This window comes from Peribacillus sp. NPDC097225 (genome assembly GCF_044761955.1).
In the GTDB taxonomy this organism is placed as follows: domain Bacteria; phylum Bacillota; class Bacilli; order Bacillales; family DSM-1321; genus Peribacillus.
Window position 1 is genome coordinate 115344 of the sequence record NZ_JBIWDJ010000003.1, and the last position, 57671, is coordinate 173014.

Here is a 57671-nt window from a genome sequence, read left to right on the forward strand (position 1 = left end):
ATTGGTAAAGTAATCGACTTACATCTTGAAGATAAAAATCCGTTATTGTTCTTCAGTGGTAAATATCATCAGTTGAATGCGGTAGAAACAGTCAATTCATAAAAGGAGAATGGTCTATGAATACACAAAAAATGGCGGAAGCATTGCTTGAAGCGGAACGTACGAAACAGCCCATTGCACCATTAACTGAAACTTATGAAAAGATTACCCCTGCTGATGCCTATGCCGTGCAATTGGCGCAAATTCGTCAAAAGACGGACAACGGGGCGTCTGTAAAAGGGCTGAAAATTGGGTTGACGAGTAAAGCGATGCAAGAAATGTTGAATGTCTATACACCGGATTACGGCTTCATTTTAGATACGATGGTTTACGACGAGGCTGATGGTTTAAGGACTGAGTCCTTCATTCAACCAAAGGTGGAATTTGAAATCGCATTTGTTTTCAATAAAGAGTTAAAAGGACCTGACGTGACGGTGCAGGATGTAATCGATGCCACGGCATATGTTGTGCCAGCAGTGGAAGTGATCGATAGCCGGATTGCGAATTGGGAAATAAAGTTCGAGGATACAGTGGCGGACAATGGCTCTTCGGCAGGTGCCATTTTAGGAGAAAAGCGGACCCTGCTTGAAGAGATTGAAGACATCACGAATATACCAATGACCGTGCATAAAAATGGTGAATTCTTAGATGAAGCAACGAGCGCGGCCGTGTTAGGCAACCCGCTCCAAGCGGTGGTATGGTTAGCAAATGAAGTGAGTACATATGGGATCTCCATCGAGCCTGGCATGTTTGTTTTATCAGGAGCCCTATCAAAAGCCGTGACCTTTGAAACAGGCGATAAATTCGAAGTGGACTTCGGTCAGCTCGGAAAAGTAAGCGTTAACATTTCTAAGGAAGTGGTGAAAAAATGACGAAGCTTAAAGTGGGAATCATCGGGTCAGGAAATATAGGCACCGACTTAATGTACAAAATCGAGCGCAGCCCCGTATTGGAAATGAGTGTGATGGTAGGCATCGACCCGAATTCCGATGGTTTAAAACGTGCAAAGAAGCGCGGATATGAAATAATTTCAAATGGGATTGACGGACTCATGGAACGTGTTGATTTAGTGGATATCGTTTATGACGCGACAAGTGCGTATGCACATAAGCATAATAGCGATCGATTAACGGCTGCCAATAAAAAAGTAATTGATTTAACACCAGCTGCAATCGGACCATTTACAGTTCCACCAGTAAATTTAAAAGAGCATATCGATAAACCGAATGTGAATATGGTTACGTGTGGCGGTCAGGCGACAATTCCCATCATTCATGCCATAAATCGGATTGTTTCCGTAGAGTATGCTGAAATTGTCGCAACCATTTCAAGCCTTTCTGCCGGTCCTGGTACACGCGCAAATATCGATGAATTCACAAGTACAACTTCTAAAGCGATCGAAGTGGTAGGAGGTGCGAAAAAAGGGAAAGCCATTATCATTTTGAATCCTGCGGACCCACCAGTTATTATGCGTGATACCATCCATGCTTTGGTCGAAGAAGAAGGTCATGAAGAAGCGATCACCAAGTCGATTCACGACATGGTAGCGGAAGTGCAAGCTTACGTACCAGGTTATACATTAAAAGTGTCGCCGATTTTTGAAGGTAGGAAAGTATCCGTATTTGTCGAAGTGAATGGGGCAGCAGACTATCTACCGGCTTACGCTGGTAACTTGGATATTATGACGGCAGCTGCCGTGCAAGTCGGCAATGAAATGGCACGTCATTTACAAAGAGGGAAGGAGGAGGTCATCTCATGACATTAAATATTTTAGATGTATCGTTACGTGATGGAAGTCACTCTGTCCGCCATATGTTTACAGAGGAACAAGTACGTGCTGCAGCAAAAGGTTTAAATGCGGCGGGTGTTCGCTATTTTGAAGTATCACATGGAGATGGCTTGGGTGGTTCTTCCTTACAATATGGTTTGTCAGCAACCGATGAACTGAAACTGATTGAAGTGGCTGTATCAGAATGTACGACTTCAGAAGTCGCTGTATTATTGATTCCTGGAATCGGTACAAAACATGACTTGGAAAATGCAGCGAACTTAGGGGCGAAAATGGTTCGTGTAGCAACGCACGTAACAGAAGCCGATGTAGCAGCCCAACATATTGAATTAGCACGCAAACTCGACTTGAAAACAGCTGGATTCTTAATGATGAGCCATATGGCGCCTGTTGAAAAAATCGTGGAGCAGGCAAAATTATTTGAAAGTTACGGAGCAGAGATCGTATATGTAACAGATTCGGCTGGAGCCATGTTACCAAAAGATGTAACCGAGCGAATTACAGCGCTTAAACAAACTTTACAATGTGATATCGGTTTTCATGCCCATAACAATTTATCGATGGCCATGGCTAATACAGTTGCAGCGGTGGAGGCTGGAGCCACTTATATTGATGGAAGCATGCGTGCATTAGGTGCAGGGGCCGGTAATACACAAACAGAAGTAATGGTCGCTGTTTTAGAAAAACTAGGTTTTGAAACGGGCATCGATTTATATACATTAATGGACACGGCGAATGATGTAATTGCGCCCATCATGCAACAATCACAAGAAATAACTGGCGGTAGCTTAACCTTAGGGTATGCTGGCGTGTACTCAAGCTTCTTATTGCATGCACAAAAGGCCGCAAAACAATTTGGTGTCGACGAACGGGACCTTTTAATGAAAATCGGCCAAATGAAAGCGGTTGGTGGGCAAGAAGATTTAATTTATGAAGTGGCACAAAATCTAGCAAGATAAAGAAAAAGGAGAGAATCGCAATGAAGGTAATCTATGTGAATGCGAATAATTTACAAGAGATTAAGCAAACCGCTCCCCATGTAGCGATGGCCCTTGGTTATTTTGATGGTGTGCATTTAGGGCATCAAAAAGTTATTCGAACCGCTAAAGAAAAAGCAAAAGCACAAAACTTATCTCTAGCGGTTCTCTCTTTTTTTCCGCATCCTAAAAGTGTGCTATTTTCGGATAAAGAAGTTTCCTATCTTGAGCCGCTAGAACAAAAGGTTGAGAAACTAGAAAGGCTTGAAGTGGATATTTTTTATATCGTGGAATTCACAAAGGAATTAGCTAAAGTAGAAGCGAACGATTTTTTAGATGATTATATTATTGGGTTGAATGCTAAGGAAATCATTTGCGGTTTCGATTACACATATGGGGCAAAAGCGAGTGGAACTGTTCATACCCTGGCAACTTATGCAGCAATCCAGCAAGTAGGCCTCTCAGTTGTCGAAGAGCTAAAGTGGAATGATCAAAAAATCAGTTCGACCTTGATTCGGAGGTATTTATCAGAACGAAAGCTTAGTGAATTACCGAGGCTATTGGGACGCTTTTATAAAACGAAATATTGTCAGAAAAATGGTCTACTACCTAATTATTCGTTACCGAATGTAGGTAGCTATAAAGTATTGATAGAAGATCAACATTCTATTATTGAGTGTGTTGCGACAGTGAAGTGCAAAAAATATATTCAGATTCATCATGAACTGTCGACTCTGCCGAATTTATTAACGATACAATGGGTTGATCAAGTTGATCGACTAGAAACAATACCTAGCTAGCTGAATACTCTTTGAATCATGTGGCAGAACCATTACTGAAATTGTTCTGCTTTTAGTTTTTTTGAATGCAGATCCCCTAAAAACACTTATTTCAAATCTTTCCTCATGGACGACTTTCTTCTATTATATATTAACTGCAAACGCTTCCGATTTTCCCATATGAACTTTCCCTTTCAAGAATTCAGCAGACTCTAACCATCTCGGAATAGGGGCTGGAAACTATTGAGATTGCTATAAACAAACGAATCAATTTTAGTCCGAACAATCGGGTTAAGGAATCAATATAAAGAGATAGTGTTGTTCATCATGTCATATAATCCATGTTTATGGTGATTCTAATGGGGTAAAAATATAAGAGAGACAGGATACTTACACATGTAGTAAGGGTGAGCAGAGTACATACATATATTTTAGGCTAGCATTCTGTTTCGACTTATTAAATAATCTATTAGGAGTGACTACAACTATGAAAAGCAAAAAATTAGCAATTGGTTTGGTTTCTTTGGCATCAGCTTTCGCATTATCCGCATGTAATGATGATAATGAGGAGAAAAGCACGGATCAAACACCGAAAACGGAACAAAGTACGGATACAGATACGACTAAAGAGGAAACGAATCATATGGACCATGCTAAAGATACTTCCAATGAGGCAGAGGTTCCTGATGGTTTGAAAGCTGCAGAGAATCCAAAGTATGAAGTGGGAAGTAAAGCAACGATTAAATCAGATCATATGGAAGGCATGGATGGAGCCGAAGCAACAATTGTCGGAGCCTATGATACGACAGCTTATTCCGTTACGTATACACCTACAACAGAGGATAAAAAAGTTGAAAATCATAAATGGGTGATTCATGAAGAAATCGAGGATGCTGGGGAAGTTCCGTTAGAACCAGGTACTGAAGTGACTCTTGATACCGATCATATGGAGGGTATGGAAGGCGCAAAAGGTGTCATTGAGGAAGCCGATACCACTACCGTTTATATGGTTGATTACAAACCTACCGATGGTGGGATTGAAGTGAAAAACCATCAATGGGTAACAGAAAGTGAACTATCATCTAAATAATGATGATGAGCTGTCAAAAGACCTTATCCCTTTACCGGTAAGGTCTTTTTGGCGTTGAGTTCATTTAGTCATTCATGATATTTAAAAAAACATGTCCTGCTAATGGAGGACATGTTTTTTTATTTTATCTCATTCATGATCAATATTCGCTGCTTTCTGTAGTCATTTCGAAAATTTCGCCTTGTGAAGGGGGAGGATGATTGACTGATTCTGTAGAATACCAGTGAAATTCAGCGGTTTATTTCCCTGTTTTTATAATAGTTAAGGGGATTTTGTCGATATAAGTAGAGGCGTCTTTTAGGAGAGTAGAATCTTCTTAAAAGCTCTCTAAAAGACCGAGGACTAGTAAAAGGATGATCCTTGTATTTTCAAAAGATATCAGCATATGTAGGGGGACAAACGTAAATGGTGCAAATAAAATCCGCTTATAGTAGTAAAAAAACTGCATTAGAAGCCTTTCGCGAATTGAAGAGCGGTATACATAGTGAACCAAAATTACTTCTTTTTTTTGCAAGTACCACTCAAAACTTCGAGGAATTAACGGGGCTTTTTCATGAGTCGTTCCCACACTCCGAGATATTGGGATTAACCACTGTTGGTGAAATAGGTCCCAATGGGATTACGGAACATGGGGTTTCGGCCATGAGTTTTAATGGAAGTAATTTCTCGGCAAAAGGTGTGATGATCAAAGATATCATCAAATATCCGATTTTTTATCGCGATCATTTAATTCAAGGGTTAAGTGAGGTTGGGATTGATCGAAATAGTAGGAATATCGAGACGGAAGGCATCGGCCTTGTCTTTCCCAATGGGTTAGTGGGGGCGGAGGAAAAGATGCTTTCCGTTGTGAACTCGGTATTTAAACAAGAAGGGTTTCCACTGTTTGGCGGTACGGCAGGGGATGATGAAAAGTTTCTAGAGACAATGGTTTCTTATAACGGGGAAACTTCGAATACGGCCGGTCTGGTTGCTTTCATTAAAACGGATGATGAGTTTGTCATTCTTAAGGAGAATATCTTTAAGACGACTGGCAAGGAAATGAAGATTACTAAGTCGGATACGGAAAGTCGCACGGTTTATGAAATGAATGGAAAAAGGGCAACGAGTGAATATGCCCGATTATTGGGAGTTCCTGAGAATCAGCTCTCCAAACATTTTATGTCCAATCCTTTAGGTCGTGCGGTCAACGAGGAAATCTATATAGCATCTCCTTTCCAAACACAGCCGGACGGATCCATACAGTTCTACTGCCAAATATTCCAGGACTCGGTTGTAGAGATATTGGAGCCGAAAAATCCAGTGGAAACGCTGAAAAGTACAGTGGCTGATTTCAAAGAAGAGTTTTCTCAATTGGATGGCGTACTGGGCATCAATTGCATATTACGAAAACTACAATTTAAAAGTCAAGGAATCGTCGCCACGTTAAATAAGGAATTAGAGAAACTTCCTCATTTGGGTGGGTTTTGCAGTTACGGGGAGCAATTAAATAACATGCAATTAAATCAGACCCTTATATTACTGGGGTTCGGGAAACGCAAACGAGGAGATAGAAAATGAGTATTCTAGATTTGCTTCGTAAGGACAACGTCGAGAAAGTGACGAAGAAAGAAATCATCGAGCTTGCGACCACGATGGATAAACAAGACTTCGATCAAGTTGTAAAGGGATTAGAAGACTTGGTCGGACTGTTACGGGATACCAGTAGCGACAATTCCAAGCAGGATAGCCAGTTGAATCATTTCGTCCATGATTTGAAATCTAGTATCGAAGTTCAGAATCTGGCCTTGGGAGAGACGGTTTCTAATATTCGTCATGTAGTAGGCAGTACGGAAAACATCGAGACGATTACGGATGAAGTATCTATACAAACAAAAGAAAGTATGGAAATGGTCTTGGCTGGTAGTGATAATATCGATAACTTGGTCAACCAAATGACGAATGTTAATGCGATGTTCCAACAATTCGAAGAAACCATCATGAGTTTACAAGAAGAAATCAAAGAGATTTCAAGCTTTGTCGTGGTGATTGAATCGATCGCCGATCAAACGAATCTTCTCGCCTTGAATGCTTCGATTGAGGCAGCTAGAGCCGGGGAGCACGGACGAGGTTTTGCTTTAGTGGCACAGGAAGTAAGGAAATTGGCAGATAAAAGCAAAGCCTCCCTGACGGAAATCAATCTGAAGGTAAATAGTATCGTGAAGAATGTGGACACTTTTTCAAGTAGTGTTTCAGAGAAAACGAAAGAAATTGAAGCGGTTATCCTGACCACTGAAAATACGAAAAAGTACTTTATTGATATTTCCAGCAATGAGAAGAAATTATCCGAGAAAATGAACGAAATCAAAAAGGCCACGGGTATTACCCTTCATGAAATGATCGGTTTCTCAGAGGGACTGGATGACGTGCTGAATGGTTTTATCGACAATAACGATAAAATCAAGGCACTCCATGCTCTATCACAGGAAAAGTTCATTTTTTCTACAGAAGCTTTTTCCTATATTACACAAATGAAAGACTTGGTTCATTCTTTGAAGCAGGGGAAGCTGTAGACCCTGCAACTAATTGTGAAAGATAGAGGAAAACTGCCATTCCAAGGGCAGTTTTTTTATTTTAGTTTATACAAATTATTTTGCCTCAAGGAAACATTTTGTCGGAATTGCATAGATTATAAAAAAGGAGAGGATTCATATGAATTTTACGAACCGTACCCAAAAGAAAATCATTGGATATTCCACCTTGTTCAAGAAGTTGGGAATTATCAATGATAAGGAATATAAAAATATAATGAATACTGTTCAATCGAAGGATTAAGCTGTGGATACCTATAACCGCGGTTTTCAATAAAAGGTAAGACCCCATCTTTATTACTAAGTAAGGTGGGGGAGGCTGCGGTTACAAAAGAGATGGGATATGGTAGAGTGATTATATTACATTTAATAGGTAAACATCCGTTAAGTGGTGGGAGGATGAGTTGAAAATGAAGCAGAACGTGTTTGTACATATGCCCTCTTTTATTCTATTAGTCTTCAGTTATTTACTTATTGCCCTACTATTCTTTGTTGTTTACAAAAAACAACAGAATCCGCCAAAGGTATGGAAAGGGCTCCTAGTTATGCTCATTGGGATTTTTTCTTTCAGTATTCATTTTAATTTATCAAGTGAAGTGACAAAGATACCAATATTGCCATTAGGGGTCGTCTTTTTATATTGGTTTTTGAGAAGAAAGGGAAATACAGAGCGTTGGTCGCGGTACCGTCGTTATGCTTGGTTAGGGTTTTGGGTGAACTTCATTTTTTTGGCTTTTTCATTCTTAAACTCGCCGCTTGAACATCTAATGTTCCCAAAAGATCAACCCTCGACCTATATGCAGGACGTTGAAAAAGCTTCCCTGATTATCACTCACCCGGCTGGCAAGGATGTCACATTGAATAATGAGGTGTTGCAAGTACAGGTGGACAAGATGAAACAAAATCAAATCAAATATGAATCTTGGTATTATAAAATTAATGAAAAGAACGGGTATAAAGAACGGTTCCCTTATCTTTTGACAGGAACGGTTCCTGAAAAGGGCAGCGGACTTGAAACAGTCATTTATGTAGAAGATGATGGAAAGGGTTTCCTCATTACACCGAATAATGGAGGCCAGGTTTACTTCCGGTCGGAAGAATCTGTGTTGACCGGAGGTGCTGAAAAAAGTGAATAAAAAAACGAAAACCATCATTTTAGTGATGGTGATTGTCCTTATAGTGGGAGTCCTTTTGATCATTCGAGCTCCAAGAGAACCTGAAGCATTTCTTACAGATAAACAAGTGATTAAACGAATCAATTCTTTTTTTCCTGAATCAGAGCCTAAAATCATTCAAGACGTTCTTTATTTAGATGAAACCCATGTTTTTGTCCCTTTCATCAATGAAAGCAAAGAATACGGGATGAGTTTCTGGGTATGGAAGGACAATAAATGGAGAGCAGCTTCCGTAGATAATGGGGGTGAGCCAAAAGCCTGGAATGGAGAAGGAGATTCATTTTTTATGTGGAATCTGGATCCAAAGGATGAAGTGTCTGAAATTAAGGCGTTTATGAAAAAAGATAGGAATTTCAGTGTATCAGGGGATGAAGCGACCTACGAACCTGGTTTAGAAATGATGCACAGTATCACGGTGGAGGATAAATCATATGGAGTGGAAAAATATCCGGATAGCTGGCGGACTCTTATGGATCAGTATGCAGAAGTACAGAAAGAATCCAGTTTTGATGGGTTCTTTGAGTATGGACAAACATTTAAAATAGGTAATAGATTCTATGACAAGGACGGCAAGGAAGTTCTTCCGACGGTGCCTACCGATGGAATCGGGTATTCAACAGGGAATGATTATGTGGATGTGCCTTATCTAATGGATTTGGTAGATGATGAATTGGAAGGCTCATATTAACAGGGGGCTGCCAAGAAATTGGTGGCCTTTGTGCGTTGTGTGAAAACTAGTATTCTTATATAGTTAAGGGAAGAAAGTTTTATAGAAGGAGTGGCTTAGAGGTGCTGGCATCATGAGTTCGACGTTTTTAGCTCTACTTATTTTTATGATTACATTAGTGTTGGTCATCTGGCAGCCAAAGGGTCTGGGAATTGGCTGGAGTGCCTGCGGAGGGGCGATCATCGCTCTTTTGTTCGGTGTTGTTTCATTCCAGGATGTAAGTGATGTGACGCAGATTGTTTGGAATGCGACATTGACGTTCGTGGCCCTGATTATCATTTCGTTAATTTTAGATGAAATTGGATTTTTTGAATGGGCTGCGCTTCATATGGCCCGATATGCAGATGGTAAAGGCTTCCGTCTCTTCATTTTGGTGATGATTCTAGGAGCCATCGTTTCGGCGCTTTTTGCAAACGATGGGGCGGCATTGATCTTGACGCCGATTGTGCTAGCGATGGTGCGAGCATTGAAGTTCGACGATAAGATGGTGCTCCCATTCATCATGGCGAGCGGATTCATTGCCGATACGACTTCCTTGCCATTCGTCATCAGTAATCTGGTGAATATTGTGTCAGCGGACTTTTTCGGGATCGGTTTTGGTGAATATGCCAGCCGGATGATCGTTCCGACTTTATTCAGTTTAGGAGCTAGCATTCTCGTATTGTATTTGTTTTTCAAAAAGGATCTACCTGTAACCTATGATTCCTCTCATTTGAAGCGTCCTGCCGAAGCGGTAAAGGATCCACGTATGTTCAAGATTTCCTGGTTCGTCCTGGCTATTCTTCTAGTCGGCTATTTTTCAAGTGAGTTTGTAGGTTTACCCGTTTCGTTTGTGGCTGGTGCAATTGCCATTGTCCTTTTGATTTTGGCAAGAAGAAGTCCAGCCGTGAAAATCCGTACCGTTTTAAACGGTGCCCCATGGAATATCGTATTCTTCTCGATTGGGATGTATGTGGTCGTATATGGACTGCGAAATGTAGGACTGACTAGTCTGTTAGCTGACGTCATTAAGGCAACGGCCAATCAAGGTTTGTTTTCGGCGACGATTATCATGGGATTCATTGCGGCTATTCTATCTTCATTCATGAATAATCTGCCAACGGTCATGATTAATGCCTTGGCCATTGCGGAAGTTCAAACAACGGCGCCTATTAAGGATGCTCTGATTTATGCCAACGTCATCGGTTCCGATTTAGGACCAAAGATCACGCCAATCGGCTCTTTGGCCACACTTTTATGGCTCCATGTATTAAAGCTAAAAGGTGTCCGGATCACATGGGGATATTATTTTAAAGTAGGAATTATCCTGACTGTTCCAACACTATTCATCACTCTGTTTGGACTATATATTTGGCTATTGATTCTTCATTAACGAAACTGCCGGTTTTCTGGCAGTTTTTCTTTTGCATGAAAATAATTGGTGAAGGGCCCTATCCTTTGAGATAATAGAATAAATGATTCGAAAAGGAGTTACATAGATGGCAGAGGACTTTAGCATTCCAAGCACCAAGGTGGATGAAATCGATAAGAAAATCATTTCAATCTTGCATGAAGATGCGCGGATTTCGTATACGGATTTAGCAAAGCAAGTGGAACTGTCGAGAGTGGCGGTTCAGACGAGAATCAATCATTTAGTGGAAAAAGGGGTGATTGAACGTTTTACCGCTGTCATCAATCCGGCTAAGATAGGCATTCATGTTTCTGCATTTTTCAATGTCGAGGTGGAGCCTAAATATTTGGAATCGGTGGCACAACAACTGGAGGATGAGCCTGCAGTAACGAGTTTGTATCATATGACGGGGCCTAGTAAGCTGCATATGCATGGAATCTTCACGGATAATCAGGAGATGGAACGCTTCCTCAATGAAAAGTTATATCCGGTCGTCGGGGTTGTCAGCGTCGATTGCCAACTCCTTATTAAACGCTATAAGAGCCGGATGGGAATGAAGCTCTAGGAAAAGCTCCATGTAGAGATAAAAAAAGATTGTCGAGAAGATATAGTTATCTCGGCAATCTTTTTTTGTCGGCAAAATGCCTACAATTCTATTACTATTCCATTTCTTCCACAATTCCTTTGACCAATCCAACGAATTGCGTTCTAACTTTACTTGCAACTTCAATCACTTCATCATGACTTAATGGTTGATCTAAAATCCCGCAAGCCATATTCGTTAAGCAGGAAATCCCTAGCACTTTCATCTTGCCATGGACGGCTACAATGGCTTCCGGAACGGTTGACATCCCTACAGCGTCTGCCCCCAGCGTACGAATCATTCGAATTTCCGCTGGTGTTTCATATGCGGGACCACTCCACCAAGCATAGACGCCCTGTTGCAAGGAAATGTTCTTTTCCTTAGCTACTTTGGACGCAATGTTTCGCAAGTCAGGATGATAAGTTTGGGAAAGGTCAGGGAAGCGAGTACCCAATTCATCATTATTAGGTCCTATGAGAGGATTTGTACCAACTAAATTGATATGGTCGGTAATGAGCATTAAATCACCTGGATTAAAGTCTGTATTAACTGCGCCACAAGCATTGGTAATGATCAATTGCTCCACCCCTAATGCCTTCATGACACGTACGGGAAATGTCACTTCATCTAGTGTATATCCTTCATAATAATGAAAGCGTCCTTTCATAGCCACTACAGTCTTACCTTTCAATTGCCCGATTACTAGTTCGTTTGCGTGTCCGATTGCTTCGGATTTTGCAAAGTGAGGAATTTCACTATATGGGATTTTGAACGGGTTCTCAATTTCATCAGCAAGAGATCCTAACCCCGATCCTAAAATCATACCGATTGTTGGCTGATTGTCCGTTTTACTCATAATAAAATCTCTGGTCTCTAAAATTTCTTGTAATCTTTGCATACAAAATTCCTCCTCGATAAATGAAAATCCAAGTACTCTATTTGAATATGGATGGTAACCAAAAGTTTAAGGGCTTTACTGGCTAATGTAAATAAAATATTTAGATAAATGGTAATATTAAAATAACTTTTTTAAATGAACGGGGGAGTTGTTGATCATAATTGCTAAAGAATAACTAGAAATTATTAGTGAAATTAAAACTGAACAAGCAGATCAAATCTAAAACTCAATGGCTATCAACTAATTTATAAGGAGACAATTTAATGTTTGGATTTTTCCGTATGTATCGATTTACATTATCAATTTTACTATTATCAATTATTGTATTAAGTGGTTGTGGAACCACTAATAAAATGGATTTCTATGAAAATACTGATAGCACAAGTTTGTCAGAGGAAGTAAATACAATTTCTTTAAATTCAACAGAAGATAAGATTAAAGAAATTTTAGGAGAACCAGACTTTGTTGAAGAGGTAGAAAAGTCAAAATCCACCTATTTAATATATGGGAAAGATAGAGATAATAGTGATATAGAGTTTCAAATAGTTAATGGGCAAGTTGCTAGTTATTTTTTTTCAAACAATACATATAAAACATCAAAGAAAATAACAAAGGGCAGTTCAAAGGAAGATGTTATACAAGAATATGGAGAAAATTACTACGAAAGAGATGATTCTGGTGCTAAAATAATTGGTTACTTTGATAAAACCCAAAAGGTTAATATGGAATTTTCTTTTAATGAAACGATAGAGGGGATAATCATATCAAAAATTAATTAATTTAGTAGTTTAGTTATTGTATCAAATGGTTTTCTTGCCACCTTAATAAAAAAAACCACCTTTAAGGTGGATTTTTTTATGTAATCGGGAGGATGAACCCTCCATAGGCAAAGGCAAAAATGATGACGAAGGCAGGGTGAATCTTGAATTTCCCCAATGCTAGGAAGGCAATTCCAGCAATGATTAAGGAATGAATATACCCGATGGAGCCGACAGCGTCAGCAGCCATCTGCCATGTAAGCAATAGCATCATGATGGCGATCACGGGCTGAACGAGTAAGGACATGCCTTTTACGATGGGCGACTGCTTGTATTTTCGCAAGATTTTCAATAAATAAATCAAGGCCACGGCAGAAGGAATGATCGTCCCCGCCAAAGCGACGAAGAACCCGGGCCATCCGTAAACATCGTAACCGACATAGGCGGCGATTTTTGTGGCAATCGGTCCTGGAAGGGAGTTTCCAAGCGCAAGCATTTGTGAGAATTCCGTATTAGAAAGCCAACCATAGCGGGTGACAATTTGGTCGTACATAAGCGGAATCGAAGCTGGACCTCCTCCATAGCCAAGGATATTCGCTATGAAAAATGCCAAGAACACAGCTACACCAATCGGGATGAAAATGGCACCCATTATGCTGATTCCTCCTTCTTATCCTGTTTCTTATTTTTCAATCTGTTCTTCAATTTAAAATGAAAGGCACCATATAAAAGGAAAATCATGATGACGATACCAGGATGCAGGGAAACGACCTGAAGAAGTAAGAAGGAGATGGAAAAAAATAAGATGCCAAGCACTTTCCCTAACCCTTTAACGGCCTTTTCACCAAACTCATATGCCATTTGTCCAAGCATGACAGCAACGACTGGCATCACGGCAGCAATCATATTGCTAATCATCGCCGAATTACTGAGGACGTTTATGAAGGCGATCAAGAATACCATGGCAAAGGCAGATGGTAAGATATGCGCCGCCACACTTACGATGGCACCAGGCCATCCTTTCAGTTTGTACCCCAGATAGGCGGCCATCTTTGTGGCAATCGGACCAGGGAGTGTATTGGCAATGGCCAATGTATCACCGAATTCGTCATCATCTAGCCAATGATAACGGGAAACTGCTTCATGCCGGATGAGTGGAATGACCGAGGGACCACCACCGAACCCTAAAATCCCCGTCCGCATCATTCCCACGGTTAATTCGCCATATGGATTGTTCACATTGGTTCCTCCTCTGTTCGAATAATAATTTCCATGATTATCTATTAATCATAACAAAATAGGTTTCGAAATGCTCATAAAATTTTAATAAAAGTATCGAATTGTATGTAATTATATAACTTATTAGTTCAATAGATGATTTAAAGATGAAAATGATTTCTATTTGTTAATAAAAACAAAAAAGTGGATTACGTATTGTGAGTTAATGGTTTATAATACAAATATAGTTAATTTTCAGAAAAAATAAAATAAATGAAAGGAGCAACTGTATGACACAATCGATTATCGGAACGAAGAGCATGGTAGTGAGCCCCCACTATTTAGCATCGATGGCGGGAAATCATATTCTCGAAAAAGGAGGCAATGCTTTTGATGCAGCGGTGGCTGTCAGCGCCTGCCTGGGTGTTGTTTATCCGCATATGACGGGACTTGGCGGTGATATGTTCTGGCTGAATTATGAAAACAGTGACGGGAAAATAAGTGTTTATAATGGTAGCGGACGATCTGGGGCAAATGTCAGCCGTGAAACGTATGCAGGGGAAGCGGCCATTCCCTTTCGTGGCATAAGGAGTGCCATCACCGTTCCGGGAATGGTAGATAGCTGGGATGCTATATTAAAAGAATTAGGTACCTTATCATTGGCTGAGGTTCTTGTACCGGCAATCGAGTATGCGGAAAATGGTTTTCCCATTACGAAGAACCAAGTGGACTATACAAAGCAGAACTGGGACTGGCTTTCAAAGATGCCGATCACGGCCGATATTTATACGCCAGGAGGAAGAATTCCGGAAGTGGGGGAACGTTTTTTTCAAAAAGACTTGGCCCGTAGTTTAACCTTGATTGCTGAACGGGGGAGGGATGTTTTTTATCATGGCGAACTTGGTCAATCCATCGTTACTTATTTGCAGGAACAAGGTGGACTGTTAACCGCTGCTGACTTTGCCAACCATGAAGGTAACTGGGTCGAACCTATATCCACTACCTACCGCGACTATACCATTTATCAAGTCCCACCCAACTCTCAAGGGTTCGTCGGTTTGCTGGCATTGAATATTCTAGAGAACTTTGACTTGGAAAACATGGAGCATGGATCTGCCGATTATTATCATCTATTGGCGGAGGCGTTAAAAGCAGGGTTTCGTGATAGAAACGAGGTATTAACGGATCCTGAATTCTTTGAGATTCCCCTGGGTAAGCTCCTTGATAAGCGATATGCTGCCAAGATCGGGGCAGCCATTCAACGAACGAAGGCAGAAAGGGTAGCCAGCCCGCCGATGGGCAGTGACACCGCTTATGCCGCCGTTGTAGATAAGGATGGAAATTCCGTATCATTCATTCAGAGCCTGTACTTCGAGTTCGGATCGGGTGTCGTTGCCGGGGATACAGGAGTGATTCTTCAAAACCGGGGGTCCTTTTTCTCGCTAGATTCCAACCATGTCAATACTTTGGAACCTAACAAGCGTTCCTTCCATACCCTGATGCCGGCAATGGCCTGTAAGGATGGAAAACCTAGCATTATTTACGGAACGCAAGGTGGGGAAGGTCAACCGCAGACGCAAACCGCGATCATTACCCGGATGATCGATTATGGGATGGATCCCCAAACGGCCATCAATGAGCCTCGTTTTGTCTGGGGCAGGACCTGGGGAGAATCTAGTGAGGCGTTACGCATCGAAAGTCGTGTCGAGAAAGATACCATTAAGGAACTCCAAGAAAAAGGGCATCTTGTCGAAGTCGTGGATGAGTTTGATGGGGCAATGGGACATGCGCAGGCCATCCGGATCGATGAGCATGGATTCCTTAAAGGTGGAGTCGACCCTCGGGGAGACGGTGCAGCCGTCGGATCTTGAAAAGAGTACGAATGTGCCCTCGATATAACCTGATTTCATTTCATGAAAAACGTAGGGTCCCGGCTTAAAAGCCGGGGCCCTACGTTTTTTTACTACTGCTTTTAATAGTCGCCAACTTTGTTCATACGAACGGCGTATATCTCGAATCTCTGGAAATACTATTGTGGTCCAATAAGTTATTTTAATATAGAGAATGTCACACCTGTGATACGAAAGTTTCGAAGAAATCCAGAATTTCACTCGCCTTCTCATGTCATTTTAAGTCGTCAATTAAAAATAAACTTTAAGTATTTGTCAACTGTAATTTAGGATTATATACGCGAGAAGATAGGAAAAATAAGATAAAATGACCGATTATATAGAACTAGTTTTCATTTGAGTATAAATCTATATGACTATTTACAATAATATGTAAATGTAGGTATGATTATGTCAACGCATTCTTTATAGAGAACTTACCAATCTTAATAAAGAATACAGTGGGTCTAAAGTTCTACTAATATAGTTTTGGAGTGGTAGCCTCATGAGGTTCCATCTGTATGTGAAATAAAAAGAGAGGAGATTATTTTTAATTTACTTAATATTTAGTCAATTAAAATTAATTTGTAACCATTTAAAAGAGTAAAGAACGCTGGAAGTAGCTCAGCAAGTTTCATGGTATTTTAAAAAATAGAGATGCGGGGGGAAATGAAGTGGGTATTAAGAAAAAATTAGGTTTAGGCATTGCATCAGCAGCATTAGGACTATCACTGATTGGTGGGGGTACATATGCTTATTTCAGCGATCAAGAAGTGACGAATAATACGTTCGCAGCCGGTACATTGGATTTGTCCATTAATCCACAAACAATCGTCAATCTTGAGAATATGAAACCCGGTGACTCGAAAACAACTGAATTTAAATTAGCGAATAATGGTTCGTTGAAAATAAAAAACGTCAATCTTAAATCGGCCTATACAGTCATAGATGCTAAGGGTGACAATGGTTCTGAAGACTTCGGGAAGCATATCCGGGTGAATTTCTTATGGAACTGGGACAAAGAGAATGAACCTATTTTTGAAACAACTCTACTAGAATTAAAAAATATGGATCCAGACGTTGTTGAAAAAAATGTTTTCGATCCTTTCTTTGCGAAAAATGGAGGACTTGAGCCGGGTGCTGAAAATGATCTTTGGGTACAGTTTGAATTTATCGATAATGGTGAGGATCAAAATGTATTACAAGGAGATCAACTTAAACTTGACTGGACATTTATCGCCAATCAAGCGGATGGTGAAGCTAAGTAAAATTTTTCATATACCTATGAGAATTAATTTGAAAACTATTTATCAGGGAGATGAGATAATTGAAAGTAAATAAGAAAATGATTTCTTCTACTTTAGCTCTATCCGTTTTTTTAGGGACGTTCGGTACAGCTGGATCACTTGTAGGTGCTCAGGACACTATTAAATATAATGATGAATATAAAACTCCTTCTTTTATCGGGGAAACTTGGTCCCCAAAAGGGAAAAGTGGCTTAAGCAAGAAGGAAATCGCCTATTCTTTCCTTAACGAGAATAGTAAGAAGTTTAAATTAAAAGGTGATATGAAAAAAAACTTTAAAGTAATAGACGAACAAGCTGATAAAGAGGTCGGAACCCATCACTTTAGACTGGTTGAACAGTATAAAGGAGTTCCTATATTCGGATCGGATTCGACGATAGCGATTGACGAGGATAATAATGTTACGTCGTTCTTCGGTGAAGTAGTACCCGATCTAGAGAACGAAAATATCAAGACAGAGGTTGCCATTTCTGAAACAGAGGCGATTGAAGTAGCCAAACAGGATCTTGAAAAGAAAATTGGCAAGGTAGATCAGTACGATGGTGACATTGCTGTTGAACAGTATATTTATGAATTCGATGGAGCATTCCATAATACTTTTCTAGTTAAAGCCTCTACTATTGAACCCGAGGTTGGATACTGGCATTATTTCATTGATTCTACCAATGGAAAAGTTGTAGATAACTATAATGCTTCCCATGAAGTTACGGCATTTGGTAATGGCGTATTTAATAACAAGCAGATGTTTGAAGCGCAATATGCTAACGGGGTGTATGGACTCACTGATGTGACGCGAGGAAAAGGTGTAGTCACCAATGATGCAAAGAACGGCAATCAACTAGTCACAAGTCTTATTAAAATGTTTAAAGACGGTGCTGCTGTAGATGCACATGCAAATGCACAAAAGACCTATGATTATTTCAAAGGCACATTTGGCCGTAATTCGGTGGATGATAATGGCCAACAGTTAATTTCTTCGGTCCATGTGAATAATAATTGGAATAACGCATCCTGGAATGGAAGAACGATGTCATATGGTGATGGTGATGGCATCGCCTATCATAATTTCGCTGGAGGTTTGGATGTTGCTGCGCATGAGATGGCTCATGGTGTGACTCAACATACGGCAAATCTAATCTATCGAAATGAATCCGGGGCTTTAAACGAATCCATGTCCGATATATTTGCTGCCATGGTAGACAGAAGTGATGAAGAATGGCTAATTGGAGAAATGATCGTTAAAGATGGAAGAAAGGGTTTGCGTTCGATGAGTAATCCGGCAGAAATCGTTGACGTCAGAACGGATAGTGGCTATTCTCCAGATCATTGGAGTAAAAGGTATACAGGTTCTTTAGATAGTGGTGGCGTTCATATCAACAGTAGTATCAATAACAAGGCCGCTTACCTGATCTCAGAGGGTGGAACTCATTATGGAGTTACCGTGAGTGGGGTTGGACGTGAAGCGACGGAACAAATTTATTACCGCGCCCTTTCAAAATACCTGACAGCCAGTTCAAACTTTACAATGATGAAAGAAGCGGCCATTCAGGCTGCAACGGATTTATATGGAGCTAGCTCAAAAGAAGTAAGAGCTGTAAAAGCTGCATATATCGCTGTTGGTGTGAACTAAGAGTTTAAGAAGTGGAGGTGTCCCAAAAGTGTTCTTTTGGGCACTTCTTTTATATCGAATATCTCTTGAAATAAATTCTATACATAAGAGTTCCAAGAGAATATAAGTCTAAGAATCGTTAATCTGTAAGGCAGCAAGCACTATAAAGAATGAAGCCTAGGGAGAAGGGGTTTCCAATACTAAATAAAAAGGGAAATGAGAAGAGAAAAAAACGATTATGGACATTAACCAAGCTTGTGGCTATATGGTATTTATTTTTAGGAACAGTGGTGGTTGTTACGGGTCAAACGAATGCCTATTACACAGACATTGAACTAGTAAACCAAGAGATTCAAATTGGGATTTGGGAGATAGCCGAGGACATGGAGGACATGGATTGTTCTAACGCGAAAAAGAATGAAGATCATGAAGAATGTGAAGAAAAGAAGGAACCAATCGAAGATGAGCCAGATCCAAATGAAAATCAGGAGAATGAGAGTGATGAGCCTGAAACTGAAGAGAATGAAGAAGCAAAGGACTCTGATGAAAAAGTAGATGATTCCACTAAAGACGAAATTGAAAATATGCCTGAAGAAAATAAGGCTATCGATAAAGAACAAGAAAAAGAAGAAAGTGAGTTACCGATTGAAAAGGATTCTAGTACAAAGGATGAGAACACGGAGGGTAAGGGAGATAATAAGTCAGGAGGCGAAGAGTTTGAAAAGAACGCTGAAAATAATAAGTAATTTGATTACACTGGTACTATTTCTGAACTTAATGGTAATGGTATTTCTTATCATATCTTCAAAAGCGTCTGGGGGGGAACCCCAGGTTTTGGGGTATCAGCTTAAAACTGTTTTGTCCGGATCGATGGAACCTACCTTTCAAACCGGGTCAGTTATTGCTGTCAAGCCGCTAAGTTCAGACGAGAAACTAGCCCTTAAAAAAGGGGACATCATCACATTCCAAACAAGTGAGGAAATACTCATAACGCATAGGATTGCCAAGGTGAACAGTAGCGGAGAGCACGTTCTTTACGATACGAAAGGTGATAATAATAAAATGATAGATGCCGATCCGGTTCTATCCGATAATATTGTAGCTCTATACTCTGGATTCACTATTCCTTATGTAGGATATTTCATCGATTTCACCCAATCAAAAGAAGGTGCTGCTCTCTTATTGATTGGTCCGGGTTTATTGCTCTTAGCTTACTCAGGTTTTTGTATCTATCAAGGATTAAGAGAAATGGAATCAACTGAAAAACTAACACCCAAGAAAAAAATAGTGTGATGGTGTATGGGCTTAAAAAGACTAATGAATCAATAAGCAGGAAACCCCCGGCAAAGGGACAATGTATATGCCTCTTTGCCGGGGGTTTGTTTGTAGTATTCCTAAATTCATTAACTTCCCCGGTATACCTGATAGCCCCATGGGGAGACGAGTAAAGGCACATGATAGTGGGAAGCGGGGGACGCTAGACCGAAGCGGATAGGAACTTGGTCCAAAAAGGGAGGGTCAGGTAGCTCAATTGATTGACCGCGGAAGTAATCGCCGATATGAAAGACGATTTCGTACTGTCCGGTTTTTGCCTCTTCCCCGGTGAGGAGAGGGGCATCGAGCCGCCCATCCGCGTTCGTGACAGCTGTTTGGAGTAGCTGCCAGGTAGAGGATGATGATTCGGAGTAATATAATTCAATCGTGACGTTTGCAGCGGGTTTCCCGTGTGTTAAGTCCAAGATATGCGTTGTTAAACCAGACATATATGTCTCCTTATCCCTTGCATTCTTCGGCCAAGGCCGAGACTATTTAGCTTTTGATTTTTTCCTGTAAACGAAAGAACGCTATTTGATAAATCTCTGCTAAGGCCGTTTCAAACTCGGTTTCTTCTGTATGGTGAATCCTCAATTCCATTGCTTCATATATGTCATGCTTATCCTTGCCGCGTACTGCGAGGATGAAGGGGAAGTTAAACTTTTTTTGATAACGCCTATTTAATGAAAGGAAATTTTCGTATTCCAAAACGGTAAGGTCCTTTAATCCCGCTCCTCGTTGTTCCTTGGTCGAGTCAGCTGTCATTTCGACTTTGTCACCCAGGTTTGGGTGCTTCCTTATTAAATCCATTTGCATTTCCTTAGGTGCGTGGTTCACGATATCGACCATGCATTGATGAAGGCTTAATAAGGAAGAAAACGGCCTGGACGCTGAGGCTTGCTCTGGAATCCAAGGCGAGTCCTCGAAAATATCCCCGAGAATCTCCGTGAATTCCTTATGGCTTTTTTTCTGTAACATCTCCAATGTGATCATGTTCTAGACTCCTTTTATACGCTTTTGGCTAAGAGTTGGTCCGTTTCAGGCACCACTCTAGGATCTGATTTTTTATTCCGGGGAGTTAAAATTAAGTTCAGGATGATGGCTGTCAGGCTACCGGTAATGATTCCATCGCCGACAACAATACGAATCGCTTCCGGCAGGCTCGAGAACAATTCGGGAACGACCGTTGCGCCGAGACCCAATGATACCGAACATGCGATGACCAATAAATTCGAGTTATCGGAAAAGTCTACATCGCCTAACATCTTGATTCCTGAGGATACAACCATCCCGAACATGACGACAGTGGCTCCACCAAGAACGGCTGTAGGAATCAATGTAGCGAGTGCTGCAATTTTTGGAACCACTCCAAGCCCGATTAAAATGAAACCTGCCGCGATGGTGATGGATCGTTTTTTCACGCCGGACAATTGAACCAGTCCGACATTTTGTGCGAATGTGCTATAGGGAAAGGCGTTGAAGATTCCTCCTAAAGTGAAGGCAAGCCCTTCTGCGCGATAGCCCCGTACAATATCCCGTTCCTTTAAGTCACGCCCGGTTATTTTTCCAAGGGCAAGGAAGGCACCGGTCGATTCGATTAGGATGACCGTTCCGACTAGCATCATCGTCAGGATAGGCGCGATTTCAAAGGTGGGTACGCCGAAGTAGAATGGAGCAGGGACATGAAACCACGAGGCTTCCATGACGGTGGAAAAATCCATTTTTCCTGTAAATGCGGAAACGACCGTTCCTGCGATGATGCCGACCAATACGGAAATGGCACGGATGAATCCAGTGAAATACCGATTCATCAGTAAAATGATGGAAAGGACACCGAATGAGAGCATGAGGTTTTCAGCTGAACCAAAGTCTTTGCTTCCTGCACCGCCAGCCATGTTTTTAATGCCGGTGGGAACTAAGGATAATCCAATGATGATGACGACTGTCCCAGTCACGACAGGAGGAAATAACTTTAGTAGCTTGCCAAAAATATTGGAGAAAAAAATAATGAACAGACCTGCTGCGATGATCGATCCATATATGGCGGAAATGCCATAGTTACTTCCTATGGAAATCATGGGAGTGACCGCTACGAAGGAAGTCCCTAAAACAATCGGAAGCCCAATGCCGAAGAATTTGTTTTTCCATGCTTGGAGTAACGTCGCGATTCCACAGGTTAATAAGTCAATGGCAATGAGGTAAGCAAGCTGTTGAGGAGTGAAGCCTAAGGAGCCTCCGACGATGATGGGCACCAGGATTGCCCCTGCATACATGGCGAGGACATGCTGTAGGCCTAAGGAGAAAACCTTGGACTTGCCAACTTTTTCATTCATATAAGTAAAACTCCCTTCTTGAAAAAAATGTCATATAATATAACGCATGCTTGTTATGATTAATATCATCATAATAAATATTCTGATAATTGTCATTGGGTATTGTAACTAATTTTCAGAGGGGATTATGGACAAACTATATAAAGAGAGAAGAAGGTAGTCCAAAGGATGATAGAGTATTTTCCTGCTGGCTTACTTGAAAAGTGGGGATTTGTCGTAATATGCGAAATATATTGACAGATTCATAATGAACATATTAGTATATATGTAATCATTTGGTTGGAATTTAGATATCTCCATATATACCTGTTGGATGTCTGTAATGACAGGAGGCCACTAAGGATGTTTCAGGAAAATACAGTGTACATAGTGGGCGAGTCAAAGGCGGCGTCCAATAATCCGATTACTCAGCAGTTTAACTGCTTTTTTATTGGATTGGTCATTGATAGTGATACACATGAGATCGTGGATGTGGAATGTTCGACTACAATATCGCTTACATCCAAGTTCATTCGCTCCATGTTGAATGGACATTCCATTCTTCAATCTGATGTGTTGGAGAAGGAAATTGAGAAACGGTATTTTGGTTCTTCTCAGAAAGCTCTGACCGTTGCCATAAGGAATGCAAGTATTAAATATCTTCAACTTAATAAGGTATAGCTGCTTCTTTTGTTAGACGCAATTGAAATCCAGCTGTTAAAGAGTGTATTCGTGCGCTCTTTGGCAGCTGGATTTTTTTATTAGGGACATGTTGACTAAATCATAGTTTAGTAGAACGGAATCCCTTGAATATAAGGAGGTATGGGAAATGATTCAAGATGGTGTGATGTTTGTCTGTTTTTTATTGGCATTTACTGCTGCGATTGCCGTAGTGGAGAAGAAAGTAGGAGGAAAGTTCTTCAAGTATGTACCTGGTATTGTCCTCATTTATATTGGAGCGGCCTTGATGAAGACATTTGGGCTCTTTTCAGACAGTGAATCAGTCGAAAATGCATATGGTACTGTCAGGGGTCTCCTGCTTCCAGCCATGCTAATGCTTATGTTGTTGCAATGTGATATGCGTAAAATACTGAGACTTGGACCGAAGATGCTTTTAACTTTTTTTGCGGCATCTATTAGTATCATAGGAGGGTTCACTCTAACTTACGTCTTGATGAATGGTTATTATGCGGAAGGAACTTGGAAGGCATTTTCGGCTTTGAGTGCAAGTTGGACTGGGGGATCGGCCAACATGGTGATCCTGCAAGGGATATTGGATGTACCTGAAAATATCTTTGGTTATGCGTTAATAATGGATACAGTCAATTACTCCATTTGGGTTATGTTTTTGTTCTGGTTGGTACCTCTAGCCGGGAAATTCAATTTTTGGACCAAAGCGGATACTTCTTTCATTGAACAAATGACCTCCGAGCTTGAAGCGGGGGAAACGACAAAGACGGAATTTGGCTTCGTGGAATTGATCGGTTTCTTGGCGCTCGCTTTAATCGTATCAGCAGGGGCAACGAAAATCGGGGAAAATCTGCCAGTGTTGGGTGCTGCAGTGAATGGGACGACGTGGACCATCATCATCGCGTCGACTGTAGGGTTGCTTCTGGCCGTCACGAAGGTTGGGCGCATCGCGGGCTCCATGGAAATTTCCAAAGTCATGCTGTATATAGTCATTGGTTTAATTGCCTCCCATGCCGATTTTTCACAGCTGTTTCAAGCACCTGTGTATATTCTATCCGGTTTCATGATTCTATTCTTCCATGGATTGATCATGGTCATTTTGGCAAAAGTCTTCAAGTTGGATCTATTTACAATGGGAGTTGCCTCATTGGCAAATATAGGAGGGGTTGCTTCAGCTCCGATATTGGCGGGCGCATTTAACCGGGCTCTAATACCCGTCGGAATCCTGATGGCTGTTTTGGGTAGTCTTCTGGGTACCTATTTTGGAATATTTACGTCATATATACTATCAAGCTTTTAAGGAAGGAATGTTACGATGAAGATTGAAAGTTTACAAGTATCAGTGGAAACTCTACCACTCATCAAACCATTCAAGACTGCCTTGCGCACTGCAATGGAAATTGAGAACATCATGGTTTCCGTGAAGTTGGAGGATGGTACGGAAGGATTGGGTGCAGCAGCCCCGACGGTTGCCATCACAGGAGATTCCACTAATGGAATCATGACGGTCATTGAAGAAGTGATCGCGCCTCATCTCATTGGCCGTGACATTGAGAGTATTCATGTATTGTCTCAGGTAATCCAACAATCCTGTGTAGGCAATACAAGTGCAAAAGCTGCTGTTGAAATCGCTTTGTATGATGCAGTCAGCAAAAGGTGGCAGCTCCCTTTATATCAATATCTGGGTGGGAAATCGAATGAGCTGAAAAACGATATGACAATCAGTATTGATACACCTGATGAAATGGCAAAGGCGGCCTTGTCCCTAATAGAAGGTGGATTTTCAACGATGAAAATCAAGCTGGGGAAGGATTGGAAGAGTGATGTGGAACGGGTCTCCCGCATTCGAGAAGCTGTGGGGGATCAAGTCATCATCCGGGTCGACGCGAATCAAGGATGGACAACAAAACAAGCAATCTCCATCATTCATGAAATCGAGGAGAGGAAGCTGAACGTTGATTTGGTGGAACAGCCTGTGCAAGCACATGACATCGATGGTTTGAAAGAAATAAAGAGGTCGGTGAACGTGCCGATCATGGCCGACGAAAGTCTGTTTTCCCCTCGTGATGCCTTGAGACTTTTAAGTGAACGGGCTGTTGATTTACTGAATATTAAATTAATGAAAACCGGAGGAATTCGGCGTGCACTTCAGATCGCGGATATGGCAGAAGTAGCCGGGGTTGAATGCATGATCGGAAGTATGATGGAATCAACCATAAGTGTAGCGGCCGCAGCACATCTGGCAACCGCACATCCAAACATCACGAAGATTGATCTGGATGCACCATTATGGATTAAGGATGAACCATTTGAAGGACTTCAATTTAAGAAAGACCAACTCTTCATTACCGATAAACCTGGACTAGGGGTCAAGAGGAAATCCTCTTTTACTCAATAAAACTTTTTGGAAGGGTGATTATGTAGATGGAAAGAAAAAAGGTATTGGTTTTAGTTCTATCTTTCTTTGCACTTAGTATTTTACTATTCAGTTCAAGTGAAGCAAGCGCAAAAGAAAAAGTGAGAAGTGCCTATGTAGATGTAGCGGTTGCCACTCTGTGGACGGAGCCGGACCTATTAAGACAATTGGATGCTCCTTCTGCGTCGAACCCCGTTGATTTGAATGCCTGGATCAAGTCCATGAAGTATGAGGACAAGCTGTGGCTTGTGGGTAACCTGGAAACACAGGCGTTATATGGGTCAAAAGTGACCATACTCGAAGAACGAGGAAATTGGGTGAAAGTAGCAGTAGCCAATCAGTTGACACCCCGAAATGAAGCGGGTTATCCAGGATGGATGCCAAAAGGGCAATTGAAGACAGCAAAGGCCTTTGAAAAACAACTCTCTAAAGGGTTAGTCCTTGTGGATGCTCCCAAGACTTGGCTTTATTCGGATTCGAAACAGCGGTCGAAATTCATGGAAGTCAGCTTTGATACACGCCTTCCACTTTTACAGGTGAAAAAAGATAAGGTAAAAGTTATGACACCAAGTGATGGAGCCAAATGGATAGATAAGAAAGACGTAGAGATCTATCAAAATGAAAATCAAATTCCAAAACCAACGGGTACGGACATCGTGCAATCGGGCAAAGGGTTTTTAGGTCTTCCTTATCTATGGGCCGGAATGTCCGGTTTTGGATTTGACTGTTCCGGGTTTACCTATACGATGTACCACGCTAATGGAATAACGATTCCAAGGGACTCTTCCGTTCAGGCGCAACAGGGGGAAATGGTGAAACGGGAAAACCTTGAACCAGGTGATTTACTCTTTTTTGCCTATGATAAAGGAAAAGGGAAGGTCCACCATGTAGGGATGTATATAGGAAAAGGGAAGATGATTCATTCACCAAACACCTCTACACATGTAAGGATAGATGAAATCGATACATCGGGTTACGGTGAAGAATATGCTGGGGCAAGAAGATATCTAGATTGACTTAAGGCGTTATGATAGTCAAAAGGGGTTCGAAATGAAGATTTCGAACCCCTTTTATTTTGATATTCAGTTCGTCATCCTGGGCATTATTTTATAATGACAACGGCAGGATCTTTTTTATCTTGATTAGCATGTATTTTTACCATGGCCATTCTTGCAAGGGGTTGAATGACTAAACTCTCAGCAATAAGAACGATGAAGAAGTTTCTTGGCCAATATGAAATAAAGTTGCTAAAGGTATCCGAATTAAAACCGTTACCGATGATTCCGCCAATGAAAGTCATGCACATGGACATGCCGAATACAGTGAATACGATACGGAATAAAATCTTTGCGTTAAAGCTATCTGTTGGTTGGGTGAACTTTTTAACCATGTTTTCTGCAATGCGTCCTACAAGGACTGGCTCAATGACCATGGCGATAATAAACATGATTGGCCAAATTTTGATAATATCCATTGCAATTTCCCCATTAAATTCACCAGTTACTGTAATGATACTGAATGACGACATGAATAAAGAGGTAAGAAAACAGATGATACCTCCGTATAATGCGCCCTCTTTGCCGTTTCTTGGTAATCTAGTTTCGTTTTTCAATGTTTTCTTCCTTCCGAAAATACATATTTAGACGTTGTGGCTACGTGATCAATACACGTAAAAAGTATTTACACTACTGATTCTAAGGCGTAATGAAAATCCCTCAACAAGCAAGTCGAGGGGCTTTGTATGGACTTGATTATATTACATTAATACGCCTTTAATAAATTGGGCAATCCCTTCGAAATCGTTCTTAATGGTTCGCTCGAGTTTTTTGTTAAACAAAGCATGATCCCACCTTCGATGGTAGCGGTCAGCATTAATGCCAGTGCCTGAGCTGCTTCTTTGGAAAAGCCATCTTCTATTAATTTGATTGAATAAATATCTTGAATCTTTGTGAAAGTGAGAGCACATGTGGTTCTCACTGGTTCGCTTAGTGATCCCATTTCGCTTACGATACTACTGAATGTATAACCAGTAATCGTCCCATCACGATCATACTGAACGGCCAGTTTTTCAATCATCGATTGAGTAGCCATTTGTGTAGTTGGATGTTGTTGGAAAATTTCTTTCATATCCGAAGTGATAATAGTATTCAAAGATTGAAGACAAGCGATGAGTAATTCTTCTTTTCCGTTGGGAAAGTGGTGATAAAGTGAGCCTTTTGAAATGTTACATTTCTTTAAAATCTCATTTAATCCTACGCCTAAATATCCTTTTTTCTGAAAAAGGTTTGTAGCGATGTCAATGATCAGTGATTTTGTATCCAATCGCAGGAAACCTCCTCTAAACCAACCGGTCTGTTTTTAAATATATCAAAATAATGTTTTATAAGTCAAGATAATTATAAATTCACATTTTTAAGAAATTAAAGTTTATCCCCATTCCCTGATCCTACTAGGATAACGCATATGTGGATGGTGTATACAACGGTATATTCTTTGCTTCCATAAAAAAGAGAGCCCTTAACAGGCTCCTGAATACTCCCAATCATTCTTATTCTTTGTAAGTTCTGTCTGGTCTTGGAAGGTATTTAGCTTTTGACCCGTTCAAGCAATTCCATGCGGTTACCGAAAGGGTCGGAAATGAAGAATCTTTTAACACCTGGGATTCTATCGTCCTCAGTGACATCGATTCCGTTTGTTACTAAATGCTGTTTTAAAGCTTCTATATTCTCTACTTCAAAAGCGGGATGAGCTTTTTTCGCTGGATAAAATGGTTCTTCGATTCCGATATGTATTTGGTGATTGGCGAATTCAAACCAAACGCCACCGCGTTTCTTTAGGGCTTCAGGTTTCTCGACTTCATCAAAGCCTAGCAGGTCCTTGAAAAATGTTCTTGCCTTGTCCTCACTGCCTTTAGGGGCGGCGAGCTGAATATGGTCAATGGACTTAAAAGTAAATGGCATGTAAATCAATCCCCTCTGGATCCAAATGGATAGTATGTTCTTGATTCAAACTTTACACTTATTGTAATAATAAGGAAATTACAATGTTGTTATTTAAACCGATAAGTCTTGCTTATGGTTAACGATCCTAACGTGTTTGTAATGGAAGGATATAATTGGAAAGGCGAAATCTAAGTGGTTAGCAGGGTGTTGATCCTTAGGGCAAGTCGTATTTGCAGTGTGGTTTCAGGGTCTTTCAAGCTCTTCCCAAGTAGTTCCTCGCATTTCTCGAGTCTGTATACAACGGTGTTCCGATGAACAAATAATCTCTTGGCTGTTTCGGAAATTTGGCAATGGGTCTCCAGGTAGACGGATAGTGTCTGCAATAATGGTTCTTGCTCTTCGTTCTTTATTTTCGAAAATCCTTGTAGGGCGAAGTGGTTAAAGTTCTTTAGGTCTTCTTCAGGGATGATTCGTAGCAATTCCATGATGTCTTTTGTCCGGAATGTCTGGATATATCCAGCCCTTTTTGATAGACCGCCTTCCTTGAGGGAGTCATTCGCTTCCTTGAAGGCGTGTTTGATCTGAAGAAATTTCGGGGCCATATGGCTGACTCCGAACGACATGGTACAGTCAAATTGTTTATTCACTGTTCTTTGCAAGGCATGTAAGGAGGATTCTACATATTGAAGGGAACGGTTTGAATCTTCGTTTACCTCATATAAAAGAATGCACTTCTTTCCTTTTGTAAAGAGGTGGATAGGGAGGGTTGAGTCGAGAAGTTCCTCTTCTAAAAATGCATAAACCGAATCGGCTTTTTCCTGTTGCTGTGTATAGTTTTTACTTTCATGGGTTTCGTCCATTTTCCCAACGACGCATATATATGTTTGTTCGTTATGTAAGGAGAACTCTTTTGCCCGGTTTATGATTTCCTCATGTGAGGAGAAGCTGCCATCAAGGACATGGAGGAAGAATTCATTTCGTATATTTCGATCATGCTGTTTGAGTGCGTGCTCTTTCATTAATGCGAAGGAGATGACGTTTGTGGCCTGTTCGATTGTTAAGGTAATCAAATTGTCGCTAGACTTGATTTCTCCTGAAATGGTCAAATATCCAAATGTTTTTCCATCCAGATAGATGGGGAAAACAGTATAGGTTTGCTGATTGGATAGGACTGAAAATGAGAAAAAAGGAGACTTGGTTAGTTGGAAATTGTATCCTTCACTGATCATTTTTTTGATTATTGAAAAAACTGAAGAGGTGCGATATGGATGAATCATCGGTTTAAGGTATTGATCAACCAATGTGATGGGATATTCAATCATATTGGATAAATGATCGAGTAATTTCTGAATTCCTTTTCCACGCATAATGAGATTGGTGAATTGTTTATGTGTTTCCATCGCGTGCGTTAATTCATTGGCTCGTTGATCGAGAATTTGCCGGAGTATGAGATTGGTGATTTCACCGAGAGACAAGTCTGCGGGAAGATCGATGATAGGAAGAGAGAGTTCGTTGGCAAGTTGAAGTATCTCCTCAGGTACTTCCTTCAAGTACCGTCGAGTCTTGATGCCGAGTGCGGCACAACCTTGTTTGGCCATGCCTTCGATGAGAGTCTTGAATAAGAGTGGCTGGTCCTTCAGGTGGTACGCGGTCGTTACGAGAAATTCATTAGGTTTTAGAAAATGGATGATATCCGGGGCATCCATCATGTTGACCGTTTGTACTTCCCCATCCAATCCTAATTCTCCAGCGATAACGTGCATGCCGGGTAAAAACGGCAAATGTAAAAGTTCGGCTACCTTCATCTAAACACACCTCATTCATTAAGATTTTGATTATCTAGGGGTGTGCGAGTGTAATAGTCTTTTCCTATAGAACGTGCTGTGGACTATTTCCTTATCGCCTTCATGATGTGAGTTTTTTTCTATCATATCATACAATTCCTTTGACAATCCTTACAAATTTTCCATTTTATTTTGTTGAGATAGCCAAAATTATATTTTAATGTAAGGTTTTATAACATTGGTGGTGACATAATGTCTGAATATTGGTACTATTTATAAAAAGCTATGAATGAAAAAGGGGAGATGAAGGAATGAAGGAAACCAATGTTGCTACGAAGAAGAAAAAAAGAGTGACACCCTATCCAAAAGAATGCACGTTCAGTAAAGAGGATTGGGATGTATTGACGCAGTATTGGTTTCCGGTGGCGGCGGTCGAGGAAGTGACGGAAAAGCCCCTCGGCATTAAATTGCTGGATGTCCATCTTGTACTTTACCGTGCGAGCGGAAAAATCATTGTGGCTAGGGATCTTTGTCTGCACCGGGGGGTTCCGCTAAGCATGGGGTGGGTGGAAGAAGACAATATCGTTTGTCCTTATCATGGATTTAGATACGGGCCAGAGGGGAACTGCACGGGAATTCCCGCACACCCTAATGCGAAAATATCTCCTCGTCTTTGCATTACCATCTATCCGACGGTAGAACGTTATGGATTGGTCTGGACTTCGATAGCAAGCGATGTTGAGGATATCCCGCCATTGCCGGCATGGGACGATCAGGCATACCTGAATATTCTGCCTCCGTTCATCGACATTGCTGGTTCTGCAGGAAGACAGATGGAAGGGTTTTTGGATGTATCTCATTTTGCCTGGGTTCACTCAGAAAGCTTCGCTGATCGTGATAACCCCGTTGTGCCAAGTTATAAAGTGGATAAAACGGAATACGGCTTACATGTCGAGTATAGAAGTTCGGTCAGCAATTACGGAAAAGACCTGAAACATTTGGAACCGCCGAATTTTGAGTGGCTACGCGTGTTTGACATTTATCCTCCATTAGCGGCGAGGTTGACGGTCCATTTTCCGGAAGGTGGGAAATTATTTATCCTGAATTGCGCTAGTCCGGTCTCGGCTAGGAAAACAAGAATGTTTTCCCCGATGGCGCGAAATTTTGATTTAGATGCACCTCTTGAAGACACATACGAATTCAATTTACAGATATTTAATGAAGATAAGGAAATGGTCGAAAATCAAAAGCCGGAGGAGTTGCCGCTCGATCTTCAAGCGGAAGCCCATATCGCGGCGGATAAGACTTCGATTGCCTACCGTCAACTATTGAGGGAATTGGGGTTAGGCTCAAATTATACAAGTTGATGTGTGAGGGTGTCCTTGTGGACGCTCTCGCTTTTTTTCTACCAAATAAGTTTGTCGTTTAGTGATGGTGTACAAAAATATCTTTGATTTCTAACAGAATTGTCAATGAAGTTCATCATGTAAGCAAGTAAAATAATCCATATAACATAATTTGTGAAGATTCATAACATACAATAGGGCTGAATAAGAGGAGGTAAACGTGATGGCCATGCAAATCAAGGAATCTCTTTATGAAAAAGATGATGTTGCTTCTATGATTGAATGGTTGGCTTCTTACGGGTTAACGGAGAAGCAGGGAGTAACTCGGTTATTATATTCCAAGGCATGGGTGCAGGCCCAGCGAGCATTGAAAATGGAAATGGAAAAAGTGGGTTTACGGACGCATTTTGATAGCGTAGGTAACTTGTTTGGAAGATTGGAAGGGACGAATCCCGGAAGTAAAACAATCCTGACGGGGTCTCATATTGATACGGTTGTCGAAGGAGGGAAGTATGATGGTGCATTTGGGGTCATCGCTAGTTTTCTAGCGGTACAAAGGTTGCATCAAACCTATGGGCCTCCCCAGAAAACGATCGAAGTCGTTTCCTTTTGTGAAGAAGAAGGGAGCCGTTTCCCCTTGACATTCTGGGGATCGAGGAATATCCAAGGGGTGTATGGTCTGGACCAAGTGAAAGGGCTGATGGATTCAGAGGGGTATCCATTTTTGAAAGCCATGAAGGAAGCAGGTTTTGACCCTGATACATATATAACGCCAGTCCGTGATGATATTGAGGGATTCGTCGAGATTCATATTGAACAGGGAAGTATCTTGGAAAAAAATCAAAAGACGATCGGGGTCGTCAGTCATATTGTTGGGCAGCGTCGCTATACGATTAGGGTTCTTGGTGAAAGTAATCATGCAGGCACCACCCCGATGCATGATCGAAGGGATGCAGTCAGTGCAGCTTCGGAATACATTTCTTTTTTAACGAGTAAGGCCAAAGAAATGGACCCTAATTTAGTGGCGACGGTCGGTAAAGTGGATGTGTTTCCAAACGTTCCGAACGTCGTGGCTGGTGAAGTGGCATTTAGTTTAGATATCAGGCATCACCAAGAAGATGTCCTTAATTCGTTTTGTCGGGAGATTTTCTCTACCTTCCAATCTCATGCGGATGGTAACGAGATACAGTTGGAAGTTGCACAGTGGATGGATGTCGTGCCGGTTGAATTAAGTACAGAGATGAATTCCTTGGTTCGGGAAATTACCGAAAATCATAAGATTCCTTATCAAGATATCATTAGCGGTGCGGGGCATGATGCACAGGTGTTTGGTTCGATTTGTCCGACATGCTTGCTCTTCGTTCCAAGTCGGGATGGAATCAGCCATTCACCGAGAGAATTTACGAACATTCAGGACTTAGAAAAAGGAATCGATGTGTTAAGCGACCTATTATATAAATTAGCCTATTAAAGGGGGAAGATGAAATGGCATATAAAGAATTATGGACACCGGTCAGGACCATCATGACTCCAGGGCCCGTGGAGGTGGACCCCCGGGTTTTACGGGCGATGAGCACTCCGATTTTAGGGCAGTTTGATCCTGCCTTTACGAATATTATGAATGAAGTAATGGAAATGCTTCGTCTCGTATTCCAGACGAACAATCACTGGGCTTTTCCAATCGACGGGACATCCCGATCCGGAAATGAAGCGATACTATGCAGCATTATTGAGCCTGGCGATAAGGTCCTGGTTCCGATTTTTGGGCGGTTCGGTCATTTGCTGGTTGAAATTTGTGAGCGACATGGTGCGGAAGTGCATACGATCGAATGTCCATGGGGGGAGGTTTTTGATCCAGCGGAAGTCATTGCGGAAATCAAGAAAATATCCCCGAAAATAACGGCAATTGTTCACGGGGAAACGTCCACAGGATGCATGCAGCCGTTAGCGGAAATCGGTAAGGCCTGTCGGGAGCAAGATGTTTTGCTTGTGGTCGATGCGGTTGCATCGATTGGAGGAACGGAGGTAAAGGTGGATGAATGGTATATTGATGGGTTGATAGGCGGTACGCAAAAATGCCTGTCCATTCCTTCGGGTATGGCGCCAATCACATATAATGAAAGAATTGAAAAGATCATTCAGTCCCGTAAAAAGGTGGAACGGGGGATTGAAACAGAAGAAGATCGTCAACGTATTTCTAGCCATCGTCCCATTCCCTCCAATTATTTCGATTTGGGCATGCTGCAGGATTATTGGGGACCACGTCGTTTGAACCATCATACAGAAGCAACTTCGATGATTTATGCATTACGTGAAGGACTACGCCTTGTGCTCGAAGAAGGATTGGAACAGCGATTTGCCCGCCATAGGCATCATGAGTCCGCACTTGTTGCTGGCATCAAGGCGATGGGGCTTACGTTATTTGGGGATGGGAAAAATAAATTACCATGCGTAACTTGTGTTGAAATTCCAGAAGGGGTGGATGGAGAGCAAGTCCGGTCGATGCTATTGAATGAATTTAGTATCGAAATCGCATCCTCGTTCGGTCCCCTTCACGGGAAGATTTGGAGGATTGGAACAATGGGATTCAGTTGTCGGAAAGAGAATATTCTCTTTGTGCTGGCTTCTTTGGAAGCGGTACTTTTACGCCAAGGGTTCGAGGTGAATCGGGGGGGAGCTTTGCAGGCTGCACTCGACATATACGTAGGGGAATCGGGAAAACGGATCGGAGTGAAATCATAACGGGAAGGTGACTTCCTGTATCTTTTGCCAAACGATTTGAAGGAGTGAACAAGATGTCCACATACGAACTCATTATCCGTAATGGCTACGTGGTATTGCCTGAAGAAGTGAAAAAAGCCGATGTTGCCATCCGGGATGGCATGATTGCCGAGATTGGCAATCTGATCGATGATAAAGGGCTCGAAGAATATGAAGCATCGGAACACTATGTTTTTCCTGGAATGATTGATGTTCATGTCCATTTCAGTGAGCCGGGACGTGCCCATTGGGAAGGGTTTGAAACCGGTTCGCAGATGATGGCAGCAGGCGGATGCACGACCTATTTTGACATGCCATTGAATGGGATCCCTTCCACGATTGATCAACTGGCGCTTCTTGAGAAGGCGAAAATCGGTGAAGCGAAGTCGGTTGTCGATTTTGGCTTATGGGGTGGTTTGGTACCCGGAAATATAGATGAATTGGAAGGGCTAGCTAAATCAGGGGTCATTGGTTTTAAGGCCTTTCTTTCTGCGACGGGCAATGATGAGTTTGAACGGGCGGATGATTTAACTCTGCTTCATGGTATGCGGGAAATCGCCAAGTTGGATAAGATTTTGGCACTGCATGCCGAAAGTGATTCAATTACTCGCTGGTTGAAGCAAGGGAAAGAGGAGCAAGGATTATACAGCGCTGACGACTATGCGGCGACTCGTCCCGTATTAGCAGAAGCAGAGGCAGTCGAACGAGCCATTACATATGCAGAATTGACAGGATGCCGACTGCATTTTGTCCACATCAGCAGTGCATTGGCGATAGAAAAGATAGAACGGGCCAAGCGACGTGGCCTGGATGTAACCGTCGAAACCTGTCCTCACTATCTACTATTCAATCAAGCTACACTCATCGAGAAAGGGTCGGTCGCAAAATGCGCACCTCCACTCCGTGAGAGGGACGAACAGGAAAAGTTAATTGCTTTATTAATAGAAGGAAGGTTTGACATGATTTCATCAGATCACTCCCCAAGTCCTTATGAAATGAAGGATCCTGCGGTGCATAACCTGTTCGAGGCATGGGGTGGAATAAGTGGCGGGCAGTTTTCCTTACTATCGATGATCGAACTGGCCATTACATACGATATTCCTTTACCGAAATTGGCTGATTGGATAGCGGCAGCACCTGCTGAGCGATTTGGACTTTCTTCAAGGAAGGGACAAATCAAGGAAGGAATGGATGCGGATCTTGCTGTTATTTCCCTGAGTCAAAACTATACAGTCAGTAGGGACAATTTTTATGCCAAGCATAAGCAAAGTGTCTATATGGGCCACACCTTCCCCTGTCAAATAACCGCCACCTTCAACAAGGGAAAGCTAGTCTATGATAAGGGCGAAATCAGGAAACAGGCGCGGGGAACGTGGCTAAAATAGTAGGGAAATCGAATTGCACATCTAATATTACAATATTATATGAAGTGGAAAGAAGGTGATTCTCCTATATTTGGATCGCCTTCTTTCGTTGTTTTTGCGGAAAGGGTGAAATGAAAAATCTATATAGTGTAGACTAGTATAGGTATAAGTAGCGATGAATGCAGGGAAGAGACTATCCTCCAACGGTACTAGAAAAATATCCCGGTAATAAAACGTTGACTCTTTATGAACCGTTGTTATAGGATTACGGTATGAAAAAATGTGTAATAGGTATAAAATCCACACGATAGATACCGGTAACTGTCCTTTTAGCAAACAAAGGGTGCCCGTGAACAGCGGGGGCATCCTTTTTTATATGTAATTGTCAGAAAGGGGGAAACCTCTATGGAATCTTTGATCATGGATATGATCGAAGCGTTTAAATCTTTATCTTATTTCGGGGTGTTGCTTGCGTTAACATTTGAATTCATCCCAGCTGAAGTCGTTCTGCCGCTTGCCGGCTATTGGGTATATCAAGGTGAATGGAATTTAGTCTTGACGATACTGGCTGGTTCAATTGGTGGGGTAACGGGTCCATTGACACTTTACGCCCTAGGAAAGTATGGGGGAAGGCCGCTAGTAATGAAGTTTGGGAAGTACTTCTTGGTGAAAGAGGAACAGCTGAACAAGGCTGAGTACTTCTTCGATAAGTATGGAGCGGGAATTGCATTTTTCGGAAGATTTGTTCCCGGAATCCGGACGGCCATTTCATTACCTTGTGGTATTTTGAAAATGAATATCTGGAAATTCATGCTTTATACATACTTGGCGATGCTTCCCGTGACCACGATTTATGTATATCTAGGATATAAGTTAGGGCCGCAATGGGAGCAAGCTGGAGCGATTTTCGCGCAATACGCGAATTTCTTGCTCATCCCAATCGTCCTGATCGTCATTTGGCTGTTCTTCAAAGCAAAGAAAAGAAAAACGAATCAATAACAAAGAAGGCGCCTGGTATAGGCGCCTTGTTTTATTTAATTTGTTAGCAGCATCCGCCGTAACCTCCGCCGCCATAACCTCCGCCGCCGCCGAAGCCCCAGCTACAACCAATGATGACTAGTAAGATGAACAATACGATCAATAAGGCAAAGCCGTTATCGAAACCTCCGCCACCGCACCCATCATTGCATCCATTGTTACATCCATTATTATTATTATAACCACCCATTTAACTTCCTCCTCATAACATTTATGATTTACATACCTAGCAAAACATCTTTACTGGGAATACTCCATACTATGTATTCTAGGCCGAAGTGTTTGCTTATTCATTAAAAATGGGCGTGGGTAGACAGGGGGAGATGAGCCCGAATAATTTTTCCTGGATTTTAAAGATGTTATAATATACCACATATATAGAAGGGGGCTGGTCTTCTCCGTGAAAGTTGCGATTATGACAGATATACATGGCAATGCTTCGGCATTGAAAGCCGTTCTTAAGGAAATTGATGAAAGAAATGAAGTGGAGCGAATCTATTGTTTGGGGGATATGATCGCAATAGGACCCGATACCAATGACGTCTTGGATTTGTTATTTTCGAGAGATGACCTAACGATGATCAGTGGAAATCATGATGAAGCCGTATTGGCCATTGTTAAAGGGGAGGAACATCCAACGGGACATGTCCATGTTAAAGAGCACCATGAATGGATTGCGAAAAGGATGGACCCCCTATTCGTGCCGCTCCTGGAAAAACTGCCTCGCACCCTGGAGGTTCCGGTTCATGACCGCACTCTTTTCTTCACCCATTATCATATGGAAAAGGAAAAGGGGAATGCACACATCAGTGAAAATCCCTTCAGCAAGATCGTTGAACCCAATTTAGCTAACTTGGAGGCCCTTTTTAGAAATCGGTCAGAAGATTTGATAGGATTTGGGCATCATCATCCTCTTCATCACTTTCAAAACGACCAAACGATTTTCCTGAATCCCGGATCGCTTGGGTGCAATAGTGAACCAATTGCACGGTATGCCGTGGTTACCATCGAGGACAACGGCATTCAGGTTCATCTGGGAAATGCGTCGTATGATAATGCTGCCTTTCTTTCGTCCTACAAAAAGTTACAGGTCCCGGAGCATGAATTCATTATACGTGCCTTTCATGGAAATCAGATGATATAGATCCAAGCATAAAACATCTTCCTGAGGATATGATAAAAGTCAAACTGTTACATATTCGAGGAGGAGAGTCCCATGAAGGATTCGGAACAGAACCGTCATCTTCAAGATCCCGAAAATGCAGAGCAGCAACATAGCCTCGTCTGCAATGATGAATTATTCAATAAGGACCTGCGTGCGATCGTCGATGATACCATGCAAAATGAAGGATAGCTTGTTAGGACACTGTAGGACATCGCCTGCAGTGTTTTTTTTGCCCTCCCGTACCTTTTACGCTTTAAATGGGTAAGTCAATCATTTGAAACCATTCTGAAATTATCCCATACTATATATAAGGTTATAGATACGAGAGGAGGGGAAATCATGGGACATCATGAGGGTCACTCCCATGACCACGGACACCACCATCATCATTCAGATAATAAAAAAGCTCTGTTGGCGTCGTTTGTGCTGATCTCGACATTCATGGTAATCGAAGTGATTGGAGGGTTCATGACGAATAGTCTGGCCTTGCTATCGGATGCAGGGCATATGCTGAGCGATGCAGCGGCTTTGGGGCTCAGTTATGCAGCGATTAGGCTAGGCGAGCGAAAGGCGACCCAATCTAATTCCTTTGGATACAAGCGTTTCGAAATCATTGCCGCTTGTTTAAATGGTTTGACGTTAATCGTAATCTCGGTATTCATTTTCGTAGAGGCGATTCGGAGGTTTGTAGATCCGCCTGAGGTTCAAAGTTTGGGAATGCTAATGATTTCAATCATTGGCTTGTTTGTGAATATCATTGCCGCATGGATTCTAATGAGTGGCGATAAAGATGAGAACCTGAATGTACGGAGTGCTTTCTTACATGTAATCGGCGATATGCTCGGTTCAGTGGGCGCCATTGTGGCAGCACTATTGATTTACTTTTTCGATTGGGGAATGGCGGACCCCATCGCGAGTATGATTGTCGCCATTCTAATAGTTATAAGTGGGTATAGAGTGGTGCGCGATTCTTTCCATATTCTAATGGAAGGCACACCAGAACGAATCGACATGGAAGAAGTGAAAGAGAATTTGAAGGAATTGCCGCATGTATCGGATGTCCATGACCTCCATATCTGGACGATTACCTCCGGATTTCTCTCGTTAAGCTGTCATGTCGTCATTGATGCTGGTGGAGACCACGATTCAACCCTTGTTGTTGCCCAAAAACTGCTTCATGACCGACATGGGATTGAACATAGCACGATCCAAGTGGAAAAACAGGATGTGGGGTGCCCGAACCCGCATGAGACATGTAATTGAAACAAGGCCGGCTCATCGATGAAGCCGGCTTTTTTGATGTGTCGTATTTCGGATGAAACCGAGAAGTGTCCAAAAATGTCGAGGAATGATTAGATGAACATATTCCTGACACATTAAGGGGATATGATGGGGGATAAAAGACTGATGCACAGTTAGGTTGGATAATGCAATATGATTCAACTATAATTTAAGAAGGAGGAATTCCTTTATGAAAAAAATTCTAGTCGTTGAAGATGAAATTGCCATTTCGATGGTGTTGAAAGCATATTTACAGCGTGAAGGGATGGAAGTAGTACAAGTTTTCGATGGACTCAAGGCTATTCCGACCTTCGAAGAAACGAACCCTGATCTGGTTCTACTTGATGTGATGCTGCCTGGTAAAGAGGGCTGGGACATCTTGAAAGAAATCAGGGAGAAGGATATGTGTCCTGTGATCATGCTGACGGCATTGAATGATGTGGATTACCGCCTATCCGGCTTTAAGTCGGGAGCGGATGATTATATTTCCAAGCCCTTTGTGGCGGAAGAAGTGATGGCCCGGGTGCATGCCGTTTTAAGGAGGAGCTCGACACCTGTAGTCGAAGAAAAACATGTACATCAATTTGGCAGCTTGTCCATTGATAACAAGGCCTATGCGGTGCACTTAAAAGGGGAGGAAATCAGCTTGACGCCCCGTGATTTGTCATTGCTCATTTTTTTCGCAAAGCACCCCAATCATATTTTCACGAGAGAGCAACTCCTCGATCAGGTGTGGGGCATAGACTATGACGGAAGTGACCGTGCCGTGGATTTGGCCATCAAACGAATCAGGAAAGCCCTCGATGCCTGGCCATCATCTGAAGGGGAGATTAAAACGTTGCGTGGATTGGGGTATCAATTGAGTGTCTATGAAAACTAGGAAACGGACTACCTTGCAGCTCTATTGGACAAAAAGATATGTATTGACGTTGATTTCGGGCTTATTGTTATTATCTGTCTTTTCCTTATGGTGGATGGAAAAAACGGCCCTGGAATATAGGCTGAGCCTTCTTAAGTATTTAGCGGATGAAACGTCCGACCGGGCAATGAAGGAGAATGGCCAAATTGTCGTTGGTCCCATCCTTTCCGAAATCGTGGAAGAAAGGGAAAAAATCCTTCAGCTCAATAAGCAACCGATCATTTATATCGTTGATCCTGATGGCAGTATCATCTATACGATGCCTCAATTATATCTTAATGAAGATAATAGTAAGCTTCCTCACGCCATCATGGATAGTCAGGAATTGATCCAGAAGGTCAAGATTTCCGAAAACAAGGTATTTGTCGTCAAGTCGCCGATCACATTTGAAGGCGAGACAAAGGGGTGGGTCGTCATTGCCCAGGAAGAAGGGGCATTGAAGGAAGTCAACCAGGATCACGGTTTGCTTGCATTCCTGATAGGAGGTTTGCTATGCCTTGGGACGGGCGTCATTTATTTTCTTTCAAGAAAGATATCGAGACCCATCCAAGATGTGGCTAACGCTGCTGTCCAAGTGCGGGAAGGCAACTATGATATCCATTTTAAAGAAGAAGAGGAGATACGCGAAGAAGAGATATACGAACTCGTGGAATCCTTCAAGGAAATGACAAACCGGTTGAAACTCATGGAGAAATTACGGGCCGAATTGCTTGCTGGTGTCACCCATGACCTGAAAACACCGGTCACATCCATTAGCGGGTTGATTCAAGCGGTAAGGGATGACGTGGTTACTGGCGAGCAAAGTAAGGAATTTCTTGATATATCCTTGAAGGAAACTCAACGCCTACAGGTGATGATCGAGGATTTGCTGGATTATAATGCAATGTCGGCCGGTGCCTTTAAAATTCGATTGGAAAGAGAAAATCTAAATACATTCATTCAGGAGATCGCTTATCGTTGGCAGATTACCCAGGAGGATCAGAACTTCACCCTGAATGTGCAGGTTCCGGATGAACCGATTCATGGGCAGATTGATTCACTGCGGATGCAGCAAATTATCATAAATCTGTTGAACAATGCGAAGCATTCCCTGGATGGCAATGGTCAAATCGAGATAGGTCTCTATGATCTGGAAGATTCCCGAATAGGAATCGACGTGAAGGATAGTGGACGCGGCATTCCGCAACATGAACAACAGTATGTGTTCGAACCCTTTTATCGGGGCGAAAACAAAAAACTGAAAGTGCGTGGATTAGGATTGGGCCTTCCCTTCAGCAAGATGCTTGCTAAAGCACAAAAGGGAGACCTCGTGTTGAAAGAAAGCAATGAACAAGGGACGATTTTTACCATTACAGTAGAGAAATCAGCGCGGGTATAACAAAAAAAGGGTTGTCCATTTCTAGTGGACAACCCTTTTGTCAGGTATAGTTGATTAGGCGAGTTGGCTGATGGCACGCCACAATTGAATGTGACGGACTTTTCTTGGAAGGAAGCGGCCCATTTCTTCTTCATTATAGCCAGCATGCAAATTCTTATGATCAAAAATGATCGGGCGACGTAATAAATCTGGATTTGCTTGAATGAGCGTACAAAGGTCGTTAAGTGGGGTATTGTTTATATCGATATTCAAGCTTTTGAATTTTTTGGAACGGGTTGAGATGATTTCATCTGTACCGCCTTCCGTTTTACGTAAAATCGCTTTGATTTCTTCTATAGATAAAGGTTGAGAATATAAGTTCCGTTCATTGTAGGAAATTTCATTTTTTTGAAGCCAAGCTTTTGCCTTACGACATGCTAAACTGCTTGGTGTAGTATAAATTGTAACCATTAAAATCGACTCCCTTAAGGTTTCATATTTTTTATAGGTTTTTTTTGGGTTTTTGCTTTTTTAGTTTATGGGTTAAAATTATTTTGTATTTGTTATACTCTTACTTTAACGTTTGTATGTGTCAGCAATATGTCAAGAAAAATAAACTTAAAAGTTTTTTTTGAAAAGGGAGAATTCGAATGTGGATGTTTAAATTATCGGGAGTGCCTGCATCTGAAGGAAATCCGGGGAATAGGATGAGGGTGGCTGAGCCGTTTTTAGCTAAGGAAAACTATTTCTTAGAAGAGCAACTGTTGCGTTTTCCTTCATTGATGATGTCGACTGTGGGGCAAGGGTCATGACCGCGGACTTTTGGTCACCTGTTAGACTGTCCGTTCAGATAGCCGGAATCTCGGGAATCCTCGTCTTTATTATAGGAATCATGCTTGCCCGCATCACGGCCAAAAAGCGCTTCAGAGGAAGGGTCATCCTGGAAACCGTGTTTTTGTTGCCCCTTGTATTGCCGCCTTCCGTCGTTGGTTTTTTACTGATCGTGTTTTTCGGTAAAAACGGAACGCTAGGTCAAGTCATCGAGAAGGTGTTTAGCCAACCAATCATGTTCACCTGGTGGGCGGCGGTTATTGCTTCTACCGTTGTAGCCTTCCCGCTTATGTACCAATCGGCCAAAACGGGCTTTGAGGGCATAGATGAAGAAATAGAAAATGCCGCGAGAGTGGATGGAGCGGGTGAATGGAAGTTATTCTGGTATGTATCCCTTCCATTAGCCGGCAAATCCATCCTGACCGGAGCGATATTGAGTTCAGCAAGAGCCTTGGGGGAATTTGGGGCGACACTCATGTTTGCTGGAAACATCCCGGGACAGACCCAGACGATACCGACCGCGATATATATAGCCATGGATTCAGGGAATATGACTCTAGCCTGGCTATGGGTCGGTGTGATCATCGCCATCTCTTTCATCATGCTTTTCATCGTGACGTACATAAAATGATTATTTTTCGTATAAACTAATGAAAAATTGAGGTGCGACTTCCACGTCTTTCTTATGAATAAAGCCATTTTTTTCATACAGTTTACGTGCAGGCATGTTCAAGGTACCGGTCGAAACGGATAGCTTCTTCCATGGAATCGTCAGTTGTAGGTGGGTAAGAAGGGCCTGTGCAATGCCTTTTCGGAAATGATCTGGGTGTACGACCAATCGGCAAATCTCTATCAGTCCATTTTCACTTTTATAGGAAATGGCCCCGGCAACCGTATCGTCAACAAAAAAACCGATAAATGTTTCTTTGCAGCGTAAGAATTGATTAAACGTTTCTACCAATGGGGGTATTTCGTCAAATCTAACTAATTCCGCTTCCACTGCATAGGCTTTTTTTTGAAGGGAAAACAGTTGTTGTCCATGGATGGAGCGTAATTCTGGAATATTCATCATCATGCGTAAATCATCTCCTTAAAATCCATTATAATAGAAGTAGGTAAACAGAATGATGGTTTCTTGTGTTATAATCGACAAACAAGATGAACTAATGAAATGAGGAAGAAATTTGTTAACATTTGAAGAAAAATTAAGTATCATTGAAACTTTCCCGGAATTAGAACGGAAAGATGTTTCACTAGGACGCGTCAATTTCCATTTTCCCGGCAGTGTTCAGGAGAAGAAAATTGTCGTACAGCACCTGCATCCGAATGGCAATGGCTTCGTATACGCAGGGCATTTGAAAAAGAAGGAAACAGACCGCAAAGGATTCATCAATATACGTGACTATTCCGAAGAGGAATTAAAAGCATTGATCAAAACTGCCCTATCCTATTTATCCGAACCTCCTGTTATGCAAGAAGAGGAGGCGGACGATGAGTTCGCTAGGTTGGAGGGAACTTGGATTGGCCGTGAAAAGCAGGAGCTTTCGCTTGTTAGAGAAGATCAGCTTTGGAACGTATACTCAGGACCGAACTTAGAGGAGTGTTTCGAAAGTCCAATCGAAGCGGAGCGCTACTTATTGGATGAAGGATTCCGTCAAAGCAAAAAAAGAAAAATGTAGAATTTTAGGATAATTTGTCGGCAAAATTACTCCCATTAATATTGTTTTCAGTTAATTACCCATGATATAATATGGGTAATTATTTTTGTTCGGAATAAGTTGTTTGATAGAAGGATTTACCGTTTTAGGGTTCCTCTTGAGACATTATCCAGAACCAAAAATAGTATAAAAATGGATTTTTTCCAAACACAGGAGGAACTAACATGGTACAAGGTAAAGTAAAATGGTTCAACGCAGAAAAAGGTTTCGGTTTCATCGAAGTTGAAGGACAAGACGACGTATTCGTACATTTCTCAGCTATTCAAGGTGAAGGTTTCAAAACACTTGAAGAAGGCCAAGAAGTTTCTTTCGAAATCGAGCAAGGCGCTCGTGGACCACAAGCTGCTAACGTTCAAAAATAATTGAATGTTAATAAAGACCCCAATTTGGGGTCTTTTTATTTTGTATTTACAAGCTTGGGAGTTTGTTAGTTTGTAAATAGAGAGGCGAACTTTTTTATCCTGGGTAGGTCAGCTTCTTGATACATTTGTTCGATTTTCAATGTAGCGACCAATTGGCTCTTGGCAAATAGCATGTCCCGAAATTGGTCGACGGCTCCGCAAAAATGATTGTAATTGGTTTCACCCGTTCCGAAGACTCCTGTTTTCAGGTGGGAAATCGGCATTTGCTCTAGCTCCGAATAGAAGGCGGACATTCTGGCAGGAAGCTCGCCATTTCCCCAAGTATAAGTACCGACAATCAACGAATCATACTCATGCACTGTACGTATATCAAATTCAAGAACCCGAAATAGCTCTGCTTCGGGCAAAAGGGATGCAAGGACTTCAGCAAGCGCCTTTGTATTGCCGCCTGCCGAATGATAGACGATGGCGGCTTTAAAGCTCATCGAACCCGTTGCTTGCATTTACTTGGCTATAGGTCCTTGATTTTTGCTCGAAGAAGTCGGTCTTCGTCAGCCCGATGGATTCATCGTCGAACGTTTTGATCCAGGGCATCGGGTTCTCGCTATACTCTTGATACAAGTTTTCAAGTCCAAGCATGCGTAATCGTTTGTTGGCGATATATTCAATATACTCGTTGAACTCGTCCAAATCGAGATCTGCTTTTGTTTGGATATCCTCAAGCATATATTCGGACCATTCTTTTTCAAGCTCGACGGCCTTTTCAATCGTCGTATAGATGAACTTCGTATTGTCTTCATTATTCAGTTCCGGATATTCATACATTAAAATTTGTACAAGCATGCCAATGAAATCGAAGTGGACCATTTCATCGCGATGAATATAGGAAATCATCGTTGCCGAACCGGTCATCAGATTTTGCCGGCCCAGATTGTAGTAGAAGGCGAAAGCCAGGTAAAAATAGATCCCTTCAAGGTTCGTGGAATGGATGAGCGCCTCGAATAAGTGCTGAGGGCTAGGGTCGTCCACAAATGTTTGGTAGGCATCCACGATCGGATGGTTCCGCTTGATTACTTCCGGGTGTTCTTTGATCCGGTCAAAAAGCTGTTTTTGCTTGCCGACAGGAATCAAGGAAGCAAGGATGTAAGAATACGATTCATTATGAATGGATTCCTGCTGGGCCATGTTGGCGAGGATCGCCTTTGCTGCCGGATCCTTGATGTATCGAAGGATCTCCACTAATGTTGGTGTTTGCAGGCTGTCCATCCCGGCAATCATCGTGAGGATGTCGAGGAAAGCATCCTGGATATCCTCATCCAATTCACCCCACTGCTTTTTATCCTGGATCATGTTCACGCTCGATGGCTTCCAAAAATTGTTGATGAGCTGTGTATAGGTATCATAGAATTTTTCATACTGAATGTCGTTCCAAAGGAGAAAGCCTGATGCTTCTCCTTTGAAAACGCCGGTTGCCTTGGTAGGATGGGTTGGTTCGAGCATCCTGATTTTCTTGATATGGTTTGTCATCTGTAAAATCTCCTTCAATAAAGTAAATTCCATTCCCACTCGTTAACTGGAGCAGCTCTCACAGGCATTGTCGTATTCGGATGAAGTGGAACGAAGATAATAAGTCGATTTCAATCCGCTTTCCCATGCTGTTAGGTGTATGTCCAATAACACTTTAGCCTTGATCGTGTTTTGTACATACAGGTTGAAGCTGATGGCTTGGTCGATATGACGTTGACGTGCTGCATTTTGCTTGATGCTTTCCTTTTGGTCCAAATGGAAGCGCGTTTTTTTATAGTATTCATACGTAGTGGGCGTCAATCCAGGCGCTGTCACTTTAAATTTGAAGTTTTTCTTTTCTTCATAAAACTCGATTTCATATAACGGGTCGATGCCATCCGTGGAATGACCGATTTTGGCAGTCGATGAATTGGGGGCGATTGCCATTAAATAGCCGTTTCGTGTACCATACTGCTGCACTTCTTCTTTTAATTCCAACCATTTTGGATCTCTATAGTCACGAAGGTCGAAATACTCCCCCGTTTGCCAATCGGACCCTTCGAAGTATGGGTAGGTTCCTTTTTCCTTGGCCAATTCATTGGATGTTTTAATGGTTAAATAAGCGATTTTCTCATATAAGGTATCGGCGTACTGAACGGCTTCATCGGACTCCCAGTAGATATTTTGCGTCGCGAGTAAATGATGCCACCCGAAAGTTCCTAAGCCGATTGAGCGGTAGCGCTTATTCGAAATGGAAGCTTGCTTGACCGGTAAGGTATTCACGTCAATGACGTTATCGAGCATGCGGATCTGAATCGGGATCAGTCTCTCCAATACATCGCTGTTCATCGCGCGTGGCAGGTTGATGGAAGAAAGGTTGCAGACAACGAAATCCCCGCTTTTGCGAACTACGACGACATCGCCATCTTCCGTTTCATATTCGTCGGTGATCGTTGAAGGGCTTAAGTTCTGGGCGATTTCCGTACAAAGGTTAGAACAATAGATCATCCCTTTATGCTTGTTCGGGTTCTTTCTGTTCACTTCGTCCCGGTAGAACATATAGGGTACGCCTTCTTCTAATTGTGAAATCATGATGCCTTTCATAATGTCCATCGCTTTGATTTTCTCGAAACTATAGCCTGGAAGTATGCCATTCTCCGCCGCCTCTACAGCAAGGGCGTAATGGTCCCTGAAACTGCCATCCCCTTTTTTCTCGTCATAAAAATCCTCGAGGGAGAACCCAAGGGTTTGCTTCACGGTATGCGGGTCGAAGAGATACCAATCTTTCCGGTCACGCACGGCTTCCATGAATAAATCGGGGATGCAGACACCAGTGAAGATATCATGCGCCTTTAGGCGGTCATCGCCGTTTTGCGTCTTCAAGTCAAGGAAGCTCATGATGTCCTTATGCCACGCATCCAGATAGATGGCGATTGCGCCTTTACGTTGTCCCAATTGATCGACGCTGACGGCCGTTTGGTTAAAGAGGCGAATCCAGGGAGTCGTGCCTGAACTGTTACCGGAAAAACCGCGGATATCAGAACCGAGCGAACGGATTTTTCCGACATATAGACCAACGCCGCCACCGAACTTGGAAACTTTTGCGGCATCATAGTTTGATTGATAAATTCCGTCGATGGAATCCTCGATTGCATCGATGAAGCATGAACTCAATTGCCCGTGGGTTTTGCCGGCATTTGAAAGGGTAGGGGTCGCAACCGTCATATATAGGTTCGACATTGCCCAGTAGGCCTCTTTGACAAGCTGCAGGCGGTGTTCCGTTTTTTCCAGTCTCATGATTTCCATGGCAATGATCATGAAGCGCTCCTGGGGAAGTTCATAGACCTTGTCTTTTTTTGGACGGGCCAAGTAGCGATCATTCAAAAGATAGATTCCGATATATGAAAATAGTTTATCTTTTTCCGGATCGATGACCGAACCCAATTCTTCGATTTCCGTTTTTGTGTAGGAGTCGAGAAGCTCTGCTTTATAAACAGGGTAACGTTGCCCTTCATGCTGCTGAGAGAGTTCTTGAATCAATTCATAGAAAGGTCCATAGTTCCGGCCTTCATAGCCCCGGTTCTTTTGGGCATCACGATACATGGTATTCAATAGTTCCCTTGCGGCGACGAATGTCCAGTCTGGGGCATCGATATCGACACTTTCAAGTGCAAGCTGGATCAACTTTTTCGATGTTTGTTCTTCTGAAGCATCACCTTTGCGATCGAGCCATTTAGTAAAACGCTTTTTGAACTTTTCCATATCAAGACTGCCTTCGAAATCCTTGGATAACATGTCCAGCTGGATTGAATTTGTTTCTGTGTCATTTTTTATGGTAGGGTTATATGTTTGAGTCATAAATGTTCCTCCTCTTAAATGTACGCGAATAAAAAAAAACCGCCCAATAAATTGAGCGGATCAAACGATAGGATAAAAGAGCCATGAAAAAATAGCCGTTACACTATCGTTTCATCATCTCAATCCCCGAAGAATAAGAAACTTGAAAAAACCAGGCAGGTCTCCTGACTCATGATCATCCTACTTTGAGTCCTTCCCGTATAGAGAGCTATACAGTGGTTTTCTCATTTCGTCACATTTACAGTTGCGGGGACAGTTCCGGGTTCACACCGGATTCCCTTTTCAGCCATCTCTGGCACCTTGGTTAATAATTCTATATATAGTTATTTATGTTGTTGGAAAAGTCAATATCTAGTATGTATGCTTATATTATCGTAAGCCATCCATGCTGATAATTCAACATATATATTTGTGAAAACTGATTCATATCTATTGACAAGGTCGGATAAAGGAAGAGGATGATGAAAGAATATAGGGAGGAATACAAAATTCCATCGCGGAATGTCAGGGTTTTTGTGTTAAAATAAATTGCATAGCAAAACTAGGGATTCTGGTTATGAAAAGAAAAATCCCTGCCAAATCATTTAGGAAAAAGGAGAAAAAATCGTGGAAAAAATATTAGTTTTTGGACATAAGAATCCGGATACCGACACTATCTGTTCAGCAATCGCTTATGCTGACCTAAAAAAGCAGCTGGGCATCCAAGCTGAACCTGTTCGTCTTGGTGAAGTGAATGGTGAAACACAATATGCGTTGGACCAATTTAAATTCGAAGCACCCCGCCTTGTTGAAAAAGTGGCTGGGGAAGCGGATGGCGTGATTTTAGTCGATCACAACGAACGTCAGCAGAGTGCCGAAGACATTGACCAGGTACGCGTATTGGAAGTCATCGACCATCATCGTATCGCTAATTTCGAAACAAGTGATCCTTTATATTACCGCGCAGAACCAGTTGGCTGCACGGCTACTATTTTAAATAAGATTTATAAAGAAAACGGAATTGAAGTGCCTAAAGCCATTGCAGGACTTATGCTTTCAGCCATCATTTCCGACTCTTTATTATTCAAATCGCCTACTTGCACGGAGCAAGACGTCGCAGCTGCTATGGAATTAGCGGAAATTGCTGGCGTGAATGCTGAAACATATGGCTTGGAGATGCTAAAAGCGGGTGCTGACCTGAGTGACAAAACCATCGATCAGCTCATCACACTTGATGCAAAAGAATTTTCAATGGGAACGGCAAAAGTTGAGATTGCTCAAGTGAATGCTGTTGACCCGAATGAAGTGCTTGCAAAGCAATCAGAAATTGAAGCAGCGATTCATGCAGTTATTGCCGCGAAAGAATTGGATTTATTCTTATTCGTCGTAACGGATATCTTAACGAATGATTCCGTTGCCTTGGCTCTAGGAGCATCAGCGGATGCAGTGGAGAAAGCGTATAACGTAACATTGAATAAGAACATTGCTGTATTGGAAGGCGTCGTGTCACGTAAAAAACAAATTGTACCAGTTTTAACCGACATCTTCGCTAAGTAATAAAAAAAGGACTCGAAGCCACTTTGAAAGTGGCTTCGAGTCCTTTTTTCAATTCAACGCTTCTTTCTCTTTTTCATACGCAATCACGATAAGCTCTTTGTTTGATTCCTCACGTATTTTTCCTTCAAAGAGTTTTAACTCATTGAGAAGGTCAGGTGATAAATCTGCTGCAGTATAATCCTGTTCGGATGACATGATTTTCCCTCCAATCCAGAGTATCATTCACTCTAGTTTGGCGGTTCAGCAAGAATTTATGCAGGGGAGCCATGCATCCTTTTACTTTTCATATGAGGCGAGGCTCTTTAGCAGCTGAGAACTTTCCTGATCAAGGCCAAGCACTTGAACCGTTTTCCCCTGTACTCTGTATTTTAAGATGACTTTCTCGACGGCTCCTACAGCCGAGGCATCCCATATTTTCGAATTGGAAAAATCAATGATGATGGAATCTGCTTTTTCCTTCGTATCAAACTTCGAAATGAAGTCCTGGACCGATGCAAAAAACACCTGGCCTTTTATTCGATAAGTGATTTGCCGATCCTGGTTGTCCGCTGTTTTCTCGACAGACACTTTTGAAATTTTAGCCGAGAAGAAAATCATACTCAAGAGTACCCCGGCGAATACGCCTTTGGATAAATCATGCGTATAAAGAACAACGATAACCGTTACGATCATGACTATCGCCTCGGTTTTAGGCGTGATACGGAGCCTCTTCAAGGAGGACCAATCAAACGTCCCGATGGAAACCATGATCATGACCGCAACAAGGGCGGCCATCGGAATTTTAATGAGGACATCATTCAATAACACGATCAAGATTAACAAAAAGGCCCCGGCGACGAAAGTGGACAGTCGACCTCGTCCCCCGGACTTGATGTTGATACCGGATTGTCCAATCATTGCACATCCGGCCATACCGCCGAAGAAACCGGCCACGATGTTCGCTATTCCCTGACCTTTGGCCTCCCGGTTTTTATTGCTATCCGTATCGGTCATTTCGTCAACGATTTGAGCCGTTAGTAAGGATTCAAGCAATCCGACAAACGCTAGGGCAATGGAATAAGGAAAAATGATGGCCAATGTCTCGAATGACAAAGGGATATCCGGAATCAAGAACATGGGAAGAGCCTCGCTCAATTGCCCCATGTCGCCTACGGTCCGTACAGTAGCCCCTGTTGCAACGGCCACGATGGTCATGAAGATGATTGCGACCAGCGGGGAAGGAACGACCTTGGTTATCCGTGGGAATAGGTAGATGATGGCAAGTGAACCAGCTGTCATGACATACATGACCCACGTTTCCCCTTTGAAATGAGTGAGCTGAGCCATGAAAATCATAATGGCCAAAGAATTCACAAAGCCAGTCATAACCGGCTTCGGTATAAACTTCATGAGCTTCCCAATCTTAAAGACGCCCAGTAGAATTTGAAGGATCCCAGTTAATATAGTTGCGGCAAGTAAATAGTTCAAGCCATGATCCTTTACAAGGTCAACCATCACGAGTGCCATCGCCCCGGTCGCCGCTGAAATCATGCCTGGTCTTCCACCAACAAAGGAGATGACGATGGCGATGCAGAAGGAAGCATACAATCCCACCATCGGGTCGACCCCGGCAATGATGGAGAAAGCTATTGCCTCAGGAATTAAGGCCAGGGCAACGACGATTCCGGAAAGTACGTCTCCGCGAACGTTGCAAAACCACTCCTGTTTTAATGTAGATATATTCAAAACGACACTTCCTTTTTCTCTATATAAGTATGGATTGGCTATTGTAACGTACTAGATTATAGCATGACTTCATTATTCTATCTATGGATTCATAATTGAATGGAAATTTCCTTATTTATATCAATTAGGCCAAATAGAAAGATCCAAGTGGGCCACCTTCAACAAAAAAAGACCCGTAATGGTCTTTTTTTGTTGAACTTACGAGTCATAAGTAAATTCCGGTTCCTTACACTGTGGGATGAATGAAATAATACTATGAAAGGGGTGGACTTGATTGCATGAGTATGTTGAAGCATTAGAGAGAGGAGGGGGCATGTCCTACTTATTCTTCTTTATGTATAATGCTAGATTTACATGCTGTACAGGTTACTTCTTTATAATGCTTGAAGATGATCTTTCTAAGATCTCTTCTGGTTAACATAGCGAATACATTGTATCTCGTACCACATACACAGGTATGTTTGTCTTTTACGATGTGTCTTTCATCCGTTTTGATAGTAGGAAAAAGCATTTTAACCCTCTTTTAAACTAATTTTAGGCAAAAAAAACCAAGAAGAAAGTAAATCTTGGAAATCTACCCACCGCGACAAAAGCTTGATATGTCTGGTTTGTGGATTTTCACCTTAAATAATCTTAACATAAAAAAGAATCAAATCTATAATTATCCAGAAAAACACGATAATGTTTAAAAAAACAGAAGGAGGAAAACGAGGGAACGAATAGATATTCCTAGGTCTTAGGGTTTTCGTTTAAGAACTTTTCCCGACAAGATCTGCAGGTGATATCGGAAACCGATTTAAACTTAACCTTCTTCAGGTCTTTTTTCTCGAATATTCCCCGGTAGTTATGAATAATTCCACATTCACAATAACGCTGATCCTTGATGATGTGAACTTTTGCATAATATGTGAAGGTCGGATACATGTTGACACCCCTTGTTAGGTATATATTACTAGGTATATTATATTATTTTATTATAGCTATGTAAAAAAAAATTTCTAAGAAATTGGGCAAAGAAAAGTTCTGTTACAGAGAGGGTCCAACCATCTTGTTGGGTAAGTTTGAATGAAAAAGGAGACACCCGTTAGATGGATCATCTAACGGGTGTCTTCTTTTTGCTAAAGGTCTTCTAATCAATGTGAATGCCGGGCCAACTCCGGGTTGCGATGCAACGCCAAATACAGGACCAGTCCTGCTAACAGCAGCAGGAAGCTGGTCGTTATAAAAACGGCTGAAAATCCATAAAACCCTGCAACCATCCCTCCCATTGCCGGGCCGATGATATTGCCTAAAAAACGGAGACTAGTATTATATCCAAGCACTTCCCCCTGCATGGCAACGGGAGCCTCTTGGCGGATATAGGCAATCCTTACAGGGATAATTCCCCCTATGACTATACCTAATGCAAACCGTACAAATACAAGTTGCCAAAAGTGATTGATGAAAGCTCCAGGCAAATATACGAGTGCTGTGAGGAAAAGAAGGAGCACCAGAATCTTTATATGCCCATGGTGGTCGCCTATCCTGCCCCAGTACCTGGCCATCAATAAGTTTCCGAGACCAGCTGCGGAAAAGGCGATGCCTGAGTAAAAGGCCAGATTAGTAGTTCCGTGCAGTTCCCCGACATATAAAGATAGAATGGGTTGGATGCTGAAATGAGCCACCTGGACAATCGTTGATATGAGCATGACATTCACTAGAATGGGGTTCCGTAAAATGTGCGAGAGGACCTCCCGGCTCGAATAACTGGCTTTTGTTCCTTTTTGTCGCTGAACTTGATATTCCTTGGTTGCGAATACAAGAAGTCCAGAGACGAAAATTGTGATGGAAGTGAACTTAAACGCTGTTGAGTAGCCGAGAGTATCCGCAAGTACGCCGCCAATCAATGGTCCGAAAAGGGAGCCGGTTATATTTCCCGTTTGAAGAGTACCCAAGACCCTTCCGGCAATCTCTTTAGGTGTCTGTGTGGAAATGAAAGCTTGTGACATGGAGATGAATCCAGTGAATATGCCCATGAACATTCTTAATAAGAACAACTGCAGGACATTTTCTACAAATCCCATCAAGAAAATCGATAGGCCCATACCGAAGGCGCAGGCAATCAGGATTTTCTTTCTACCATAACGGTCCCCGATTCGTCCCCAAATGGGGGAAAACAAAAAGGCTGTCACAAAGGTAATTCCGAATGTCCACCCCGACCAATGCTGGACATATTGTGCTGAATAATTGCCAAATGTACCGATGTATAACGAGATGAAGGGAAGAACCATCGTCATGCTACCACCGATGAAGAAGTTGGCAAACCACATGATGAAAAGATTCCGTTTGGCCAATTTAACATCCATATACATGTAACACTTCTTTCTACCTGATATTTACTATTCAGTATACAGATTTACCCTATTCTATTAAATGTATTTGATTCAGACATGCTTCAGGGCAAGAAAAAAATCTAGTTTGAAAAAGTTGTTTTTTAATGAAATACCCAGTGTTATACTAACTAAATACTAATTTTTCAGAAAATATAAAATATTTGATGAAAGTTAATATTTCAAATAGTAAGGGGAGAGTCTACATGTTATCGATTCTTGGATTTTGCATGATTTTTACATTTCTTATTTTGGTCATTTCAAAGCGCCTTTCTGTAGTGGTTGCCTTCATTTTCACTGCCATCCTTTTTGCATTGATCGGTGGGTTTGCGTCGGAAATGGGAGAAATGATGATGGCGGGGATTATAAAGGTAACGCCAACGGCCGTTATGATTGTATTTGCTATTTTATATTTTGGCTTGATGCTAGACGTTGGTTTATTTGAACCTATGATTACCAAGATACTAAGCCTTGTGAAGGGGGACCCACTAAAGGTTGTGTTGGCCACTGCCATCATCACGATGCTAGTAGGGTTAGATGGTGACGGGTCTTCCACCTTCATGATCACCGTAACAGCCATGTTGCCGCTCTATATAAGGTTAGGGATGAATAGGCTTATATTGGCGTGTGTGGTTGCTTTAGCTGCAGGCGTCATGAATATCATCCCTTGGGGCGGCCCGTTGGTAAGAGCAGCAGCCAGTCTACAAGTGGAAGTATCAGACTTATTCATTCCGCTCATTCCGGTCATGATTGCAGGGCTGATATGGACGCTGTTTTCCGCCTATATCCTTGGGAAGAAGGAAAGAGCCAGATTGGGCATCACTCCATTGCAGACACCAATGCCTTCAGGGTTGGGTGAACAGGCTGCTGCGGTTGAAGCTACTAATGGTACAACCATGAAGTTTTGGTTTAATTGGTTATTGACGATCGCGTTAATGGTATTTTTGGTAATGGAAGTGTTGCCTCTACAAATCTTATTCGCTTCGGCTTTTGCCATAGCATTATTCGTTAACTTTCCAAATCCAAAAGAACAGCAGGAAAGGATATTAAGCCATGCCAATAGTTTTGTTATGATCTGTACACTTATCTTTGCAGCGGGTATTTTCACGGGCGTCTTCACGGAAACGAAGATGATGGATTCGATGGCCTCTTCCATCGTGACCGTTATTCCAGATTGGCTTGGTGCACATCTACCTGTTGTTGTGGCACTTACTAGCATTCCGATGGGCTTCATTTTTTCACCTGACGCATATTACTTTGGAATTATTCCCATCATTAGCGAGGCTGCGGCGAACTTTGGAATTGCCCCAGTTGAAATCGGGAGGGCCGCTTTATTAGGTCACTCCACAACAGGTTTTCCCTTATCACCCTTGGTTCCTGCCACATTCATTCTGATTGGGCTGGTTGGTGTGGACTTTGGTGATCATCAAAAGTTTCTATTTAAATGGGCTTGTGGGACAACGATTGTTATGACGATCGTGGCTATCATTCTTGGGGTGATTCCATTATAAGAGGTGAGTCTAATAAACTAGTATGGAAAATCTTTTACTGTGAGATTAGTTAGATTTTTTATCATGCTCATAGAATCTATTTTCCCATTTATCCCTCTCTCTGTTTATCCTTTCAAAATAGTGGAAATGATTAAGAAGACTATACATAAATGAAAGAGAGAGAGAGGGTACTGATGATGAACTATAAGCAAAAGCTGCTGTTGCCAGCATGTGCCGCCTTTTTGTTGTATGGATGCAATTCAGAGGATAACTCAACGAATGCAGACAAAACCGTGGAAGATTCAAAACCGGTACAGGGAACCCAAACGGAAGTGGACCCACAAGCACAGGCGGAAGTTAAGGATACTGCGGGTAAAACTTTAGGTACTGTCAATTTTTCCGCGGAAGAGAATTCCGTCTTGATCGAAGCGGCACTGGAAGGGTTAGAACCCGGTTATCATGGGTTTCATATTCATGAAAATGCAGCATGTGAAGCGGATGCAAAGGAAGGGCCTTTTACTACAGCCGGGGGGCACTTCAATCCAACAGATGAAAAGCACTCCAATCATGCTGGGGATATGCTTCCTCTTTTTGCTAAAGAAGATGGAACGGCCAAATATACAGCCGCGTTGGATAACATGACAGTGGAACAACTGAAGCAAGAAGAGCTTTCGGTCATCGTTCATGCAAATCCGGACAACTTTGCCAATATTCCTGACCATTATGAAGCGGATGGAGAAAAGGGCCCGAATGAGGACACGTTAAAAACAGGTGATGCCGGTGACAGGCAAGCATGCGGGATTGTAGTAAGCACAGATAAGTAAGGGCATGAGCGATTCTTCTATGGAGGAATCGCTTTTTACATACTATTTGTAGCTTAGCTTGGCCTAAATCAACCACGAACGGCGATAATTCGACCGCAATCCGAATTATTTCAACCATACCAAGCAATATTTCAACCACGCAACATATTAATTCAACCATAGACAAAAAAGCTGAAAAAAAAGGATTTTTCTATCGTGATATAGAAGTAAGAGAAAAGCATGAAAAAAAACCGAATCAGGACAAGGAGTCGATTGATTCGGGTTTCATGGCTTATTCTGCTGTAGCCGTTTCTTTAATAAGTTGTAGTCGTTCTGCGACTTCTTCTTCAGACAAGTTATGCTCTACTACATAGCGATTACGTGGGTGCACCCGACATTCGTGGGAACAGCTGCGTAAGTGTTTGTGCTCGTTTTCTTCACTGCAAAGGATTTTCTTGTTGCATTCCGGGTTCGCGCAGTTCACATAACGCTCACATGGTTCTCCGGAGAAGATATCCCTGCCGACGATGACATGTTCCTTTTGATTGATCGGAACGGCAATTCTTTGATCGAATACATACATTTGACCATCCCAAAGATCGCCTTGCACTTCAGGGTCTTTTCCGTACGTTGCGATGCCTCCGTGAAGCTGGCTGACATCTTCAAAGCCTTCTTTGACAAGCCATCCGGAGAATTTCTCGCAACGGATTCCGCCTGTGCAATACGTAAGGATTTTTTTACCTTCAAACATCTCTTTATTCTCACGTACCCATTCCGGAAGTTCACGGAAATTCGTGATATCTGGCTTGATTGCGCCGCGGAAGTGACCCAAATCAAATTCATAGTCATTTCTCGCATCAAGTACGACTGTATTTTCATCTTGCATTTGCTCGTAAAATTCTTTTGGGCTTAAGTAATTCCCTGTCGTCTGGTTTGGATCGACGTCATCTTCCAATCGAAGCGTAACCAGTTCATTTTTTGGACGGACATGCATTTTTTTGAAGGCATGGCCATCGGCTTCATCGATTTTATAGACCATATCAGCAAAGCGGGGATCGCTTTTCATCATGTCCATGTATTTTTCGGTTTGTTCGATTGTACCGGATACCGTACCGTTGATCCCTTCCTGGGCAACTAAAATCCGGCCTTTCAATTCAAGTTCTTTACATGCCGCAAGATGTTCGGCAGCGAACTCTACGTGATTCTCGATTGGTGTATACAAGTAATACAATAAAACTCTATATGGTTTTGTTTCCATTTTTTAATTACCACCTATGATTTATATTTGCAAGATATAAAGGGTGATCAGTTAAGACACTTTTCTCTTACAGACAATCATTATACCAAGAAAACATAACTTTGATAAGTGAATCATGAAAAATGGAAAGGGGCCTGTTATAAATGCTTCAAGATTTAATGAAATATCCCATCATTCAAGCCCCAATGGCTGGAGGCGCATCCACACCGAAACTGGCCGCAACGGTTTCTGCTG

Annotated in this window: 61 protein-coding genes and 1 riboswitch (2 of these 62 cut by a window edge); of the genes, 41 read left to right on the forward strand and 20 right to left on the reverse strand. The window is 42.0% G+C overall.

The features are described from left to right. The 13 genes from ACIQXH_RS10625 to chrS form a co-directional block, all read left to right on the forward strand. Positions 1-102, forward strand: partial view of a flavin reductase family protein gene (locus tag ACIQXH_RS10625; protein ID WP_402990613.1) — the final stretch only. The gene continues 372 nt to the left of window position 1, outside the view; the window shows 102 of its 474 coding nt (coding positions 373-474); its start codon lies off the left edge, out of view; its stop codon occupies positions 100-102. A gap of 14 nt (positions 103-116) precedes the next feature. Next, on the forward strand, positions 117-911 hold the full coding sequence (locus ACIQXH_RS10630) for a 2-keto-4-pentenoate hydratase (protein ID WP_402955403.1): 795 nt from the start codon (positions 117-119) through the stop codon (positions 909-911). Beyond that, positions 908-1798 (forward strand): acetaldehyde dehydrogenase (acetylating), encoded by an 891-nt coding sequence (locus tag ACIQXH_RS10635; RefSeq protein WP_402867564.1) that lies wholly within the window; start codon positions 908-910, stop codon positions 1796-1798. The genes ACIQXH_RS10630 and ACIQXH_RS10635 overlap by 4 nt, the downstream gene beginning before the upstream one ends. Next, entirely contained in the window at positions 1795-2787 is a 993-nt protein-coding gene (gene dmpG / locus ACIQXH_RS10640; protein ID WP_402867565.1) for a 4-hydroxy-2-oxovalerate aldolase, read from the forward strand. Before ACIQXH_RS10635 ends, dmpG begins: the two co-directional genes overlap by 4 nt. 20 nt (positions 2788-2807) lie before the next feature. Then, a complete protein-coding gene (locus ACIQXH_RS10645) occupies positions 2808-3605 on the forward strand; it encodes an adenylyltransferase/cytidyltransferase family protein (RefSeq protein WP_402867566.1) in 798 nt (265 codons plus the stop codon). 466 nt (positions 3606-4071) lie between these two features. Beyond that, entirely contained in the window at positions 4072-4674 is a 603-nt protein-coding gene (locus tag ACIQXH_RS10650; RefSeq protein WP_402867567.1) for a YdhK family protein, read from the forward strand. 405 nt (positions 4675-5079) lie between these two features. Further along, entirely contained in the window at positions 5080-6231 is a 1152-nt protein-coding gene (locus ACIQXH_RS10655; protein ID WP_403123405.1) for an FIST signal transduction protein, read from the forward strand. A 374-nt stretch (positions 6232-6605) separates the two neighbouring features. Next, the gene (locus ACIQXH_RS10660) at positions 6606-7223 is read left to right on the forward strand and encodes a methyl-accepting chemotaxis protein (RefSeq protein WP_403123804.1); all 618 of its coding nucleotides are present in this window, start codon (positions 6606-6608) and stop codon (positions 7221-7223) included. 139 nt (positions 7224-7362) lie between these two features. Then, complete coding sequence (locus ACIQXH_RS10665) at positions 7363-7485, forward strand: hypothetical protein (RefSeq protein ID WP_402867568.1); 123 nt, start codon at positions 7363-7365, stop codon at positions 7483-7485. Between the two features lie 166 nt (positions 7486-7651). Then, positions 7652-8377, forward strand: coding sequence for a hypothetical protein (locus ACIQXH_RS10670; protein WP_403123408.1), 726 nt, complete (start codon positions 7652-7654; stop codon positions 8375-8377). Further along, the gene (locus ACIQXH_RS10675; RefSeq protein WP_403123411.1) at positions 8370-9104 is read left to right on the forward strand and encodes a hypothetical protein; all 735 of its coding nucleotides are present in this window, start codon (positions 8370-8372) and stop codon (positions 9102-9104) included. The genes ACIQXH_RS10670 and ACIQXH_RS10675 overlap by 8 nt, the downstream gene beginning before the upstream one ends. Before the next feature lie 112 nt (positions 9105-9216). Beyond that, positions 9217-10515 carry an arsenic transporter gene (locus ACIQXH_RS10680; RefSeq protein WP_402990607.1) on the forward strand — a complete coding sequence of 433 codons (1299 nt, stop codon included), beginning with the start codon at positions 9217-9219 and terminating at the stop codon, positions 10513-10515. Positions 10516-10621: 106 nt separating this feature from the next. Next, on the forward strand, positions 10622-11098 hold the full coding sequence (gene chrS, locus ACIQXH_RS10685; protein ID WP_402867572.1) for a chromate efflux transcriptional regulator ChrS: 477 nt from the start codon (positions 10622-10624) through the stop codon (positions 11096-11098). A gap of 94 nt (positions 11099-11192) precedes the next feature. Here the strand turns inward: chrS and ACIQXH_RS10690 are convergent, their stop codons facing one another. Next, on the reverse strand, positions 11193-12014 hold the full coding sequence (locus tag ACIQXH_RS10690; RefSeq protein WP_402867573.1) for a purine-nucleoside phosphorylase: 822 nt from the start codon (positions 12012-12014) through the stop codon (positions 11193-11195). A 263-nt stretch (positions 12015-12277) separates the two neighbouring features. Here ACIQXH_RS10690 and ACIQXH_RS10695 point away from each other — a divergent pair, with 263 nt between their 5' ends. Next, on the forward strand, positions 12278-12793 hold the full coding sequence (locus tag ACIQXH_RS10695) for a hypothetical protein (protein WP_403123414.1): 516 nt from the start codon (positions 12278-12280) through the stop codon (positions 12791-12793). A 76-nt stretch (positions 12794-12869) separates the two neighbouring features. On the opposite strand, the gene chrA is transcribed toward ACIQXH_RS10695, so the two are convergent. After that, a complete protein-coding gene (gene chrA / locus ACIQXH_RS10700) occupies positions 12870-13424 on the reverse strand; it encodes a chromate efflux transporter ChrA (RefSeq protein ID WP_403123418.1) in 555 nt (184 codons plus the stop codon). Next, positions 13424-14011: a chromate efflux transporter ChrB gene (chrB, locus tag ACIQXH_RS10705; RefSeq protein WP_403123421.1), complete on the reverse strand. Its 588-nt coding sequence runs from the start codon at positions 14009-14011 to the stop codon at positions 13424-13426. Before chrB ends, chrA begins: the two co-directional genes overlap by 1 nt. Positions 14012-14280: 269 nt before the next feature. Here chrB and ggt point away from each other — a divergent pair, with 269 nt between their 5' ends. The 5 genes from ggt (at position 14281) to sipW (ending at position 20086) form a co-directional block, all read left to right on the forward strand. Next, entirely contained in the window at positions 14281-15861 is a 1581-nt protein-coding gene (ggt, locus tag ACIQXH_RS10710; RefSeq protein ID WP_403123424.1) for a gamma-glutamyltransferase, read from the forward strand. Positions 15862-16553: 692 nt separating this feature from the next. Further along, complete coding sequence (locus tag ACIQXH_RS10715; RefSeq protein WP_402867581.1) at positions 16554-17147, forward strand: TasA family protein; 594 nt, start codon at positions 16554-16556, stop codon at positions 17145-17147. Positions 17148-17224: 77 nt separating this feature from the next. Further along, entirely contained in the window at positions 17225-18814 is a 1590-nt protein-coding gene (locus ACIQXH_RS10720) for a M4 family metallopeptidase (RefSeq protein WP_402868512.1), read from the forward strand. A gap of 236 nt (positions 18815-19050) precedes the next feature. Next, positions 19051-19539, forward strand: coding sequence for a hypothetical protein (locus ACIQXH_RS10725; protein ID WP_402867582.1), 489 nt, complete (start codon positions 19051-19053; stop codon positions 19537-19539). Positions 19540-19570: 31 nt separating this feature from the next. After that, entirely contained in the window at positions 19571-20086 is a 516-nt protein-coding gene (gene sipW / locus ACIQXH_RS10730; RefSeq protein ID WP_402868514.1) for a signal peptidase I SipW, read from the forward strand. 110 nt (positions 20087-20196) lie between these two features. On the opposite strand, the gene uraH is transcribed toward sipW, so the two are convergent. From uraH to ACIQXH_RS10745, 3 genes are read right to left on the reverse strand one after another with little or no spacing between them, the layout of a single operon-like run. Continuing rightward, positions 20197-20556: a hydroxyisourate hydrolase gene (uraH, locus tag ACIQXH_RS10735; RefSeq protein WP_402867583.1), complete on the reverse strand. Its 360-nt coding sequence runs from the start codon at positions 20554-20556 to the stop codon at positions 20197-20199. A 46-nt stretch (positions 20557-20602) separates the two neighbouring features. Further along, positions 20603-21100 (reverse strand): 2-oxo-4-hydroxy-4-carboxy-5-ureidoimidazoline decarboxylase, encoded by a 498-nt coding sequence (gene uraD / locus ACIQXH_RS10740; RefSeq protein ID WP_402867585.1) that lies wholly within the window; start codon positions 21098-21100, stop codon positions 20603-20605. Between the two features lie 14 nt (positions 21101-21114). Beyond that, on the reverse strand, positions 21115-22440 hold the full coding sequence (locus ACIQXH_RS10745; RefSeq protein WP_403123427.1) for a nucleobase:cation symporter-2 family protein: 1326 nt from the start codon (positions 22438-22440) through the stop codon (positions 21115-21117). 342 nt (positions 22441-22782) lie between these two features. Here ACIQXH_RS10745 and ACIQXH_RS10750 point away from each other — a divergent pair, with 342 nt between their 5' ends. From ACIQXH_RS10750 to ACIQXH_RS10765, 4 genes are all read left to right on the forward strand, one after another. After that, entirely contained in the window at positions 22783-23100 is a 318-nt protein-coding gene (locus ACIQXH_RS10750) for a DUF3870 domain-containing protein (RefSeq protein WP_403123430.1), read from the forward strand. A 148-nt stretch (positions 23101-23248) separates the two neighbouring features. Further along, positions 23249-24409, forward strand: coding sequence for a DUF819 family protein (locus ACIQXH_RS10755; RefSeq protein ID WP_403123432.1), 1161 nt, complete (start codon positions 23249-23251; stop codon positions 24407-24409). Positions 24410-24424: 15 nt separating this feature from the next. Beyond that, positions 24425-25507, forward strand: coding sequence for a dipeptide epimerase (locus tag ACIQXH_RS10760; protein WP_402955457.1), 1083 nt, complete (start codon positions 24425-24427; stop codon positions 25505-25507). Between the two features lie 26 nt (positions 25508-25533). After that, on the forward strand, positions 25534-26541 hold the full coding sequence (locus ACIQXH_RS10765) for a C40 family peptidase (protein ID WP_402955460.1): 1008 nt from the start codon (positions 25534-25536) through the stop codon (positions 26539-26541). A gap of 86 nt (positions 26542-26627) precedes the next feature. Here the strand turns inward: ACIQXH_RS10765 and ACIQXH_RS10770 are convergent, their stop codons facing one another. The 4 genes from ACIQXH_RS10770 to ACIQXH_RS10785 all read right to left on the reverse strand — a co-directional run bounded on the left by ACIQXH_RS10770 (position 26628) and on the right by ACIQXH_RS10785 (position 30272). Further along, positions 26628-27137, reverse strand: a complete 510-nt coding sequence (locus tag ACIQXH_RS10770) for a DUF2798 domain-containing protein (RefSeq protein ID WP_403123435.1) — start codon at positions 27135-27137, stop codon at positions 26628-26630. A 149-nt stretch (positions 27138-27286) separates the two neighbouring features. Continuing rightward, positions 27287-27847: a TetR/AcrR family transcriptional regulator gene (locus ACIQXH_RS10775; RefSeq protein ID WP_403123438.1), complete on the reverse strand. Its 561-nt coding sequence runs from the start codon at positions 27845-27847 to the stop codon at positions 27287-27289. A gap of 263 nt (positions 27848-28110) precedes the next feature. After that, positions 28111-28485, reverse strand: coding sequence for a VOC family protein (locus tag ACIQXH_RS10780; protein ID WP_402867593.1), 375 nt, complete (start codon positions 28483-28485; stop codon positions 28111-28113). Positions 28486-28655: 170 nt separating this feature from the next. Next, the gene (locus ACIQXH_RS10785) at positions 28656-30272 is read right to left on the reverse strand and encodes a PucR family transcriptional regulator (protein ID WP_402867594.1); all 1617 of its coding nucleotides are present in this window, start codon (positions 30270-30272) and stop codon (positions 28656-28658) included. 290 nt (positions 30273-30562) lie between these two features. On the opposite strand from ACIQXH_RS10785, the gene ACIQXH_RS10790 reads away from it, so the two are divergent. The 5 genes from ACIQXH_RS10790 (at position 30563) to ACIQXH_RS10810 (ending at position 36720) form a co-directional block, all read left to right on the forward strand. Next, positions 30563-31618, forward strand: a complete 1056-nt coding sequence (locus ACIQXH_RS10790; RefSeq protein WP_402867595.1) for an aromatic ring-hydroxylating dioxygenase subunit alpha — start codon at positions 30563-30565, stop codon at positions 31616-31618. 202 nt (positions 31619-31820) lie between these two features. Continuing rightward, on the forward strand, positions 31821-33068 hold the full coding sequence (gene allC / locus ACIQXH_RS10795) for an allantoate deiminase (RefSeq protein WP_403123441.1): 1248 nt from the start codon (positions 31821-31823) through the stop codon (positions 33066-33068). A gap of 14 nt (positions 33069-33082) precedes the next feature. Then, entirely contained in the window at positions 33083-34339 is a 1257-nt protein-coding gene (locus ACIQXH_RS10800; protein ID WP_403123444.1) for a pyridoxal-phosphate-dependent aminotransferase family protein, read from the forward strand. Between the two features lie 53 nt (positions 34340-34392). Continuing rightward, the gene (locus ACIQXH_RS10805; protein ID WP_403123447.1) at positions 34393-35742 is read left to right on the forward strand and encodes an allantoinase; all 1350 of its coding nucleotides are present in this window, start codon (positions 34393-34395) and stop codon (positions 35740-35742) included. 384 nt (positions 35743-36126) lie between these two features. Then, the gene (locus ACIQXH_RS10810) at positions 36127-36720 is read left to right on the forward strand and encodes a DedA family protein (RefSeq protein WP_402955488.1); all 594 of its coding nucleotides are present in this window, start codon (positions 36127-36129) and stop codon (positions 36718-36720) included. Positions 36721-36763: 43 nt separating this feature from the next. Here ACIQXH_RS10810 and ACIQXH_RS10815 read toward each other — a convergent pair whose 3' ends face one another. Beyond that, positions 36764-36949: a YjcZ family sporulation protein gene (locus ACIQXH_RS10815; protein ID WP_403123450.1), complete on the reverse strand. Its 186-nt coding sequence runs from the start codon at positions 36947-36949 to the stop codon at positions 36764-36766. Positions 36950-37159: 210 nt separating this feature from the next. On the opposite strand from ACIQXH_RS10815, the gene ACIQXH_RS10820 reads away from it, so the two are divergent. The 5 genes from ACIQXH_RS10820 to ACIQXH_RS10840 all read left to right on the forward strand — a co-directional run bounded on the left by ACIQXH_RS10820 (position 37160) and on the right by ACIQXH_RS10840 (position 41502). Next, positions 37160-37903: a metallophosphoesterase family protein gene (locus tag ACIQXH_RS10820; RefSeq protein WP_403123453.1), complete on the forward strand. Its 744-nt coding sequence runs from the start codon at positions 37160-37162 to the stop codon at positions 37901-37903. Between the two features lie 72 nt (positions 37904-37975). Next, positions 37976-38113 (forward strand): hypothetical protein, encoded by a 138-nt coding sequence (locus ACIQXH_RS10825; RefSeq protein WP_402867602.1) that lies wholly within the window; start codon positions 37976-37978, stop codon positions 38111-38113. A 150-nt stretch (positions 38114-38263) separates the two neighbouring features. After that, positions 38264-39187, forward strand: a complete 924-nt coding sequence (locus ACIQXH_RS10830; RefSeq protein WP_403123456.1) for a cation diffusion facilitator family transporter — start codon at positions 38264-38266, stop codon at positions 39185-39187. Positions 39188-39395: 208 nt separating this feature from the next. Next, complete coding sequence (locus ACIQXH_RS10835) at positions 39396-40085, forward strand: response regulator transcription factor (RefSeq protein WP_402867604.1); 690 nt, start codon at positions 39396-39398, stop codon at positions 40083-40085. Next, positions 40075-41502 carry a HAMP domain-containing sensor histidine kinase gene (locus ACIQXH_RS10840; protein WP_402868516.1) on the forward strand — a complete coding sequence of 476 codons (1428 nt, stop codon included), beginning with the start codon at positions 40075-40077 and terminating at the stop codon, positions 41500-41502. Before ACIQXH_RS10835 ends, ACIQXH_RS10840 begins: the two co-directional genes overlap by 11 nt. 54 nt (positions 41503-41556) lie before the next feature. On the opposite strand, the gene spx is transcribed toward ACIQXH_RS10840, so the two are convergent. Continuing rightward, the gene (gene spx, locus ACIQXH_RS10845; protein ID WP_402867605.1) at positions 41557-41952 is read right to left on the reverse strand and encodes a transcriptional regulator Spx; all 396 of its coding nucleotides are present in this window, start codon (positions 41950-41952) and stop codon (positions 41557-41559) included. 179 nt (positions 41953-42131) lie between these two features. Here spx and ACIQXH_RS10850 point away from each other — a divergent pair, with 179 nt between their 5' ends. Then, positions 42132-42293: a hypothetical protein gene (locus tag ACIQXH_RS10850; protein ID WP_402955500.1), complete on the forward strand. Its 162-nt coding sequence runs from the start codon at positions 42132-42134 to the stop codon at positions 42291-42293. Further along, complete coding sequence (gene modB, locus ACIQXH_RS10855; protein WP_403123459.1) at positions 42290-42943, forward strand: molybdate ABC transporter permease subunit; 654 nt, start codon at positions 42290-42292, stop codon at positions 42941-42943. Before ACIQXH_RS10850 ends, modB begins: the two co-directional genes overlap by 4 nt. On the opposite strand, the gene ACIQXH_RS10860 is transcribed toward modB, so the two are convergent. Continuing rightward, on the reverse strand, positions 42944-43387 hold the full coding sequence (locus tag ACIQXH_RS10860; RefSeq protein ID WP_402867608.1) for a GNAT family N-acetyltransferase: 444 nt from the start codon (positions 43385-43387) through the stop codon (positions 42944-42946). 109 nt (positions 43388-43496) lie between these two features. Between ACIQXH_RS10860 and ACIQXH_RS10865 the strand changes: the two genes are divergently transcribed. Both ACIQXH_RS10865 and ACIQXH_RS10870 read left to right on the forward strand, forming a co-directional pair. Further along, positions 43497-43991: a hypothetical protein gene (locus ACIQXH_RS10865; protein ID WP_402867609.1), complete on the forward strand. Its 495-nt coding sequence runs from the start codon at positions 43497-43499 to the stop codon at positions 43989-43991. A 203-nt stretch (positions 43992-44194) separates the two neighbouring features. Beyond that, a complete protein-coding gene (locus tag ACIQXH_RS10870; protein WP_028393295.1) occupies positions 44195-44392 on the forward strand; it encodes a cold-shock protein in 198 nt (65 codons plus the stop codon). 65 nt (positions 44393-44457) lie between these two features. On the opposite strand, the gene ACIQXH_RS10875 is transcribed toward ACIQXH_RS10870, so the two are convergent. Genes ACIQXH_RS10875 through ACIQXH_RS10885 form a run of 3 tightly spaced genes read right to left on the reverse strand, consistent with a single transcriptional unit; the run spans position 44458 to position 48256 of the window. Continuing rightward, a complete protein-coding gene (locus tag ACIQXH_RS10875) occupies positions 44458-44877 on the reverse strand; it encodes a flavodoxin domain-containing protein (protein ID WP_403123463.1) in 420 nt (139 codons plus the stop codon). Next, entirely contained in the window at positions 44867-45919 is a 1053-nt protein-coding gene (locus ACIQXH_RS10880) for a ribonucleotide-diphosphate reductase subunit beta (RefSeq protein ID WP_402867611.1), read from the reverse strand. The genes ACIQXH_RS10875 and ACIQXH_RS10880 overlap by 11 nt, the downstream gene beginning before the upstream one ends. 42 nt (positions 45920-45961) lie before the next feature. Beyond that, complete coding sequence (locus tag ACIQXH_RS10885; protein WP_403123466.1) at positions 45962-48256, reverse strand: ribonucleoside-diphosphate reductase subunit alpha; 2295 nt, start codon at positions 48254-48256, stop codon at positions 45962-45964. Positions 48257-48393: 137 nt separating this feature from the next. Continuing rightward, a riboswitch (cobalamin riboswitch) is annotated at positions 48394-48575 on the reverse strand. Between the two features lie 287 nt (positions 48576-48862). Between ACIQXH_RS10885 and ACIQXH_RS10890 the strand changes: the two genes are divergently transcribed. After that, entirely contained in the window at positions 48863-49792 is a 930-nt protein-coding gene (locus ACIQXH_RS10890) for a manganese-dependent inorganic pyrophosphatase (protein WP_402867612.1), read from the forward strand. A 48-nt stretch (positions 49793-49840) separates the two neighbouring features. Here ACIQXH_RS10890 and ACIQXH_RS10895 read toward each other — a convergent pair whose 3' ends face one another. The 3 genes from ACIQXH_RS10895 to ACIQXH_RS10905 form a co-directional block, all read right to left on the reverse strand. Then, positions 49841-49987, reverse strand: coding sequence for a hypothetical protein (locus ACIQXH_RS10895; protein WP_402867613.1), 147 nt, complete (start codon positions 49985-49987; stop codon positions 49841-49843). A gap of 81 nt (positions 49988-50068) precedes the next feature. Next, entirely contained in the window at positions 50069-51517 is a 1449-nt protein-coding gene (locus ACIQXH_RS10900; RefSeq protein WP_403123469.1) for a SulP family inorganic anion transporter, read from the reverse strand. A gap of 1133 nt (positions 51518-52650) precedes the next feature. Further along, complete coding sequence (locus ACIQXH_RS10905; RefSeq protein ID WP_402867616.1) at positions 52651-53862, reverse strand: MFS transporter; 1212 nt, start codon at positions 53860-53862, stop codon at positions 52651-52653. Positions 53863-54092: 230 nt separating this feature from the next. Between ACIQXH_RS10905 and ACIQXH_RS10910 the strand changes: the two genes are divergently transcribed. Then, positions 54093-55397 (forward strand): CitMHS family transporter, encoded by a 1305-nt coding sequence (locus ACIQXH_RS10910; protein ID WP_403123472.1) that lies wholly within the window; start codon positions 54093-54095, stop codon positions 55395-55397. Between the two features lie 173 nt (positions 55398-55570). Continuing rightward, the gene (locus tag ACIQXH_RS10915) at positions 55571-56200 is read left to right on the forward strand and encodes a superoxide dismutase family protein (RefSeq protein ID WP_403123475.1); all 630 of its coding nucleotides are present in this window, start codon (positions 55571-55573) and stop codon (positions 56198-56200) included. Positions 56201-56471: 271 nt separating this feature from the next. Here the strand turns inward: ACIQXH_RS10915 and trhO are convergent, their stop codons facing one another. Next, complete coding sequence (trhO, locus tag ACIQXH_RS10920) at positions 56472-57437, reverse strand: oxygen-dependent tRNA uridine(34) hydroxylase TrhO (RefSeq protein ID WP_402867619.1); 966 nt, start codon at positions 57435-57437, stop codon at positions 56472-56474. Between the two features lie 143 nt (positions 57438-57580). On the opposite strand from trhO, the gene ACIQXH_RS10925 reads away from it, so the two are divergent. Then, positions 57581-57671, forward strand: the 5' portion of a protein-coding gene (locus ACIQXH_RS10925; protein ID WP_402990282.1) for a nitronate monooxygenase. Its footprint extends 956 nt past the window's final position; the window shows 91 of its 1047 coding nt (coding positions 1-91); the start codon lies at positions 57581-57583; its stop codon lies off the right edge, out of view.

Coding starts and splice junctions, on each gene's coding strand:
- uraD (WP_402867585.1), bottom strand. CDS start 21,100: ATGATCACATTGGAGATGTTACAGAAAAAAAGCCATAAGGAATTCACG.
- sipW (WP_402868514.1), top strand. CDS start 19,571: ATGGTAATGGTATTTCTTATCATATCTTCAAAAGCGTCTGGGGGGGAA.
- trhO (WP_402867619.1), bottom strand. CDS start 57,437: ATGGAAACAAAACCATATAGAGTTTTATTGTATTACTTGTATACACCA.
- spx (WP_402867605.1), bottom strand. CDS start 41,952: ATGGTTACAATTTATACTACACCAAGCAGTTTAGCATGTCGTAAGGCA.
- ACIQXH_RS10810 (WP_402955488.1), top strand. CDS start 36,127: ATGGAATCTTTGATCATGGATATGATCGAAGCGTTTAAATCTTTATCT.
- ACIQXH_RS10695 (WP_403123414.1), top strand. CDS start 12,278: ATGTTTGGATTTTTCCGTATGTATCGATTTACATTATCAATTTTACTA.
- ACIQXH_RS10840 (WP_402868516.1), top strand. CDS start 40,075: ATGAAAACTAGGAAACGGACTACCTTGCAGCTCTATTGGACAAAAAGA.
- ACIQXH_RS10765 (WP_402955460.1), top strand. CDS start 25,534: ATGGAAAGAAAAAAGGTATTGGTTTTAGTTCTATCTTTCTTTGCACTT.
- ACIQXH_RS10870 (WP_028393295.1), top strand. CDS start 44,195: ATGGTACAAGGTAAAGTAAAATGGTTCAACGCAGAAAAAGGTTTCGGT.
- ACIQXH_RS10650 (WP_402867567.1), top strand. CDS start 4,072: ATGAAAAGCAAAAAATTAGCAATTGGTTTGGTTTCTTTGGCATCAGCT.
- ACIQXH_RS10745 (WP_403123427.1), bottom strand. CDS start 22,440: ATGAATGAAAAAGTTGGCAAGTCCAAGGTTTTCTCCTTAGGCCTACAG.
- modB (WP_403123459.1), top strand. CDS start 42,290: ATGACCGCGGACTTTTGGTCACCTGTTAGACTGTCCGTTCAGATAGCC.
- ACIQXH_RS10690 (WP_402867573.1), bottom strand. CDS start 12,014: ATGCAAAGATTACAAGAAATTTTAGAGACCAGAGATTTTATTATGAGT.
- ACIQXH_RS10825 (WP_402867602.1), top strand. CDS start 37,976: ATGAAGGATTCGGAACAGAACCGTCATCTTCAAGATCCCGAAAATGCA.
- ACIQXH_RS10660 (WP_403123804.1), top strand. CDS start 6,606: ATGACGAATGTTAATGCGATGTTCCAACAATTCGAAGAAACCATCATG.
- ACIQXH_RS10835 (WP_402867604.1), top strand. CDS start 39,396: ATGAAAAAAATTCTAGTCGTTGAAGATGAAATTGCCATTTCGATGGTG.
- ACIQXH_RS10895 (WP_402867613.1), bottom strand. CDS start 49,987: ATGTCATCCGAACAGGATTATACTGCAGCAGATTTATCACCTGACCTT.
- ACIQXH_RS10750 (WP_403123430.1), top strand. CDS start 22,783: ATGTTTCAGGAAAATACAGTGTACATAGTGGGCGAGTCAAAGGCGGCG.
- ACIQXH_RS10680 (WP_402990607.1), top strand. CDS start 9,217: ATGAGTTCGACGTTTTTAGCTCTACTTATTTTTATGATTACATTAGTG.
- ACIQXH_RS10785 (WP_402867594.1), bottom strand. CDS start 30,272: ATGAAGGTAGCCGAACTTTTACATTTGCCGTTTTTACCCGGCATGCAC.
- ACIQXH_RS10910 (WP_403123472.1), top strand. CDS start 54,093: ATGTTATCGATTCTTGGATTTTGCATGATTTTTACATTTCTTATTTTG.
- chrS (WP_402867572.1), top strand. CDS start 10,622: ATGGCAGAGGACTTTAGCATTCCAAGCACCAAGGTGGATGAAATCGAT.
- ACIQXH_RS10805 (WP_403123447.1), top strand. CDS start 34,393: ATGTCCACATACGAACTCATTATCCGTAATGGCTACGTGGTATTGCCT.
- ACIQXH_RS10885 (WP_403123466.1), bottom strand. CDS start 48,256: ATGACTCAAACATATAACCCTACCATAAAAAATGACACAGAAACAAAT.
- ACIQXH_RS10655 (WP_403123405.1), top strand. CDS start 5,080: ATGGTGCAAATAAAATCCGCTTATAGTAGTAAAAAAACTGCATTAGAA.
- ACIQXH_RS10630 (WP_402955403.1), top strand. CDS start 117: ATGAATACACAAAAAATGGCGGAAGCATTGCTTGAAGCGGAACGTACG.
- ACIQXH_RS10815 (WP_403123450.1), bottom strand. CDS start 36,949: ATGGGTGGTTATAATAATAATAATGGATGTAACAATGGATGCAATGAT.
- ACIQXH_RS10790 (WP_402867595.1), top strand. CDS start 30,563: ATGAAGGAAACCAATGTTGCTACGAAGAAGAAAAAAAGAGTGACACCC.
- uraH (WP_402867583.1), bottom strand. CDS start 20,556: ATGTCTGGTTTAACAACGCATATCTTGGACTTAACACACGGGAAACCC.
- ACIQXH_RS10645 (WP_402867566.1), top strand. CDS start 2,808: ATGAAGGTAATCTATGTGAATGCGAATAATTTACAAGAGATTAAGCAA.
- ACIQXH_RS10915 (WP_403123475.1), top strand. CDS start 55,571: ATGATGAACTATAAGCAAAAGCTGCTGTTGCCAGCATGTGCCGCCTTT.
- ACIQXH_RS10760 (WP_402955457.1), top strand. CDS start 24,425: ATGAAGATTGAAAGTTTACAAGTATCAGTGGAAACTCTACCACTCATC.
- chrA (WP_403123418.1), bottom strand. CDS start 13,424: ATGGGTGCCATTTTCATCCCGATTGGTGTAGCTGTGTTCTTGGCATTT.
- ACIQXH_RS10850 (WP_402955500.1), top strand. CDS start 42,132: ATGTGGATGTTTAAATTATCGGGAGTGCCTGCATCTGAAGGAAATCCG.
- ACIQXH_RS10905 (WP_402867616.1), bottom strand. CDS start 53,862: ATGGATGTTAAATTGGCCAAACGGAATCTTTTCATCATGTGGTTTGCC.
- allC (WP_403123441.1), top strand. CDS start 31,821: ATGGCCATGCAAATCAAGGAATCTCTTTATGAAAAAGATGATGTTGCT.
- ACIQXH_RS10755 (WP_403123432.1), top strand. CDS start 23,249: ATGATTCAAGATGGTGTGATGTTTGTCTGTTTTTTATTGGCATTTACT.
- ACIQXH_RS10635 (WP_402867564.1), top strand. CDS start 908: ATGACGAAGCTTAAAGTGGGAATCATCGGGTCAGGAAATATAGGCACC.
- ACIQXH_RS10880 (WP_402867611.1), bottom strand. CDS start 45,919: ATGACAAACCATATCAAGAAAATCAGGATGCTCGAACCAACCCATCCT.
- ACIQXH_RS10670 (WP_403123408.1), top strand. CDS start 7,652: ATGAAGCAGAACGTGTTTGTACATATGCCCTCTTTTATTCTATTAGTC.
- ACIQXH_RS10720 (WP_402868512.1), top strand. CDS start 17,225: ATGATTTCTTCTACTTTAGCTCTATCCGTTTTTTTAGGGACGTTCGGT.
- ACIQXH_RS10800 (WP_403123444.1), top strand. CDS start 33,083: ATGGCATATAAAGAATTATGGACACCGGTCAGGACCATCATGACTCCA.
- ACIQXH_RS10875 (WP_403123463.1), bottom strand. CDS start 44,877: ATGAGCTTTAAAGCCGCCATCGTCTATCATTCGGCAGGCGGCAATACA.
- dmpG (WP_402867565.1), top strand. CDS start 1,795: ATGACATTAAATATTTTAGATGTATCGTTACGTGATGGAAGTCACTCT.
- ACIQXH_RS10830 (WP_403123456.1), top strand. CDS start 38,264: ATGGGACATCATGAGGGTCACTCCCATGACCACGGACACCACCATCAT.
- ggt (WP_403123424.1), top strand. CDS start 14,281: ATGACACAATCGATTATCGGAACGAAGAGCATGGTAGTGAGCCCCCAC.
- ACIQXH_RS10665 (WP_402867568.1), top strand. CDS start 7,363: ATGAATTTTACGAACCGTACCCAAAAGAAAATCATTGGATATTCCACC.
- ACIQXH_RS10780 (WP_402867593.1), bottom strand. CDS start 28,485: ATGCCATTTACTTTTAAGTCCATTGACCATATTCAGCTCGCCGCCCCT.
- ACIQXH_RS10860 (WP_402867608.1), bottom strand. CDS start 43,387: ATGATGATGAATATTCCAGAATTACGCTCCATCCATGGACAACAACTG.